Source organism: Candidatus Methylomicrobium oryzae (assembly GCF_016745425.1).
In the GTDB taxonomy this organism is placed as follows: Bacteria; Pseudomonadota; Gammaproteobacteria; order Methylococcales; family Methylomonadaceae; genus Methylomicrobium; species Methylomicrobium oryzae.
Genome location: NZ_JAERVK010000004.1, coordinates 57,554 through 115,224 on the forward strand (window position 1 = coordinate 57,554; position 57,671 = coordinate 115,224).

Annotated in this window: 49 protein-coding genes (2 of these 49 running past the window's edge); 23 read left to right on the top strand and 26 right to left on the bottom strand. The window is 55.1% G+C overall.

Going from position 1 to position 57,671, the window contains the following annotated elements:
* The 4 genes from treY to JJL52_RS05355 all read left to right on the top strand — a co-directional run.
* A protein-coding gene (gene treY / locus JJL52_RS05340) for a malto-oligosyltrehalose synthase (protein ID WP_236994071.1) crosses the window boundary here: on the top strand, window positions 1–1,033 show its end. The gene continues 1,934 nt to the left of window position 1, outside the view; only the last 1,033 of its 2,967 coding nucleotides appear in the window; its start codon lies beyond the left edge, outside the window; its stop codon occupies window positions 1,031–1,033.
* Between the two features lie 263 nt (window positions 1,034–1,296).
* On the top strand, window positions 1,297–4,248 hold the full coding sequence (locus tag JJL52_RS21650; RefSeq protein ID WP_202051375.1) for a chemotaxis protein CheB: 2,952 nt from the start codon (window positions 1,297–1,299) through the stop codon (window positions 4,246–4,248).
* A gap of 1,064 nt (window positions 4,249–5,312) precedes the next feature.
* On the top strand, window positions 5,313–5,582 hold the full coding sequence (locus JJL52_RS05350; RefSeq protein ID WP_236994072.1) for a DUF2934 domain-containing protein: 270 nt from the start codon (window positions 5,313–5,315) through the stop codon (window positions 5,580–5,582).
* A 389-nt stretch (window positions 5,583–5,971) separates the two neighbouring features.
* Complete coding sequence (locus JJL52_RS05355) at window positions 5,972–6,778, top strand: Crp/Fnr family transcriptional regulator (protein WP_202051376.1); 807 nt, start codon at window positions 5,972–5,974, stop codon at window positions 6,776–6,778.
* Between the two features lie 33 nt (window positions 6,779–6,811).
* On the opposite strand, the gene glmS is transcribed toward JJL52_RS05355, so the two are convergent.
* Window positions 6,812–8,644: a glutamine--fructose-6-phosphate transaminase (isomerizing) gene (gene glmS / locus JJL52_RS05360; RefSeq protein WP_202051377.1), complete on the bottom strand. Its 1,833-nt coding sequence runs from the start codon at window positions 8,642–8,644 to the stop codon at window positions 6,812–6,814.
* Window positions 8,645–9,192: 548 nt separating this feature from the next.
* Window positions 9,193–9,627, bottom strand: coding sequence for a transposase (locus JJL52_RS05365; protein WP_272901712.1), 435 nt, complete (start codon window positions 9,625–9,627; stop codon window positions 9,193–9,195).
* Window positions 9,628–10,009: 382 nt separating this feature from the next.
* Here JJL52_RS05365 and JJL52_RS05370 point away from each other — a divergent pair, with 382 nt between their 5' ends.
* A complete protein-coding gene (locus tag JJL52_RS05370) occupies window positions 10,010–11,005 on the top strand; it encodes an SPX domain-containing protein (RefSeq protein WP_202051379.1) in 996 nt (331 codons plus the stop codon).
* Between the two features lie 402 nt (window positions 11,006–11,407).
* Here JJL52_RS05370 and trhP read toward each other — a convergent pair whose 3' ends face one another.
* Window positions 11,408–12,748 carry a prephenate-dependent tRNA uridine(34) hydroxylase TrhP gene (gene trhP, locus JJL52_RS05375; protein ID WP_202051380.1) on the bottom strand — a complete coding sequence of 447 codons (1,341 nt, stop codon included), beginning with the start codon at window positions 12,746–12,748 and terminating at the stop codon, window positions 11,408–11,410.
* A 198-nt stretch (window positions 12,749–12,946) separates the two neighbouring features.
* Entirely contained in the window at window positions 12,947–14,641 is a 1,695-nt protein-coding gene (locus JJL52_RS05380) for a TIGR03118 family protein (protein ID WP_202051381.1), read from the bottom strand.
* Between the two features lie 332 nt (window positions 14,642–14,973).
* Between JJL52_RS05380 and JJL52_RS21255 the strand changes: the two genes are divergently transcribed.
* Window positions 14,974–15,207, top strand: coding sequence for a hypothetical protein (locus JJL52_RS21255; RefSeq protein ID WP_236994073.1), 234 nt, complete (start codon window positions 14,974–14,976; stop codon window positions 15,205–15,207).
* Window positions 15,208–15,415: 208 nt separating this feature from the next.
* Here JJL52_RS21255 and JJL52_RS05390 read toward each other — a convergent pair whose 3' ends face one another.
* The 3 genes from JJL52_RS05390 to JJL52_RS05400 are packed head-to-tail and all read right to left on the bottom strand — an operon-like array spanning window position 15,416 to window position 17,606.
* Complete coding sequence (locus JJL52_RS05390) at window positions 15,416–16,057, bottom strand: lysophospholipid acyltransferase family protein (protein ID WP_202051382.1); 642 nt, start codon at window positions 16,055–16,057, stop codon at window positions 15,416–15,418.
* Between the two features lie 2 nt (window positions 16,058–16,059).
* A complete protein-coding gene (locus tag JJL52_RS05395; protein WP_202051383.1) occupies window positions 16,060–17,001 on the bottom strand; it encodes a phosphatidate cytidylyltransferase in 942 nt (313 codons plus the stop codon).
* Window positions 16,998–17,606: a CDP-alcohol phosphatidyltransferase family protein gene (locus tag JJL52_RS05400; protein WP_202051384.1), complete on the bottom strand. Its 609-nt coding sequence runs from the start codon at window positions 17,604–17,606 to the stop codon at window positions 16,998–17,000. Before JJL52_RS05400 ends, JJL52_RS05395 begins: the two co-directional genes overlap by 4 nt.
* A gap of 302 nt (window positions 17,607–17,908) precedes the next feature.
* Between JJL52_RS05400 and dusA the strand changes: the two genes are divergently transcribed.
* The 6 genes from dusA to JJL52_RS05430 all read left to right on the top strand — a co-directional run bounded on the left by dusA (window position 17,909) and on the right by JJL52_RS05430 (window position 24,047).
* The gene (gene dusA / locus JJL52_RS05405) at window positions 17,909–18,880 is read left to right on the top strand and encodes a tRNA dihydrouridine(20/20a) synthase DusA (protein WP_202051385.1); all 972 of its coding nucleotides are present in this window, start codon (window positions 17,909–17,911) and stop codon (window positions 18,878–18,880) included.
* A 41-nt stretch (window positions 18,881–18,921) separates the two neighbouring features.
* Entirely contained in the window at window positions 18,922–19,470 is a 549-nt protein-coding gene (gene folE / locus JJL52_RS05410) for a GTP cyclohydrolase I FolE (RefSeq protein ID WP_202051386.1), read from the top strand.
* 1 nt (window position 19,471) lies between these two features.
* Window positions 19,472–20,440 (top strand): ferrochelatase, encoded by a 969-nt coding sequence (gene hemH / locus JJL52_RS05415; protein ID WP_202051387.1) that lies wholly within the window; start codon window positions 19,472–19,474, stop codon window positions 20,438–20,440.
* 216 nt (window positions 20,441–20,656) lie between these two features.
* Window positions 20,657–22,228, top strand: a complete 1,572-nt coding sequence (locus tag JJL52_RS05420) for a MutS-related protein (protein WP_202051388.1) — start codon at window positions 20,657–20,659, stop codon at window positions 22,226–22,228.
* Window positions 22,225–23,427 (top strand): formate-dependent phosphoribosylglycinamide formyltransferase, encoded by a 1,203-nt coding sequence (gene purT / locus JJL52_RS05425; protein WP_202051389.1) that lies wholly within the window; start codon window positions 22,225–22,227, stop codon window positions 23,425–23,427. Before JJL52_RS05420 ends, purT begins: the two co-directional genes overlap by 4 nt.
* Window positions 23,428–23,438: 11 nt before the next feature.
* Entirely contained in the window at window positions 23,439–24,047 is a 609-nt protein-coding gene (locus JJL52_RS05430; RefSeq protein WP_202051390.1) for a lytic transglycosylase domain-containing protein, read from the top strand.
* Window positions 24,048–24,274: 227 nt separating this feature from the next.
* On the opposite strand, the gene JJL52_RS05435 is transcribed toward JJL52_RS05430, so the two are convergent.
* Window positions 24,275–24,913, bottom strand: coding sequence for a class II aldolase/adducin family protein (locus JJL52_RS05435; RefSeq protein ID WP_202051391.1), 639 nt, complete (start codon window positions 24,911–24,913; stop codon window positions 24,275–24,277).
* Window positions 24,910–25,749 carry a cytochrome c family protein gene (locus tag JJL52_RS05440; RefSeq protein ID WP_202051392.1) on the bottom strand — a complete coding sequence of 280 codons (840 nt, stop codon included), beginning with the start codon at window positions 25,747–25,749 and terminating at the stop codon, window positions 24,910–24,912. Before JJL52_RS05440 ends, JJL52_RS05435 begins: the two co-directional genes overlap by 4 nt.
* Window positions 25,750–26,204: 455 nt before the next feature.
* Here JJL52_RS05440 and JJL52_RS05445 point away from each other — a divergent pair, with 455 nt between their 5' ends.
* A complete protein-coding gene (locus JJL52_RS05445) occupies window positions 26,205–27,734 on the top strand; it encodes a cytochrome B6 (protein WP_202051393.1) in 1,530 nt (509 codons plus the stop codon).
* 675 nt (window positions 27,735–28,409) lie between these two features.
* Here JJL52_RS05445 and lipA read toward each other — a convergent pair.
* The 12 genes from lipA to JJL52_RS05505 form a co-directional block, all read right to left on the bottom strand.
* On the bottom strand, window positions 28,410–29,372 hold the full coding sequence (gene lipA / locus JJL52_RS05450; protein ID WP_202051394.1) for a lipoyl synthase: 963 nt from the start codon (window positions 29,370–29,372) through the stop codon (window positions 28,410–28,412).
* Window positions 29,369–29,977 carry a lipoyl(octanoyl) transferase LipB gene (lipB, locus tag JJL52_RS05455; protein WP_202051395.1) on the bottom strand — a complete coding sequence of 203 codons (609 nt, stop codon included), beginning with the start codon at window positions 29,975–29,977 and terminating at the stop codon, window positions 29,369–29,371. The genes lipA and lipB overlap by 4 nt, the downstream gene beginning before the upstream one ends.
* Before the next feature lie 43 nt (window positions 29,978–30,020).
* Entirely contained in the window at window positions 30,021–30,284 is a 264-nt protein-coding gene (locus JJL52_RS05460) for a YbeD family protein (protein WP_202051396.1), read from the bottom strand.
* The gene (locus JJL52_RS05465; RefSeq protein WP_202051397.1) at window positions 30,281–31,123 is read right to left on the bottom strand and encodes a D-amino acid aminotransferase; all 843 of its coding nucleotides are present in this window, start codon (window positions 31,121–31,123) and stop codon (window positions 30,281–30,283) included. The genes JJL52_RS05460 and JJL52_RS05465 overlap by 4 nt, the downstream gene beginning before the upstream one ends.
* Window positions 31,113–32,291 (bottom strand): D-alanyl-D-alanine carboxypeptidase family protein, encoded by a 1,179-nt coding sequence (locus tag JJL52_RS05470; protein WP_202051398.1) that lies wholly within the window; start codon window positions 32,289–32,291, stop codon window positions 31,113–31,115. The genes JJL52_RS05465 and JJL52_RS05470 overlap by 11 nt, the downstream gene beginning before the upstream one ends.
* A 34-nt stretch (window positions 32,292–32,325) precedes the next feature.
* Complete coding sequence (locus JJL52_RS05475) at window positions 32,326–33,201, bottom strand: septal ring lytic transglycosylase RlpA family protein (RefSeq protein ID WP_202051399.1); 876 nt, start codon at window positions 33,199–33,201, stop codon at window positions 32,326–32,328.
* Window positions 33,194–34,165, bottom strand: a complete 972-nt coding sequence (mltB, locus tag JJL52_RS05480; protein ID WP_202051400.1) for a lytic murein transglycosylase B — start codon at window positions 34,163–34,165, stop codon at window positions 33,194–33,196. Before mltB ends, JJL52_RS05475 begins: the two co-directional genes overlap by 8 nt.
* Before the next feature lie 11 nt (window positions 34,166–34,176).
* A complete protein-coding gene (rodA, locus tag JJL52_RS05485) occupies window positions 34,177–35,307 on the bottom strand; it encodes a rod shape-determining protein RodA (protein WP_202051401.1) in 1,131 nt (376 codons plus the stop codon).
* Window positions 35,297–37,141 carry a penicillin-binding protein 2 gene (gene mrdA, locus JJL52_RS05490; RefSeq protein WP_202051402.1) on the bottom strand — a complete coding sequence of 615 codons (1,845 nt, stop codon included), beginning with the start codon at window positions 37,139–37,141 and terminating at the stop codon, window positions 35,297–35,299. Before mrdA ends, rodA begins: the two co-directional genes overlap by 11 nt.
* Before the next feature lie 13 nt (window positions 37,142–37,154).
* The gene (mreD, locus tag JJL52_RS05495; RefSeq protein ID WP_202051403.1) at window positions 37,155–37,643 is read right to left on the bottom strand and encodes a rod shape-determining protein MreD; all 489 of its coding nucleotides are present in this window, start codon (window positions 37,641–37,643) and stop codon (window positions 37,155–37,157) included.
* Complete coding sequence (gene mreC / locus JJL52_RS05500) at window positions 37,630–38,517, bottom strand: rod shape-determining protein MreC (RefSeq protein ID WP_436231509.1); 888 nt, start codon at window positions 38,515–38,517, stop codon at window positions 37,630–37,632. Before mreC ends, mreD begins: the two co-directional genes overlap by 14 nt.
* A gap of 143 nt (window positions 38,518–38,660) precedes the next feature.
* Entirely contained in the window at window positions 38,661–39,707 is a 1,047-nt protein-coding gene (locus JJL52_RS05505) for a rod shape-determining protein (RefSeq protein ID WP_202051404.1), read from the bottom strand.
* 231 nt (window positions 39,708–39,938) lie between these two features.
* Here JJL52_RS05505 and gatC point away from each other — a divergent pair, with 231 nt between their 5' ends.
* From gatC to JJL52_RS05525, 4 genes are all read left to right on the top strand, one after another.
* Window positions 39,939–40,226 carry an Asp-tRNA(Asn)/Glu-tRNA(Gln) amidotransferase subunit GatC gene (gatC, locus tag JJL52_RS05510; RefSeq protein WP_202051405.1) on the top strand — a complete coding sequence of 96 codons (288 nt, stop codon included), beginning with the start codon at window positions 39,939–39,941 and terminating at the stop codon, window positions 40,224–40,226.
* A gap of 14 nt (window positions 40,227–40,240) precedes the next feature.
* Window positions 40,241–41,692: an Asp-tRNA(Asn)/Glu-tRNA(Gln) amidotransferase subunit GatA gene (gene gatA, locus JJL52_RS05515; protein ID WP_202051406.1), complete on the top strand. Its 1,452-nt coding sequence runs from the start codon at window positions 40,241–40,243 to the stop codon at window positions 41,690–41,692.
* Between the two features lie 12 nt (window positions 41,693–41,704).
* A complete protein-coding gene (gene gatB / locus JJL52_RS05520; protein ID WP_202051407.1) occupies window positions 41,705–43,138 on the top strand; it encodes an Asp-tRNA(Asn)/Glu-tRNA(Gln) amidotransferase subunit GatB in 1,434 nt (477 codons plus the stop codon).
* A gap of 91 nt (window positions 43,139–43,229) precedes the next feature.
* Window positions 43,230–43,679 carry an Rsd/AlgQ family anti-sigma factor gene (locus tag JJL52_RS05525; RefSeq protein ID WP_202051408.1) on the top strand — a complete coding sequence of 150 codons (450 nt, stop codon included), beginning with the start codon at window positions 43,230–43,232 and terminating at the stop codon, window positions 43,677–43,679.
* A 156-nt stretch (window positions 43,680–43,835) separates the two neighbouring features.
* Here the strand turns inward: JJL52_RS05525 and JJL52_RS05530 are convergent, their stop codons facing one another.
* Window positions 43,836–46,475, bottom strand: coding sequence for a UPF0182 family protein (locus tag JJL52_RS05530; RefSeq protein WP_202051409.1), 2,640 nt, complete (start codon window positions 46,473–46,475; stop codon window positions 43,836–43,838).
* Window positions 46,476–47,050: 575 nt separating this feature from the next.
* Between JJL52_RS05530 and fusA the strand changes: the two genes are divergently transcribed.
* Complete coding sequence (gene fusA, locus JJL52_RS05535; protein WP_202051410.1) at window positions 47,051–49,135, top strand: elongation factor G; 2,085 nt, start codon at window positions 47,051–47,053, stop codon at window positions 49,133–49,135.
* Between the two features lie 130 nt (window positions 49,136–49,265).
* Here the strand turns inward: fusA and JJL52_RS05540 are convergent, their stop codons facing one another.
* On the bottom strand, window positions 49,266–50,015 hold the full coding sequence (locus JJL52_RS05540; RefSeq protein ID WP_236994075.1) for a lytic transglycosylase domain-containing protein: 750 nt from the start codon (window positions 50,013–50,015) through the stop codon (window positions 49,266–49,268).
* Window positions 50,016–50,290: 275 nt separating this feature from the next.
* Between JJL52_RS05540 and JJL52_RS05545 the strand changes: the two genes are divergently transcribed.
* Window positions 50,291–50,824 (top strand): hypothetical protein, encoded by a 534-nt coding sequence (locus tag JJL52_RS05545; RefSeq protein ID WP_202051411.1) that lies wholly within the window; start codon window positions 50,291–50,293, stop codon window positions 50,822–50,824.
* Between the two features lie 225 nt (window positions 50,825–51,049).
* Here JJL52_RS05545 and JJL52_RS05550 read toward each other — a convergent pair whose 3' ends face one another.
* Window positions 51,050–51,235, bottom strand: coding sequence for a hypothetical protein (locus JJL52_RS05550; RefSeq protein ID WP_202051412.1), 186 nt, complete (start codon window positions 51,233–51,235; stop codon window positions 51,050–51,052).
* Between the two features lie 3 nt (window positions 51,236–51,238).
* Window positions 51,239–53,611: a DNA translocase FtsK gene (locus JJL52_RS05555; protein WP_202051413.1), complete on the bottom strand. Its 2,373-nt coding sequence runs from the start codon at window positions 53,609–53,611 to the stop codon at window positions 51,239–51,241.
* Between the two features lie 215 nt (window positions 53,612–53,826).
* On the opposite strand from JJL52_RS05555, the gene trxB reads away from it, so the two are divergent.
* The 4 genes from trxB (at window position 53,827) to infA (ending at window position 56,645) form a co-directional block, all read left to right on the top strand.
* Window positions 53,827–54,780: a thioredoxin-disulfide reductase gene (trxB, locus tag JJL52_RS05560; protein WP_202051414.1), complete on the top strand. Its 954-nt coding sequence runs from the start codon at window positions 53,827–53,829 to the stop codon at window positions 54,778–54,780.
* A gap of 70 nt (window positions 54,781–54,850) precedes the next feature.
* Window positions 54,851–55,546, top strand: coding sequence for a leucyl/phenylalanyl-tRNA--protein transferase (aat, locus tag JJL52_RS05565; protein WP_202051415.1), 696 nt, complete (start codon window positions 54,851–54,853; stop codon window positions 55,544–55,546).
* A complete protein-coding gene (locus JJL52_RS05570; protein WP_202051416.1) occupies window positions 55,543–56,268 on the top strand; it encodes an arginyltransferase in 726 nt (241 codons plus the stop codon). Before aat ends, JJL52_RS05570 begins: the two co-directional genes overlap by 4 nt.
* 158 nt (window positions 56,269–56,426) lie before the next feature.
* Window positions 56,427–56,645: a translation initiation factor IF-1 gene (gene infA, locus JJL52_RS05575; protein ID WP_202051417.1), complete on the top strand. Its 219-nt coding sequence runs from the start codon at window positions 56,427–56,429 to the stop codon at window positions 56,643–56,645.
* 43 nt (window positions 56,646–56,688) lie between these two features.
* Here infA and clpA read toward each other — a convergent pair whose 3' ends face one another.
* Window positions 56,689–57,671, bottom strand: the 3' end of a protein-coding gene (gene clpA / locus JJL52_RS05580; protein ID WP_202051418.1) for an ATP-dependent Clp protease ATP-binding subunit ClpA. It continues 1,288 nt past the right edge of the window; 983 of the gene's 2,271 nt are visible here — the last part of the coding sequence; its start codon lies off the right edge, out of view; its stop codon occupies window positions 56,689–56,691.

Sequence of the window (57,671 nt, forward strand, 5' to 3'; positions counted from 1 at the left end):
CAAACACAGCGCCGACATGCGCGCCCGGATCAATGTGCTGAGCGAGATACCGCGGCAATGGCAGGAAGCCGTGCTGCGCTGGCGGAAGCTGACCAAACAGCCCAAATCGAAAGCGGGCCGGAACGCGCTCGTCTGGGACGATGAATATCTGTTCTACCAGGTGCTGATCGGAACCTGGCCGCTGACGCCCATGGACGATACGGCGCTGAAGGATTACCGGGAACGCATCCGGGCCTATATGATCAAGGCGGTCCGCGAAGCGAAGCTTTACACGTCCTGGATCGACCCGAACGAGAATTATGAGCAGGCCGTCGACGCGTTCGTTTGCCGCTGCCTGGACACCAACGCCAATCCGATGTTTTTACGGGAATTTACCGAATTCGAAAAACGGATTCGAACGCCCGGCCTGTTGAACACCCTTGCGCAATCGGTGCTGCAGTTGACCTCGCCCGGCGTGCCCGACATTTACCAGGGCAGCGAACTCTGGCAATTTAGCCTGGTCGATCCGGACAACCGGCGCCCGCTCGATTTCGACCGGCACCATCAGGCGATGGAACAACTGGATGCGATGCTGGCCGAACCCGGCCAGAACCGCCTTCAGCTGCTGCGTTCCCTGTTCTCCGTCATGGAAGACGGGCGCATCAAGCTGTTCGTCATGATGCAGACTCTGCGTTTTCGGCTGCGCCATGCCGCGCTGTTTCAAACCGGCGACTACCTGAAAATCAATATCCAGGGCAACGGCGCCGAGCGTCTCTTGGCGTTCGCCAGAAAAGACCAGAACCATTTCGTGATTATCGTGGTTCCCCGCCTGATCGCCGCTTTATATATCGACAAAAGCGATCCGCCGGGCGATTTTTGGAACGACACCCGGCTGGAACTGCCGCCGGCGGCACCCGAGGAATACCGGGATCTGTTCGGCCAATGCCGGGCCGAGACAATAAGGGCCGAAGATCAGCTTCAGCTTTGCCTGCCTCCCTCTTTCGGTTTGTTTCCGTTTGCGATTATGTCGCCCTCTTCTGAGCCGGCGCCATAAAACCGAACATCGGCCTCAAGCAAAAAGCCATTACCGCGCTTCGGCAAAATGGATCGATCACCCCCACTCTGTCTGATTTTCCTGAGAAATATTCTTTGACAGCCAATAGGCCATGGATCAATATTGATGTCTGGTATTCAGAAAAACTGAAAGCTTCCGTCCGGCCTTGATTAAGGGAACAATTGATCTCGTTTCGCTCAATGCCGAAAAACTCACTATGTCATCCTGCAGGATGAAAACTCAAATGCGGCCAAAAAGTCATCGTGAACAAAACCCAATCTTCATCCAATAACCATTCGGATACTTCCCCTAAATCTCCCGAAAATACGGCCGGATCTTTCAAAATTGTCGGAATCGGCGCCTCCGCCGGCGGTCTGGAAGCTTTCGAGGAATTCTTCCAGCATATGCCGGCCGACAGCGGCCTCGCCTTTGTGCTGGTGCCGCATCTCGACCCGAGCCACGCCAGCCTGCTGACCGAAATCCTGCAGCGCTCGACCAGCATGCCGGTCGTCGAAGTGCAGGACCAAATGCCGGTTGCCCCCGACAAGGTGTACGTGATTCCGCCCAACCGGGACATGGAAATTTTTCACCGTAAAATCCAGCTCAGCATCCCGAATGTGCCGCGCGGGAAGCGCCTGCCGATCGACGCCTTTCTGCGCTCGCTGGCCGAGGACCAGAAAGAAAACGCGGTCGGGATCATCCTGTCCGGGACCGGCACCGACGGCACCTTAGGGTGCCGCGCGATACTCGGCGCGGGCGGCATGACTTACGTGCAGAAGCCCGACACGGCGCGTTACGACGGCATGCCGTCCAGCGTGATCCAGACCGGCTATGCGGCGCGGGTATTGCCTGTCGATAAAATGCCCGATGCGCTGATCGCCGAGTCCGAACACATCCGGATCACCGAGGCCGAAAAACCCGCCGCCGAAGGCGAACCGGCGGCCTCGCGCCCCAAACCGGAAAGCGGCATGATGCGTATTCTGCTGCTGCTCCGCTCGATTACCGGCCACGACTTTTCCTTGTACAAGGAAAGCACGATCGGCCGCCGCATCGAGCGCTGCATGCTGCAGAACGACATTAAGGATACCGATACCTATATCCGCTACCTCAAGGAAAAACCGGACGAAGTCCACACCCTGTTCAAGGAACTGCTGATCAATGTAACCAGTTTTTTCCGCGATCCGGAAGCGTTTGCGATCCTGGAAGAAACCATACTGCCGCAGTTGTGCAAGGATAAACCGGAAGGCGCTATTTTCCGGGTCTGGGTCGCCGGGTGCGCCACCGGCGAGGAAGCCTACTCGATTGCGATCGTCTTGCGCGAACTGATGGACAAGCTCCAGAAAGAGCTTAAGGTCCAGATTTACAGCACCGACCTGGACGAAGATGCGATTGTAATCGCCCGCACCGGCCTTTATCCGCCCAACATCGCCCAGGATGTCACGCCGGAACGGCTGCGCCGTTTTTTTTTAAAAGAAGACAACGGTTACCGGGTCAAAAAGGAGATCCGGGAAATGATCGTGTTCGCGGTGCAAAACGTGATCAAGGATCCGCCGTTCACCAAACTCGACCTCTTATGCTGCCGCAATCTGCTGATTTACCTGAAGCCGGAACTTCAGGACAGGCTGATACCGGCGTTTCATTATGCGCTCAAGCCGGAGGGCGTGCTGTTCCTGTCGCCTTCGGAAAGCATCGGCAGTCATAACGAACTCTTCAAAGTGCTGAACCGCAAGTGGAAGCTCTATCGCGCCGTGCATTCCTTAACCTCCGCCCGGACCATGATGGCGCAAGGGATATCCTGGGGACTGGGAAACGTTACAAAAACCTCCGACGAAAACATGAAGACGATCAGGGAATTCAACATTGCCGAGCTGACACGGCGCATGCTGGTGCAGTTTTTCGCGCCCGTTTCGGTGATCGCCGACCATAAAGGCGACATCCTGTTCATTCACGGCGAAACCGGCAAATATCTGCGCCCTGCCCCCGGCCAGCCCTCGCACAACATCATCGAGATGGCCCGCGAAGGGTTGGGGATGGAGCTGCGCACCGCGATCCACGTGGCAGCCAATGAGAAAGTACAAGTTTTGAACCGGCAGATAGAAGTCAGAACCAACGGCGGTTTCTCCCCGATCAGCCTGTCGGTGCGCCCTATTTCCAACCCGGACGCCAACCAGAATCTGCTGCTGATCAGCTTTGAGGATGTCACCGTCGATCTCGCCAAACCGGTACGCAAACGCACCACCAAACCCGGCGAACAGGGACGCATCGAAGAACTGGAGCGGGCACTGGAGCAGTTGAAAACCAGCTATCGCGCCAGTATCGAAGAACAGCAGGCGTCCAACGAGGAACTCAAGTCCGCCAACGAAGAAATGCAGTCCACCAACGAGGAATTGCAATCGACCAACGAGGAACTGGAAACCTCGAAGGAAGAGTTGCAGTCGGTCAACGAAGAACTGGTCACCGTCAACTCGGAGCTTCAGGCCAAAATCGAGCAGCTGGCCGGCATGCAGAACGACATGAAAAACCTGCTGGACAACATCAACGTCGGGATCATTTTTCTCGACCGGAACCTGATCATCCGGCGCTTCACGCGCGAAGCGGTGCGGATTTACCGGCTGGTGCCTTCGGACGTAGGCCGGCCTTTGAACGACATCAAATCGGCCATCAACGGCGACGACCTTCACCATGCGGCGCAAGCCGTGCTCGAATCGCTGATCCCTTACGAGCGCGAGCTGTACATCGGCGACAATACCTGGATGATGGCGCGCATCCAGCCCTACCGGACGCTGGACAATATCATCGACGGGGTGGTGCTGACCTTTACCGACATTACTTCGCGCGTGAAGGAGATCGCGTCGCAGGACGCGCTGGTGCGGGCCGAAAGCATCGTCAGCCTCGTACACCAGCCTCTTCTGGTACTCACCGAAGCGCTAAAGGTCGTATCGGCCAGCCAGGCGTTCTACAGGGAATTCGGATTGGCTCCCGAGGAGACGATCGGCAAGGAAATCTTTCAATTGAAGGCGGGCCTCTCCGATTTTACCGAGCTTCGCCGCCTGCTGGAGAATGTATTAGCGAACGAGCAGCCCATTAAAGGATTTAAGCTGGAACGCGAAATTCCCGGCATCGGCCGCCGCAGGCTGGAGATCAACGCCAGCCGGATCATGGGCAAGATCAATATGCCGCAGATGATTCTGCTGTCGCTGGAAATCAATCCCTGACGAATCCTAACCGCCTGCAAAACTCAGGCAGTGGAGTTCAAAGCCAGCTTTGAACCATGCCCTTATACATAAATGCGGATTAAGCGTTAAAGGCTGTTACGCTGTGAAAGCAGCCTAATAAAATCCCCCCTGCCCCCCTTTTTCAAAGGGGGGGGCGCCAGTCTGTAATCTGTAATCTGTAATCTGTAATCTGTAATCTGTAATCTGTAGTCTGTAATCTGTAGTCTGTAGTCTGTAGTCTGTAGTCTGTAGGATGGGTAGAGGCGATAGCCGAAACCCATCGTGGATAGCTATAGCGTACTTCGTATTGATGAGTTTCGCTTCGCTCTACCCCTCCCTTGCTGAGTTGTGATCAAAAGACAGGTTATAAACCGCTGTCCCACTCAGTTGAGCATTGACCACGTCGACAAAATAACGTTTGACAGGGCTGTCGCTTCCCCTCTTTGAAAAAGGGGGGCAGGGGGGATTTGCTTTGCAAATAGTTAATGAAGCAACGCAGGGAGCAGTTGCCGACGACTACAGGGATGCCACCACTAAAGGGTGGTCTATGGACAGAGAGAGGTACGAGCCCAAGGAAGGGCGAGGTAGATCGCGTCGGGAACAAGCGATCGAGGGCAACGCAGGGAGCAGTTGCCGAATCCAGCCCCAAGGACGGCAAGCTTCGAGCTATTCGTGCAGTATGGGCTATCCGAGGTGCATAACGGAGCGTTAAAGCTACCGAACAATAAATCTAAAACTAATCCACATTATTCGATTACCCGTTCGAATACCGAAAAAAAGCTCTATCAAATAAAGCTTATTCAGCGGCACGGCTTTAACGCGTCCCCTTCCCCACACGGATAGTTATTCTATCCATTCCTTATCATTAATCCTTCTTTCTTGCGCGTTTACAATTATTTTTTTTACTGTAAAGTAAGATGCACCGAGAATTAACGAATATATTAATTAAATTTTCCAAATTAAAACAAAGATTTTTATGTCGTTTTTAAACCGCTTTATTTAAGAAAAATAATTCAGGCTTATTATCTGCTGTTTTAAATGTAGTAATTCGATGATTTTCAACCATGCGCGAGGTAGAAAAAATGGCTTCCAGAAATGCTAAAGTCACAAAGGACGACGCTTCGGTAGAACTAGAATCAACTCCGGATCAAGAAGGGCCGGAGCAAGAGCAAATTCTCTCCGTCTATCAAGAAGCCCCGGAAATGGATTTCGACCGAGAAGCCAGAATTGCCCAGCTGGCTTATTACAAAGCGGAACAAAGAGGATTCGAGCCGGGTCATGAATTGGAAGACTGGTACTCTGCCGAACAGGAAATTAATGTTTCGCCAGGCTAGCACTCAATATCCGAATAAAATGTAAAGCTCGCCTGCAAGTAAAATAATTAATTTGCGAACAATGATTATTTTATCAACAAAATTAGTGATATCAGAATGAATAGAAATATGACATCCCTATCTTTCATCATGATTTACTATTTTATTAAAAAGATTCAAGCGCCGTTCATTGCATTCGAATTATCTCTCGAATAAAACGATACCGTTAAGTTAATAGAAATTCCATCTTTCCGGAAATAAGGGAATAAGAAAGGCTGCGTTAGCTTAACGGTATTAAGGATTTTTCCGAATATAAAAAACCCGGTCATCTTAATGACGAATTGTCGATTAAGCCCCTTAACCCCGTATTCCACTTCGCCGCCGCTGGTTGGCAGAGAGGCCATTTTATTATGCTTGCATATGACTCCAATCCACAACAGAATTCCCTGCTCAATGCGCTGCCCCGGCACACCCAGGAGCGGCTGTCGCCGATGCTGGAACTGATCCAGATCAAACAGGGCCAGGTGCTTTACGAGTTGAATCATCCGCTTTTTTACGTGTATTTTCCCACCACTTCGGTTATTTCCCTGCTGAATCTGCTGGAGAACGGCACTTCCGCCGAAATTGCCGGCGTCGGCAACGAAGGCATGCTGGGCGTATCCCTGTTCATGAGCGGCGAACCGATGCATAACCTGGCGGTCGTACAAAGCGCCGGCCATGCCTATCGCCTGAAAGGCAGCATCCTCCGGCAGGAGCTCAACCGGTCGGGCGGCCGGCGCGACGGCATGCTGCAAAAATTATTGCTGCACTATACCCAGGCTCTGTTTACTCAAACCGCTCAGACTGCGGTCTGCAACCGCCATCATTCGATAGAACAGCAACTGTGCCGCTATCTGCTCTCGACCCTCGATAGGCTCCCGTCGAAAGAACTGGCGATGACCCAGGAACTGATCGCGAACATGCTCGGGGTCAGGCGCGAGGGGATTACCGAAGCCGCCGGCAAACTCCAGAAAAAAGGCTTAATCAACTACAGCCGCGGCCACATCACCATCCTCGACAGGCCGGGGCTGGAAAACCAGGCCTGCGAGTGTTACAAAATAGTGAAACAGGAATTCAAGCGCTTATTGACTCGCTATTACCCCCAAGTTTCTTCCGATTTTATCTCGCCTCCCCGCACCGTCCATAAAGTCATGCCGGCCCGTTATATTCATAAATGACCGCAACGGTTCGCGCCTTTGAACGGGCTATTTCTATTCCACGGTGACCGATTTCGCAAGGTTTCTCGGCTGATCGATATCGGTGCCTTTCAAAGCCGCGACATGATAAGACAACAGTTGTAAAGGGATATTGTAAACGGCGGGCGAGAGATGGTTTTCGACCTGCGGCACCTTGATAATTTTGAGGTTGCCGGCCTCAACCGCCGACGAGAGCCGTTCATCCATGAACACGATCAGTTGCCCGTCCCGGGCACTCACCTCCTCCATATTCGCTTTCAGTTTTTCGAGCATGTGATCGTTCGGCGCGACCGTAACAACCGGCATCCTCGAATCGATCAGCGCCAGGGGGCCATGTTTCAGCTCACCCGCCGGATAGGCCTCGGCATGGATATAGGAGATTTCCTTCAGCTTCAGAGCGCCCTCCAGCGCGATCGGGTAATGGCTTCCCCGGCCTAAAAACAACGCATGCTGTTTCTCGGTGAACTGTCTCGCCAAGTTTCTGATTTCGTCATTCAATTGCAGAACTTTTTCGATTTCGGCCGGCAGATTGAACAATTCGGCGGTAATTTGGCGTTCGAGCGCCTCGGATAGCCCGAACCGCCTTCCGAGCGCGATGGCCAGCAGCATCGATACGGTCAGCTGCGCAGTAAAGGCTTTGGTCGAGGCAACCCCGATTTCGGGACCCGCTCGGGTCATCAATACCGCGTCGGCCTCTCTGGCCAGCGAGCTTTCGGCCACATTGCAGATCGCCAGCGAATATTTCGCCCCCAGTTTCTTGGCTTCCTGAAGCGCCGCCAGCGTATCCGCAGTTTCGCCGGATTGCGAAATGGCTACGACCAGTGTGTCCGGACCCAGTATCGGCTCCCGGTAACGAAATTCGCTGGCGATTTCGACGCTGCAGGGAATTCTGGCCAGCCTTTCAAGCCAATAGCGGGCGACCAGACCGGCATGGTAACTGGTGCCGCAGGCCACGATCTGCACGGCTTTGACGGCATCGAATATTTCGGCGGCACGGCGTCCGAAAGCGCTTTCCTGCAGCCGGTTATCCACGAATCTGCCCTGCAGGGTGCGCGAGACCGCAAAAGGCTGCTCGAAGATTTCCTTCAGCATGAAATGGCGGTATTCGCCTTTTTCGATCAAGTCGACCGTTAATAAGCTATCCTTTACCGGCCGTATCACTTTCCGGTCATTCCTGTCGTAAATCGTTACGCCGCTCTGACGGATCGCCGCAATATCGCCGTTTTCCAGAAAGATGAAGCGCTGCGTGACCGGGAGCAACGCGGCCACATCGGAGGCGATGAAATATTCGCCGGCTCCGATCCCGATAATCAGGGGGCTGCCTTGCCGACAGGCGACCAGAAGGCCTGGCTCGTCATTGCTCATGATGCCCAGGGCATAAGTTCCCTCAAGTTTGGGAATGGACCGCTTGACGGCATTCAAGAGCCCGTCCGTATGCTGTAAGGCGTCGAAAATCTCGTTCACGATCACTTCAGTATCGGTTTCCGAAGCAAACGCATAGCCGTTTTTCAGCTGCTGCTCCTGCAGTTGCCGGTAATTTTCGATAATGCCGTTATGCACGACGGCGATCTTGTTCCGGCAAATATGCGGATGCGCATTCTCGGGACTCGGTTTGCCGTGAGTGGCCCAGCGGGTATGCGCGATGCCGGTACAACCGGAAATCGGGTCTTCATCCAGGAGATCCTGAAGATTCCTGACTTTACCCTGCATGCGCTTACAGCGTATCCCCTGCTCGCCGATAACGGCCAAACCGGCCGAATCATAACCCCGGTATTCCAGCTTTTTTAGTCCGTCCATTAAAATGGGCACTAAATCACGCTTGACTACACCGCCTACAATTCCACACATCCGTACCCTCCTTTCCGGTGCTGCTAGGGAAATATGGCTATTGAATCGCCAGGCCTAGCTGCCGATCAAATAAATCAATCGAGCCCGTACCGGCCTGTATCGGCCCGCCGGAAACCTGCGTTGAATATTACATAATCTGCGTAAACGAATAAGCTGATTCGACTGCATTTTATCCGTCAGAGCCCGCCATCCCCCACAGTCGATTGCCGGTTTCCGTCGTACCGGCGATTCGTTAAAAAATACCGCCATTCCGGCATAGGCACAGGGCACAAGAGAAATGCCGAAACCAGCCGCCTCGCTGGCAAGTCCGATCATATCCCTATGAACTGGATCCGGATCCACCCCTCAATTGCCCTAACTTCCGCATCCCTACAGATTCCTAAAAATCCCCCTTGTGCCCTGTGCCTATGCAAGTATGACAATAAATCGAATTACGGGAGTTGCCCTACAGCACGCTTTTTAATGCAATGCGATAGATAAGTATTTTATTCACTTTTTTTATAGAATAATTATTAATTTAAATGTAATCGGTACGCTAACGCACATAATTACATCCAACCCGATTTGGCGAAATAAGCTTCTTCAGTTCCATAATCATCGAAATATTCTTTATCGGAAAGACGATTAGCCGAATCGGCAGCGGAAACCGCATACCGATTTGCCGAATAACTTTTTTCATGGCCAGGCTTTTGGTTTCTTTTAAAATTCCGATTTATCTCCAACGTGCCATTGCCTTTCAGATAGCCCACTATTCTAGGCTGAGCGTGTTTTTTAGGTCCGCTATAATATCCTTTATAAGGGTCGTTCAACACGTTGCCTTCTACAATAAAAATACTGTTTTGCTTGGCAGGCTCATTTAAAAAATTACCCAGATATCTTCTCAAATTCCCCCCGATAAATACTACTTTCATTCTTCTTTTCGGGACCCATACCAGTTGGTAGCCTCCATGCACGCGCTCGGAGATAGTTCTATATCTATTCATAGCATTCCTTTATATTGAAGTTCCGCTTGTATAAACAAGCGGAACAAAAAAGAATCGTTTTTGCAGCGCATTACTGAGTCCTTGGGGAATAAAGTAGCGGTAGCGTTACAGGAAGTCGGTACGGTTCCGCACATAAAGAAATTAATTGCAGCACATTCTCCGGCATGAAACGGCAAAGTAGCTCCGTAGGGTACGCTGTGCGTACCTTGGGAGGTGAAAAGGTACGCACAGCGTACCCTACCGCGGGTCGTCCCCCTACTCTGCGGTTCGTGAACGCGGGACGCGGGAATCATGAGGGATGTTAAGATTAACCCCATCCTAAAGAGCTGAACCTTTCCTCAGGCCGTCTTTCAAATGAGGATGGGTTTTTTGGAGAGAATCAATGCCATCCATAAACAAAAATTCATACTCGGCCATTCCGTTCGTTATTTTCGGCATTATTCTGATCAGCGCGTTCTTTTTGAAATACTTCGAACCCCGGTTGCCGGAAGTTTTGCAGAAATGGGCGGAGCATATGTCGATCGCGCTGATCGTCGCGGTAATTATAGGACTGACGTACGAATATACCTCGCATCTGTTCCGGGAAGAGATTCTGAGAAACCTTCTACACGAGAGCCAGGAACAGGTTTACCAGGCATTAAAAGCCTACAGCGTATTGACTCCGGATGAAGTTTTTCATTTGTTAAAGGAAATCGCCAGCCAGATTAATCAAACGCCTACGCTTTTTTATCCGGCGCGGCCGGATGGAAATGAATATACGTTTACCGAGAGCCTCGAATTTTTCGATACGCTTGTCAAAATGCGCCCGAAGGAAACGGTGAAAATACTCAGCACCTGGATAGAACCGAAAAGCCACAAGAACTTGAAGTATCTTGCCAGCGATTTCATCGGCAAATATCAGCTTTCCGAAATTGCCGAAGAACTTCGACGGCAGGCCGAACCGATCCTGCATGCAGGCGATTTGACGGACGACAACCGGGGATGGGTGCTGAACTACATCTGGGCGTATTCCCGCTGCGAGAAGCCCATCTATAAGCTGCTCGGGGAAATCATGCGCGCAACCACGGATCACGAAATAGAAAAATGGATCCTTTTTCTTCCGATTCAGATGCCGTCCATCGAATTTGCCAATATGATCAACACTTATCTCGAACGGGAAGCGCCGATTGCCGAAGATAACCTGTTATTGGTCATTCAAGCGGTCGCCTCGCTGCACCGCGCGCAGGTCGTCGACGGCATCGCGATGCTGAAAAAGTTTCCGGACCGCTTCGGACCTCATAATCAGGAAGACGTGGAGCGAATCTGGCGGAATTACGCACTGGTTCCTGAAGAGTTGAAAAGCATTTTTTTGCCGGCGGATACGCCATCCAATCCGTGATTCGCAACACGAACTCCCCACAAGGGCATCATAGGATGGAGGATGGGCCGGCAATTCCCGCGATGCTCGTCCATGTCGTCAAGGAAACTCTGAACAAGCCGTAAAATACCCCTCTCTCAGAGGGCAATACCGTTAAATGCCCGATGGTGGATGCGCTGTCGCTTATCCACCCTACAATTATGCGAATTTTCACGGTAACTCCCAAAGGGAGAAGAGGAAACCTATCAGAGTTTCCTTAAGATCAGCCGGAATCAGGCCGCTGAATGAAGTGACAAGGCCGGCTTTGTCACTCGGTTTGATGATTTGATTTGCAAAACCAGCTTTGCAACTTCGGGGCTCAGCTCTGAATAAGCCCCCTCTTCCAGTGGGAGAGGGAGATTCCCGGACTTAATCAGAATTTCCTTAAAAATATCTGGCCATTAGCCCATACCCTGCGCTCGCCGCCGGGATCGGTATTTTCACCTCATAGCCCGCACCCGGCGCTTCCTGCATCTCCTGACCGTGCAGGTTCTGCATCCGTTCGACCACAATGTCGCGGTTGCCTTCGGGCAGAATCAGTTCGACCCGGTCGCCGACCGCAAACTTGTTTTTCACCTCGATTTCCGCAAGGCCGGTGGCACTGTCGTAACCGCGGATTTCGCCGCAGAATTGCTGTTGATGGCTTTTCGAATAGCCGGTAATGTAGTTCTGGTATTCTTGGGTATGGTGGCGCTGATAGAAACCGTCGGTGTAGCCGCGGTTCGCAAGGTTTTCGAGCACGCCGAGCAGTTCCGGACGGAACGGGCGTCCCGCCAGCGCATCGTCGATCGCCTGCCGGTAGGTCTGCGCGGTGCGCGCAACATAATAGTGCGACTTAGTCCGGCCTTCGATTTTCAGGCTGTCGACGCCGATCTCGACTAAGCGCTGTACATGCTCGATCGCGCGCAGATCCTTCGAGTTCATGATATAGGTGCCGTGCTCGTCCTCCATCACCGGCATCAACTCGCCCGGCCGGTTTTCTTCCTGCAGGAAATAGATGTTGTCGGCCAGCGGATGGCGGTCGGCGCCGCCGCAGCCCCCGTGGCTCAAATCGCTCATCGACAGGGAACCGCCGGCCGGCAGGTAATCGCCTTCGGCGTTTTCTTGGGCCGGCATCGTATCGTACTTCCAGCGGCAGGAATTCGAACAGGTTCCCTGGTTCGGGTCGCGCCGGTTGAAGTAGCCGGACAACAGGCAGCGTCCGGAATAAGCGATGCAGAGCGCGCCGTGCACGAACACTTCCAACTCCATATCGGGGCATTGCTGGCGGATTTCGGCGATTTCGTCCAGCGACAGCTCGCGCGACAGAATGATGCGCTCGACGCCGAAGCGCTGCCAGAACTTGACCGTCGCATAATTGACCGTATTCGCCTGCACCGACAGATGCACCGGCATCTCCGGCCAGGCTTCGCGGACCATCATGATCAGACCGGGATCGGCCATGATCAGGGCGTCCGGCCGCATCGCAACGATCGGTTCCATGTCCTTGAGGAAGGTCTTGATTTTTGCGTTGTGCGGAATCACGTTCGTCGCCAGGAAAAATTTCTTGCCGAGCCGGTGCGCTTCGGCGATCCCGATGCCGAGATTCTCGGCAAGAAAATCGTTGTTGCGCACCCGGAGGCTGTAGCGCGGCAGTCCGGCATACACCGCGTCGGCCCCGTACGCGAATGCGTAGCGCATGTTTTTCAGGGTGCCGGCGGGAGAAAGAAGTTCGATTTTTTTCATGGAGTTAAAACAGGATTTGGCAATCGGCTATTTTAACTTATCGGCGGGCGTTAAGCTGGAAATTATAGGAATTTCAAGGTCAAAGACATCGATTCAGATCTGTCTGAAAGGTGAAAGCAGGCAATCCGGCCATTCACTCGGGAATAGGCCGGATTGCTTAAAATCACAATGCCGACTCAAGCGCAGTCGTCCCGGTTTTTAACTCGCTACGCCACCTGTGCTTCCCGAGCCGGCGGGGACAGTACCCGACGCACCAGTTTCACCACCGGTTGCGCCTGTCGCTCCAGTGGCTCCACCCGTAGCGCCTGTGGCACCGGTAGCGCCTGTCGCGCCGGTAGCCCCACCTGTAGCACCGGTGCCACCTGTAGTACCGGTGCCACCTGTAGCTCCGGTGCCACCTGTAGCTCCGGTGCCACCTGTAGCTCCGGTGCCACCTGTAGCACCGGTGCCGCCTGTAGCTCCGGTACCACCTGTAGCCCCCGTGGCGCCTGTCGCTCCTGTTTGCCCAGTTCGAGTTACCGCTTCGATTTTTCCGTAAACCCCGTTCGCTTCGTTGTTAGGACCTGCGGTAAAGAATAAAGTATTGGTCGGCTGATTCAAAACGCCGTTTCCGAACGCAATGCCCCATAGACCGTCGATCGATATCCTGCTTCCCGACCTGGTTCCTATATTTCCTAGGTTGGCCAGCGCCCCACGGGGGCGACCCGTAACAGGATCGAAGACGTTGATAGTGCCGTCGCCGAAATTGGCGATCAACAACATATTACTATTAACCCCGAAGTTGGCAGGCGCCATCGCCATTCCCCATGGAGAATTTAACCGTCCGCGAGATGCAAAACGACGAATTAAGCACCCGTTCGCATCAAACACATCCACATAACCCGAGCCGCGCCCCGGCACATCGTCCTCCCCGTTCTGATCCTGTCTGGCATAGGTCACGTACAGCACATCATGGATATTTTGGATGCCGAATGGCGCAAAGCCGGCGGGAATTCTCGAATCGGTAAAATTACAGCCCAGTTCCGTCTGCGGATCCACCCAATTGAAACCGCTGTCGAATACCTGGATTTTGGCATTATGGAAATCTGTGGCGTATAAATAATGCGCCTGTCCGTTGCTGGCCATGGCGAGTCCTTTGTAAACGGGCGCCTCGCCGCCACTCGGCGGTACGGCATTTTCGAGAACGATTGCATTATTTAAATCGGTCGAAGGAGACCAGCCAGCGATGCTGCCTTCCTCCGTCGCAAAAATGAAACGGGCCGGATTGTCTTCCGTTCCGGTTGCTCCGGTTGCTCCGGTCGCTCCATTGCTTACCGGAAGATCGAAATCGCTGGTATGGTTGGCAACGATACCGGTAGGACTACCGGCTGACTGCGGAAGCGTGACAAAAGGCAAACTAGTGGACGCCGTTCCGTTGCCGTCGTAAAGCGACGCTGTCCCGGAGCCGTTATTGGCTATCCAGGCTGGACTATCATGATTGAACGCCAGCCCCCAAGGATTTATCAGACGGGAATCGGATTGATCGCTCACCAGACTCGTCACGCGATAACGGTTTAGCTGATTTTGCGGGATACCGATATTCTGGCCCGTTGCACCTGTTGCGCCGGTAGCCCCACCTGTAGCACCTGTCGCTCCGCCTGTTGCACCTGTTGCACCGGTCGCTCCGCCTGTGGCTCCTAGGGCACCTGTGGTGGCCGTATTACCTTGGGTTGTATTCTGCCCGGTGGTGCTCTGGTCGCCGGTGGCAGTCATGGTGTTGCCGTTCCGGGCGACAGTTTGGGCTTGCGCCATGCCGGCGATAACCCCAAGCGCAGAAAATTGAATGCAGGCCAACATGACCGCCTTGGTCAAAGGTTTAAACTGTAAAGGCGAATTTCGCTTATCGATCTTCATGATTCTTTCTCCTCTTAGAAGTTGTGCAGCCAAGCCGCAGCATATTCAAGATAAAGCTTTTATAATCCACAGCTTCCACGAGCATCATTCGTCCCTTGCTCCTGTAATCCCAAAATTTTTATGGAAGAGCGAAAAAAAAATTTACTCGTTTGAACCTTTGAAGTCTGTCCTATCCGCCACATAAACAATCATTGCAGTTTGATGTTGCGTTTACCCATCTCGGCATGGGATAAAGCTCTGCGCTGGAGGCATTCACCCTGCCATCGCGCCGCGGCGCGCAATCCGGTTTTAGCGAGACTTTCGGCGTAACGCCTACGGCCGATCACTGGATAGTGTATTGGGGCTTTAATGACGATTCGGGTGAATTCGAACGCTTTCGGAGCCAGGAAGGCGGCCCGGGCTGGATGTGCAGTTTATTGTCATTGCGGGACGAATTATTGCGGGGCGATACGCGGCCGCTTTACTTGGACTGGCTGGCGCGAGTGTGCAATTGCAATGAAGAAGTGGGCGATGACGATATCGAGCCGCCCGTGCCGGCGGGATTGCAGACCTTAACCCCTGCCTGAACCGCTTTGATGGAAATTCTGCAGATCGATCCCGACCGGCTCGCCGCCGCAGCCGGCGCCAGTCCTGCATTACCCGATCAGAATGCAATAGATCCGAATCGGGATGACTGGCTTGCGCTGCAAACCCTATTTGATTTTACAACCGCATACCGGCTTCGTAGCGCGCCGCTCTATTGGCCTTGGCGGGCGGCTAAACAAAAAATATTCCCTATCCTGCGCTTTCTCTTTGATTTTGCCGTGCCAATTTCTGGAGCGAGGCCATGCTTTCGGTCAGCGCCTCCATGAACGCCTGCCGGCTGCCTCTCCAATACAAAGCCTCGCCGATAAACGCATCCACAATGAACGGCACCAGAATGATTTCGCCTTTCGGCAGGGATTTGCCGAGTCCATAGAAAAATACCGGAATGACGGGCGTTTCCGGACATTCACTGGCCAGATGCGCAATGCCGTTTTTCAGTTTGCCCAGCGTTTCGGGTTCGCCGCGGCTGCCTTCGGGAAACAGGATGAGAATTTCACCGTTTTGCAGGGCTTCGGTCAGCGGAGTCAATAGCCGGCTGTTTTTGCCGGCGGCATGCCGTTCGATCGGAATGATGCCGATCAGGTCCATCGCAAACCATCTCAATAACCGATTGCGCAGAAAATAATCGGCCGCCGCGACCGGGCGGATCTTGCTCGCCAGCGATAAGGGGAACAGCGACATCAACGCCAGCGTGTCGAGATGGCTGTTATGATTCGCCACGATGATCGCGGGGCCCTTAACCGGCAATAAGTGCCGGTTTCTGGCGTTAATGCCGAGCACGATCAACACGAGCGGTTTGACGATGAACAGGTAGAACAGGATCCTTAACATCGTCAATAATGCAGGTAATAGGCGAAATGAAAGAACAGCGGCGCGGTATAGGTCAGGCTGTCCAGACGGTCGAGGATGCCGCCGTGCCCCGGCAGCAGACTGCCCGAATCCTTGACGCCGATATCGCGTTTCAGCGCCGAAATAGTCACGTCGCCGACGAATCCCGCTACCCCGATCAACAAGCCCGCGGCCGCGCCTTCGCCAGAGGTCAAAGGGGTCAGCCAGGGCGCCAGCGCGATCGCCAGCATCGTCGTTGTCAGTAGGCCGCCCAGAAAACCCGCTACGGTTTTATTCGGGCTGACTTTGGGTGAAATTTTCCGGCGCCCGAAGCTTTTTCCCCAGACATATTGAGCAATATCGTTGATTTCGGTCAAAAACACCAGATAGAGCAAAAGCCCTGCCACGCCCCCGGCGGGATTGTTTTCCGGCGGCAGCACCAGCATGAAGGCCATATGGCTCAGATTGAACACGGTGATCATCAGGCCCCAGTGCAGCGTGCCGATCGCTTTCAAAAAGCCCTGCGTTTCGCCGACCAGGATCATCCGCATCGGCAGAAGCAAGAACATGTAGACCGGAATGAAAATGATGAACATGCCGTACCAGCCATGCCATACCCAATAAAACTGGATCGGAATCGCAAGATAGGCCCAGAACAGCACGCGATGGTCGGCTCGCCGCGTCGGGATCAGCGACAGATATTCCTTGAAAGCCAGAAAGCTGATGAAGCCGAACAGCACGACCGAAACGGTGCGGTTGACCAGCACCGCGAGCGCAAAGATGCCGACAATGAACCACCAGGTTCTGACACGCTGGCGCAGTTCGCGATAATTCCGTTCGGGACGGGTTTTGACCAGTGCAATCGAAATCAGACTGCTCAGCGCGAGCAAAATACCGACGCTCAGGAAGGCGATTTGAATGCTGAGGGGCAGGATCGGCCAGTTCATGATACGAGTTCCTTCAGCGCCTGCCGGGCGCGATTAATGATCGTCAAGACAGTCAGTGCCAACATCAATGCAAAAAGCCCATTCAGCCAGACGTCCGGCTGAATGCCGAATCCCAGCACCAGGCCGGCCGTCCCGAAAACGAAAGCGCGGTCGCTTTTGCCCATCGGGCCGTCATAGCGGCGCGAGGCACCGATTTGGACAGCAATTACGCCGGTCATTTCGCTAAGAATCGACGCGATCACCAGCAATACGATAAGCCAGGGGTACACGTTTGGAAGCAGCGCGAACGGCAAATACAGGGCCGTATCCGAGAGCACGTCGCAAAGTTCGTTTAAAATCGCCCCCAATGGCGATTTCATTCCGTGCTCGCGCGCCAACATGCCGTCGATCGCATTCAGCGCCATTCGTACAAATAACACAAGCGGCAACGACAAAAAAGCCGCAGCCTGCGCATCGGAAAACATCAGCACCAGCCCGGTTGCGCTCGACAGAAGCAATGCCGCGATCGTAATCTGATTGGCTGTGACGCCGAGCTTTGCCAAACTGATCACCAGAGGCCGCAGCAGGTTTTGGAAAGTGGGTTTGATCGCATAAATAGTGGGCATGGTATTGTCCTGGCAGAGTGATGATCGCAATTTCGCATTATAGGTTTTGCCAGGCCTAGTGAAAAAACAATCGTAATAACTATAGAGCCGGCCCAGTGAAGTTTAAATAGTTTCTGAGTTAATGCTCCTATGCAACAATACCCAGGGATAAAACATCTTTTCTGATCGTTCCCACGCGCTGCGTCCTTATTCCGGCTCCCATTTTAATGCCCTATGTGCACGCTAAACGCGGGAACCATAGGGAAGTTGTAACTGGCCTAATCCTAATTTTTCAAGTTTGGAATATCCTAGATTTTTTTAAAATGAATAAATCATATAGGTTTTGCGTCGCCCCGATGCTGGACTGGACCGACCGCCATTGCCGCTTTTTTCACCGCCTGATGACGAAACGGGCACTACTCTATACCGAAATGGTCACGACCGGCGCCCTGCTGCACGGCAACCGGCAGCGGTTTTTGCAATTCGATCCGAGCGAGCATCCCTTGGCGCTGCAATTGGGCGGCAGCGATCCTCGGGATCTGGCCGCCTGCGCGAAGATCGCCGAAGATTTCGGCTACGACGAGGTGAACCTGAACGTGGGCTGCCCCAGCGACCGGGTACAGAACGGCCGTTTCGGCGCTTGTTTGATGGCCGAACCGGAGCTGGTGGCGGACTGCGTCGCCGCGATGCGGAATGCGGTGTCGATGCCGGTAACCGTGAAATCGCGGATCGGGATCGACGATCGGGATTCCTACGAGGAACTGGCCCATTTTATCGACACGGTCGCCAAAGCCGGCTGCCGGACCTTTATCGTGCATGCCCGCAAGGCCTGGCTGAAGGGGCTGTCCCCGAAGCAAAACCGGGAAGTGCCGCCCTTGCGCTATGAGGTGGTTTACCGTCTGAAACAGGATTTTCCGCCGCTTCGGATCGTATTGAACGGCGGCATCACGACCCTTGAGCAGGCGGAGAAAGCGCTACAAAATGGCGTCGACGGCGTGATGATGGGACGGGAGGCGTATCACAACCCTTATATTCTGGCCGAGGCCGACCGGCGCCTGTTCGGCATGTCGGCCGATACCATGCCGCGCAACGAAATCGTCAACCGGCTGATGCCCTATATCGAGCGGCAGCTGGCCGAAGGCATTCGCCTGCACAGCATTACCCGGCATATCCTCGGCCTGTTCCACGGCGAGCCGGGCGCGCGTTCCTGGCGCCGGCATTTGAGCGAAGAGGCGATCAAATACGGCGCGGACGCCGCGGTTGTCCGCGAAGCATTAAAATTCACCGCACAATGATGTTATACTGCGGCGGTCTTGTATTTATTGAGAACTGAATCGTGGAAGAATATTTCTCGAAGATTATCGCAGCGGTGGGCGAAGATTTGAACCGCGAGGGGCTGATAGATACCCCGAAGCGCGCCGCCAAGGCATTCAAGTTTTTGAACAACGGTTACCAGAAAAACCTCGACGAGGTACTGAACAATGCCGTATTCACGGCCGATACCGAAGACATGGTAATCGTGAAGGACATCGAATTGTATTCGTTGTGCGAGCACCATCTGCTACCGTTCATCGGCAAATGCCATGTCGGCTATCTGCCGCGCGGCAGAGTTCTGGGCCTCTCCAAAATCGCGCGGATCGTCGATATGTATGCCCGCCGCCTGCAGATCCAGGAGAAACTGACCAAGCAGATTGCCGATGCGATCGAGTATGCGGTTGACGCAAAAGGCGTCGCGGTCGTGATCGAGGCAAAACATCTGTGCATGATGATGCGCGGCGTCGAAAAGCAGAATTCGGTGATGACGACGTCGGTGATGACCGGCATCTTCCGCAAAGAAATGAATACGCGTTCGGAATTCCTGAACCTGATCAACCGCCAGCCATAGCATGAGCCCGAAAAAAACCGGCGTCTTGCTGGTCAATCTGGGCTCGCCTGCGGAACCGACCGTCGCGGCGGTCCGCCGGTTTTTGGGCGAATTTCTCTGGGATCCGCGCGTCGTCAATCTGCCCCGGCCGTTATGGTGGCTGATTCTAAACCTGTTCGTGCTGCCGCTTCGGCCGCGCCGGTCTTTTCTAGCCTACCGCAAGGTCTGGGATGAGAAAGGCTCGCCATTGATTTATCTGACCCGGCAGCTTGCCGAAAAAGCCGCCTCCAAACTGGCGGCGCAAAACATCGCGGTACGCGAGGCGATGCGCTACGGCGAACCCTCGATTGCGAATCAATTGCGGGCTTTCAAGGAAGCAGGCGTCGACCGCGTGTCGATACTGCCGCTGTATCCCCAATATTCGTCGACCACGACCGCCTCGGTCTTCGACGCGGCGGCCGCCGAGCTGATGCAGTGGCGGCATATTCCTGAAATCCGCTTCATCGGCGATTACTATCAGGATCCCGGCTATATTGCCGCGGTAGCGGATTCGATCCGGCAATACTGGAACCTGCACGGCAAACACGAACGGCTGCTGATGTCGTTTCACGGCCTGCCGGAAATGTTGACCAAACTGGGCGATCCGTACTTCTCGCATTGCGAACGGACGGCCGCCGCGATCGCAAAGCAGCTTTCGCTACAGGATCACGAATGGCAAATGGTATTCCAGTCGCGCTTCGGCAAGGCCGAGTGGCTGAAGCCGTATTGCCTGGATACGCTTCAGGAACTGCCGAAACGTGGCGTCAAAACAGTCGATCTCGTCTGCCCCGGCTTCGCGGTCGATTGCCTGGAAACGCTGGAAGAGATCGCGATCGCGAACAAGGAAGCCTTCCTGAAGGCCGGCGGCAGCGCTTACCATTATATTCCGGCGCTGAACGACTCGGATGCGCATGCGGACGTGCTCGTCAATTTACTGCTGTCGAGCGATTGAAGAAAAGCACTGGGCACTTGCCGAGCGTGCAAAGCGGCTCGTGATTTGACAAATTCGCCGCAAACGCTTACTTATACTCCCCGGATCATTAAAGTAGACATAGCCTCGATGAAGCCTTGCGGAATCGGGGAGCCGGGCTTCGAGGTTTCTCAGTCCGGCCTTGCCGTCTCACGGCTACAGGTATTGTTCCACAAAACCGACAACGAGAGATCACCGATGACGGAAACGATATTACAAAGCTGGCAGCATAGCTGGCCCGAAATCAAATCCACCCAGCCCCTGGAAACGGGCGCCGGCGTAATCGACCAGAGCGCCTTCAACACGATCGAAGTCGATAACCTTTTCGAAGCGGTCAATCATTGCTCGACCACGGTCGGACAGGCGTTTTTGTACCGTTCGCTGTCCCGCCCGCTGGACGACATCCGACTTCTCAAAGCGAAGCAGGAAGCCGCCGCGGAAATCGGTCGGAATCCGGCGCTCCGGGAAGTGCTTGAAAGTATCGTTCAGCATGCGGCCGATACCGAAAAAAATCTGTACATGCTGCTGTACGCCGAGTTTGTCGGTTCGTTCGGCTCGGCGCGCGGCGCGCATGAAATCGAAGGCTACGGCTATGCGCAATACAGAAGCGGCGTACGCTTCATGCTCGATCTGGTCGACCGGATTCGGCAAATCGAAGCGCCTCAGAGCCCTTTCCTGAACACCGTGTTCGATAAAATCCACCGTTTCGCGGCCAGCCGCGATTACTCGCTGATAGCGGGCCCGGTCTATGTGACCGAAGGGGTGATCCAATCGAAGGAAGAAAAGCAAGGCTGGTTTCCGGTTTCGGTCATTTTCAAGCCGCGCCTGTTCAAGCCGCTGATTTTCGCCATGCTGGCTTTCATTCTGGGGCTGCTGCCGATGGCGATGAGTATCACCACGCCTGCGCAGATTATTTTCTTCGCCCCCCTGTTCCTGGTTTATTTCCCGATCGTCGGCGGCTACGACCGCGACAATTGCATCATCCCGCTGCGCAACCGATTCCGAAGCTCCCCAGAGGTCGGCGAAGCGCTGGACGCGCTCGGGCAATTGGACGAACTGCTGTCTTTCGTCAAATTCTCCGCAGCGTTCGGCAGCGAGACGACACTGCCTGCCCTGGTCGACGCGCCGCATCACCGGATCAATCTGGCTGCCGCCAAAAACCCGGTGCTCGGCAAGGCGAATCCGAATTATGTCGCGAACGATTTCGTGCTCGATGACGACAAGCTGGTCTTGATCACCGGTCCGAACAGCGGCGGCAAGACCGCTTTCTGCAAAACAATCACCCAAATCCAGCTGCTCGCGCAGATCGGCTGCTATGTGCCGGCCAGGGCTGCGACGCTGACCGTCGCGGACCGGATCTTCTACCAGGCGCCGGAAATCAGCCATCTGGTCGACGGCGAAGGCCGCTTCGGCACCGAATTGAAACGGACCAAGGACATTTTTCTGGCCTCGACCTCGAAAAGTCTGGTCGTGCTGGACGAGATGTCCGAAGGCACCACGTTCGAGGAAAAAATGGAATCGTCGATCAACGTCCTGACCGGCTTTTACCGGAAAGGCAACAGCACCGTGCTGATCACGCACAACCACCAACTGGTCGATCACTTCATCGCCCAAGGCATGGGCATCGCCAAACAAGTCGAATTTGCGCATGAGGCGCCGACTTACCGGCTGATTCCGGGCATTTCGCGGGTCAGCCATGCCGACCGGGTCGCCAAGAAAATCGGCTTTTCAAAGGAAGATATCGACAACTATCTGGCAGGATCGTCATGAAAATAGGCACCGCATTATCGAACAGCGCCACTAAGGCCCTTTTGCTCGGCAGCGGCGAACTGGGCAAGGAACTGGTCATTTCGCTGCAACGCTACGGCGTCGAGGTGATCGCCGTGGACCGCTACCCCGATGCGCCGGCGATGCACGTCGCGCACCGCAGCCATGTGATCGACATGACCGACGGCGAGGCGGTCAAAAAAATCATCGCGCTTGAAGCGCCCGATTACATCATTCCGGAAATCGAAGCGATCGCGACCGACGCGCTGGCCGAGATCGAACAGGAAAGCCACAGTACGGTCGTCCCGAATGCGCGCGCCATTCAACTCACGATGAACCGCGAAGGCATCCGCACGCTCGCCGCTGAACAGCTTCAGCTGCCGACCTCCGCTTACGCGTTTGCGGAAAGTTTTGCTGAGCTTAAACACGCCGTCGAGCAAAAAATAGGCTATCCTTGTTTTGTCAAGCCGACCATGTCGTCCTCGGGCAAGGGCCAGTCGATGGTCAAAAGCCCGGAAGAGCTGGAAGCGGCCTGGAACTACGCGAAGGCCAGCGGCCGGGTCGATACCGGCAAAGTGATCGTCGAATCCAAAATCGACTTCGACTTCGAGATAACCCTGCTGACCGTGCGCGCACTGAACCCGAACGGCGAGATCGAAACCCGTTTTTGCGAGCCGATCGGCCACCGGCAGGAACACGGCGATTACCGCGAAAGCTGGCAGCCGCAGCCGATGACGCCGGCCGCCATCGGGGCGGCTCAGGAGATTGCACTGAAAGTCACCGGGGCGATCGGCGGACGCGGCCTCTTCGGCGTCGAGCTGTTCGTGAAAGGCGACAATGTCTGGTTTAGTGAAGTGAGTCCCAGACCGCACGACAGCGGCATGGCTACAATGATTACTCAACAGCAGAACGAATTCGAGCTGCATGCGCGCGCGATCCTTGGCCTGCCGGTCAACACGAGCCTCTTGAGAAGCGGCGCGAGCGCGGTCATATTGAGCAGGATAGAAGCTGAAGATGTGGTTTATGAAGGACTTGATGCCGCACTGAACGTTCCGAGCAGCGAAATTCGCCTGTTCGGCAAGCCGCGCGCCTTGGTCAACCGGCGGATGGGCGTGGCGCTCGCCAGTGCGGAAACAATTGAAAAAGCAACTCAAAAAGCGGTGAAAGCCGCGAGCTTGGTTAGTATTAATGCAAAACAATAAAAGGGGGAGCCATGCTGAGATGGATCACAATCCTAATCACCCTAAGCGTGTCCGGCGGCGCGCTAGCCGACATCTATAAATATGTCGACAGTGCGGGACGCACCTACTACACCAATATCAAACCCAGACCTGCCAGCAGCGGCCTGTACCGGCGCATCATGGAAACGAAGCCGCATTATATGCGGCCCGCTCCGGCAATGGCCGGTTACCGGAACTATTTCGGCCAGAACAAGCATAAATTCAGAGATCTGATCAACGAGGCCGCCTACCGCCATCAGGTCGACCCCAAACTGGTCCATGCGGTGATCCAGACCGAATCGGCCTATAACGCCGGCGCAGTTTCCTCGGCCGGCGCGGTCGGCCTGATGCAGCTGATGCCGGACACCGCCCGGCGCTACGGCGTGGACGACCGTCGCGACCCGCTTCAGAACGTCGACGGAGGCACCCATTATCTACGCGACCTGATCGAAATGTTCAGCCCGAATCTGGAACTGGCCGTGGCGGCTTACAATGCCGGCGAAGGCGCGGTGATCAAATACAATTACTCGATCCCTCCATATCCTGAAACCCAAAACTACGTCAAGCAGGTTTTGGCGGCTTATAACCGTTCATCCCTGTAAGCCGCGCAATATAACCTGCGCTGCAGGCAGATAATATATTGCTTTTCCAATAACGGTATACGTCGAGCCTGAGCGGCACCCAGGCCGTTAAGTTGATGGAGCGTAGGGTGATAAGCGAAGCACATCCACCGTATGATCGCCGGATGCGCTTCGCTTATCCGGCTTACACAATATCTTAACGGCATGGGTCGTCATCCCCATTAGACAGAACCTTACCGCCTCTCTAATTACCGGTCTTCGGATAAATCCGCCAGCGCCCAGGCGCAGGCCAAACTCCGCGCCATCTGCCAGCAGGCAATCTCCGGCGTCCTGCCGTACGTCAACAATCCATCGAGGTGGCCCCGCATCACGATAATGCCCCGTTCCGGATTCGTTTCAGCAATCGCGCTGACCGCCTGGGCCATCGCCGGCGTGCCGTAGGCAATCGCTTCCGCCACGCAGGTGAGCCCCAAGGTCTCGGCATGCCGCCAGATTTCAGGGCTATGCCCGTGCGCGACACAGCCCACCTTCGGCGCCGCACGATAGATCGCCGCATGCGTGAGGGCTTCCGAAGACGGCGGCAGCGGGCCTTCGGCCTGCAGGTAATTTTCTTCGGGACGCGCCTGCCGGACATAAGCATAATGGTCGGCTGTCAGATGCGGCAAATGGCCGGTTTGGGTGCCGGTCACCCAAAAACTCTCGCCGTTCAGCCGCAGACTGAGATTACCGTAGCTCAGACCGTCATAGCGGGCATCGTCCTGCCCGATTACGCCGATCCGCCACAACAGATTGCGCCAGGCGTTCAGCTCGGCAAATTCCGCTACGTTTCGAGACGGCGCAACCCGATAATCCAGACGGTATTTGATCACGCCTTCCCGTTCACTCATGGTGCCGATCTTGCGCATGCTTCCGAAGATTCAACTTTCATCGCATCCAAATATCCCGCGATGCGCCCAATCATCCGCTGACGTTCCGCTTCCGGCAACAGGCGGGCCAAAGGCGGCATAGCCGTGCCGGGCTTGATGCGGCTCGGCGAATCGATCCAGGCTTTCAGATCGGGCTCCTGCCAGCGGCATAGGGCGCGGATCAGATCGACCGGATATTTTTTACCGCCGATGCCGCGAATGTTGTGGCAGGTCAGGCAGTATCCCTTGGTTTCCGCAAAACCTTGCTCCAGCGTGGAGGAGGTGCGAGCGGGAAGCAGCGCCCGATCTTCGCTTTTACTGTGCCATTCGACTGCGGTGACCTGGTAAGGCCAGCCATAAGCTCCCTGGCGCAAGAGCTCCGGCACCTCCCTATTATCCCAGATGAGATAATACGGGCCGAGCGGGATTTTACGCTCGTTTTGGCTGCTGTTGTCGACGGTGAAAGGCGCGCCATCGGAGCGGGCAAAGGCCAGAAAAGCGCGGTATTTTTTCAGTTGCGGACCCGAGATAACAGAGCGGTAGCCGTCCTTGGCGAGAAACACGATCTCCGCTTCTTCCGACACCCGGCGGCCGCCGAACCAGTGCGCCAAAAGCCCGTCGACCGGCAACGCCATATATTCAACCAGCTTCTGCCGCTCGTGCGTCGATTCATGCGGTTCGACGACGGTCACCTTTCGGCTCGGCAGAGCAGATTGTCTCGACAAATCGGCCGGCGGCGGCAGTTCTACGGCTCCGGCCTTTCCGAAAACGGTTATTGCCAGAAAAACTGCCAGAATAAATTTCAAATGGTACGCCATCGGTTATTCGCCCTCAAAAACAAGAATATTCCGATTGTAGCAAGCAAATAATCCCGGCGCCGCTAATAATCATTTTAAAGGACTCCTGATTATTGCTCCGTCTCGGACGATTTCTTCCTTGTGGATCGTCCGGGGAAAGAAATCCCGTCAAATTTCCCTTCATTCCCATCCTTTCGTCTATCCTGCCCTATCTCGGCCATTCTGAATCGCCGGACAGACCGTCAATGAGCTTATGCACGCTATCGTACAGAACTATCCCTGATTTATGGGTACAGTCATTATCTGACTATACGCGAGATGTTGATTTTTGTTTTCTCACTGTTGCAAATTCATCATTTCCGTTAATTGAAACATAAGTTAGATGCTCCTGCTAAGAGGATGATCTTTCTCTTAGGGCCTCAAGGCGCCACGCGGCGATTTTAAAACGTTTCTTAAGCCTCATTAAGGAGAAGACCATGACGTCCAAGAAGATAATGAAAATATCGTCGGGGCTGATACTGCTGGGCGGCTGTTTTGCCGCGACTGCCCAAACTCAGGGCGAGAAACGGCTGTTTGACGCCATCTTCGACGCGCAGACGCCGCGCACGGTTCAAAGCGACAGGCCCGAACAGCAAAAGACCGAGCACGACCGTTCGGATATGTTCACTCCGAACAAACCTTCGCCGCTGTCCCCGACGTTCAAGGGCCAGCCCAAAAGCGGCAGGATCTCGGGCTTCGATTTTTACCGCGATCCGTTAAACGCGGACCAGCCCATGCAAAAGCCCGAAGACATCATGAAAAAAGAAATCGGCGGTAAAACCGACGTAATGAATGCGCAAAAACAACTGCTGGAGCAACGCTATAACCTCAACGTCAAGACCGATCCGGCGGCCAAGATGTCGCGCGGCAAACCCTTGGCGGTGGGCCCTACGGCAAAGCTACCTTCCGGCATGACTTGGGAGAAGCTCGGCGAAGCGACGCCCGAGGAAATCAGGACGCAAGGCATCTTCCCTTACCCGTCGCTACCGCATCCGTTGCAGTCGAACGGCGGCCAGGTATTTCCGAAAATGCAGATCGACATGTTTCCGCGGCTTGAGCGCTTCGATGTCGATTTCGACCTACCCGAAGCGTTCCTGCCCGAGTTCCCGCCGGCAATATTCCTGAACAACCGGCCGGAACTGGGCGACGTATCGCGCGGCGAGGTGGTTTCGATCAACAATTATTATCGCCTGTTCAAGGACATCCTGACGCCGGTGCAGTTGGACGGCTTGAGACTGCTGGTGACGCCGTTTCCGCAAGAGGAATTCAACCCGACCGACGACCGCAAAAGTAAGGAACCCAGCCTCGGCGTGACTTGTTTCGACTGTCACGTGAACGGTCATACCACCGGCCAGTTCCATTTGAGTCCGGATATCCGGCCGCAGGAACGGCGCTTCCGGCTCGATACCACCAGTCTTAGGGGCATGTTCAACCAACAAATTCACAGCTCCAAACGCAGCTTGCGCTCGGTGGAGGATTTTACCGAGTTCGAACAGCGCACCGCGTATTTCAACGGCGACGAGATTCATGCGATCAAAAAAGGCATGAACATCCTTGATCGCATCCCGGTCAGCCACATGGCGCAGATGCAGAACATGCTCGATTTCCCGCCTGCGCCGAAACTCGATCCGGGCACCGGCAGGCTGGACCCGGCCAAAGCCACCGAAAGCGAGGCGCGCGGCGAGAAAATCTTTTTCGGCAAAGGCCAATGCTCGAACTGCCATATGCCGCCGACTTATCTCGATCACCAAATGCACGATTTGCATATCGAGCGCTTCGTGAACGAGCCGGGCGACGGTGCGATCAAGACGTTTACATTGCGCGGCATCAAGGATTCGCCGCCTTACATGCACGACGGACGTGCGCTGACGCTGGAAGATACCGTCGAGTTTTTCAACATCGTGCTGCAACTGAAACTGAATACGCAGGAAAAACAGGATTTGGTGGCGTTTATGAGGCAGTTGTAAGTTGTAGGGTGATCAGAATCTGAGGGGTAATGGCGTTAAGTTTACCCCCGAGAGTTGCAAAGCTTGCTTTGCAGCTGACGGCTGATTGATAAAGCAAGCTTTGTCACTCCATGAAGAAACCTGATTCCGACTTGTTCGGAGTTTCTTTAACTTAACCGACATGAAGCCGCTTTCTTTCATCGTCCCGGCAGATGAAAATGCGCAGGATGTGCCGACGACTGCAGGGATGCCACCAACTAAAGGGTAGTCTATGGACAGAGATAGGGCAACGCAGGAGCAGTTGCCGACGTTAGGAAGCGCAATCTTACAGGGTATCGATCGCGAACGATCCCTTGAAGGGTACTCGATGCGCTTCACGTTGTTCAGCACATCCTACTGGGTATTTTCACGGTAACGGCACTGACCTGAGGATTCGGCTCCCGATAATTTGCCGAGATCGATGGTGAGCTACAGCCGATAAGGAGAGAATTGGTACACCTTCAAATCCGGTCACCGGGCCATTCGGTCACGTCCCTGTAGGCGCGGCTTCAGCCGCGATAGCGCCCTCATCGCGGCTGAAGCCGCGCCTACACAGTCGGACTTTGGGTCCTCATTTTTCCGGTAACCCCCTCACAGCATTGCCCAACACGAAGACCATCAACCCGAAACGAAAATGCTCTAAAGCGAGGAAATGGGTCAATTGCCTATTACGCCTTTCGCCTGCACATCGGCATGATAGGAGGAACGAACCAGCGGCGCGCTAGCGACCTGTTCGAAGCCCATGCGTCTGGCTCTTTCGCCGAATTCGTCGAATTCGGCCGGCGACACATAGCGCTTGACCGGCAGATGCGCCTTGCTGGGCTGCAGGTACTGGCCGAGGGTCAGCATCGTGCAACCGTGGTCGAGCAGGTCCTGCATCACTCGGTACACTTCTTCCGGCTCTTCGCCGATCCCAAGCATCAAGCCGGATTTGGTCGGCGTCTCGGGCCGTGCTTTTTTATAGCCTTCGAGCAATTTCAGCGAACCCGCATAATCGGCGCCCGGCCGGGCCTGCTTGTACAGCCGCGGCACCGTTTCGAGGTTGTGATTGAACACGTCGCAAGGCTGAGCCGCGAGAATCGCGATCGCTTTGTCCATGCGTCCCCGAAAATCGGGCACCAGAATCTCGATCTTGGTCTTCGCGGATCGCTCTCTGATTTCCTTGATGCAATCGGCGAAATGACCTGCGCCCCCGTCACGCAGATCGTCGCGGTCGACCGAAGTGATCACCACGTAATTCAGCGCCAGCGCCTTGACCGCCTCGGCCAACTGGCGAGGTTCGTTCGGGTCGAGCGGCAGGGGCTTGCCGTGCGCGACGTCGCAGAACGGGCAGCGGCGTGTGCAGAGGTCGCCCATGATCATGAAGGTCGCGGTGCCGTGCTGAAAGCATTCGCCCAGATTCGGACAGGCGGCTTCTTCGCAGACCGTATGCAGATTGTGCTCGCGCAGCAGCCGTTTGACCCGGGTCACTTCCTCGCCCGCGGAAAGCTTGATCCTGATCCATTCCGGCTTGCGCAGCGGCGCATCGCCCGTTTCGACCTTGACCGGAATCCGCGCGAGTTTTTCGGTATTGCGTTGATGCGTTTCCGGCGTGGCCCGGGAAGGTGCTTGGTAAGTCATGATGGCAGTTTTTCCGTCAGTATTTGGAGAAGCCGTTCGGCCAGCTCATCGAAATCGACCGCAACACCGAGGTCAGCCAGTTGCGTGACTTCGAGCCCGGCATAGCCGCAGGGATTGATGAATTTGAACGGCGTCAAATCCATCGCGTTATTCAAACTGAGCCCATGATAACAGCAGTTGTTCCGGATCCGTATTCCGATCGAGCCGATTTTTTTGCCGTCCACATAGACGCCCGGCGCTTCGGGCCGCGCGAGGGCATGGATGCCGTAATGGGCGAGCACGGCGATCATCGTTTGTTCGAGCAGCGTCACCAACGGGCGTACGCCGAGTTCGCGGCGCTTGATGTTCAGTAAGGGGTAAACGACCAATTGGCCGGGACCGTGGTAAGTCACCTGCCCGCCCCGATCGCACTGAACGACCGGAATCGGGCCGGTGTTCAGCAAATGCTCGCGTTTGCCGTTCAATCCGAGCGTATAAACGGGCTTATGTTCGACGATCCAGATTTGATCGTCCGTCTCCGGCGTTCTGTCCAGGGTGAAGCGCTGCATGGCTTGCCAGACCGTTTCATAGTCCTGTAAGCCGAGCTGTCTGATCGTAATCGACATGAGAAAAAGACAAATGGCTTTCGCCTTGCGCCTTCAGCCTGACTTACAACGTCATCAGAATGTGGGGACTGCGGTTCAGGTCCAGGTAAATCGCATCCAGCTGTTCGCGGCTGTGCGCTTCGATCGTGACCGTGATTGCGGTATAGTTGCCGCCCTTGCTCGGGCGCGAGGAAACCGCGCCCTCGCCGATGTTCGGGCTGTGTCGGCGCACGATCTCCACCACGACCAGGTCGAGCTCCGGACTGGTCTTGCCCATCGCCTTGATCGCGAAGGTGCAGGGAAAGGTTAAGAGGGATTCTTCGTTCATGAGACGGATTGTTTATAAGCCTGAAACAGACGGTTCACCTTTTGCCAGACGAGGCCGGGTTTACCGCCGCCGACGGGCCGGCCGTCGAGTTCGACAACCGGTACGATTTCCCGGACCGAACTCGCGATCCATATTTCGTCGGCCTGTCTCAGATCGTCGGCCGCAATCAATTGTTCCCGGCATGAGATATGGCTCTCCCGGCAGATTTTCAAGATCACTTCGCGCGTGATGCCGGGCAAAATGTCGCGGCTCAGCGGCGGGGTAACCAATACGCCGTTCAGCACCGCAAAGACATTGCTTGAGGAACCTTCGGTCACGAAGCCGTTCTTGACCAGAACGGCTTCCGCTCCGCCGCACTCCGCCGCTTCCTGTCTGAGCAGGACATTGGCCAGCAGGGTGATCGCTTTGACATGGCAGTTATCCCAGCGGCTGTCTTCAAGGCAAACGGCCCTGATGCCGGTATCGCGCTCCGGATAAGGAGGAATGGGCGAGCTCATCGCGAAAACGGTCGGAGGGACGTTTTCGGGAAACAGATGGTCCCGTTTCGGCGCGGCACCGCGGGTAATCTGCAGATAGACGTATTGGTCGGTTCCGTCCTCCAGAAGCGGGGCAAGAATGCCGCGCCATTCTTCCGGCGTGTGCGGATTATCGATCCGGACCGCAGCAAGGCTATTCTCCAGCCGAGCCAGGTGGGATTCGAATTCGAACAGCCGGCCGCGATAGGCGGGAATCACTTCATAGACCCCGTCGCCAAACAAAAAGCCGCGGTCCAGAACCGAGATATGGGCCTCTTCGACAGGTAAATAACGGCCGTTCAGATAAACGGGGTTATTGGCCATCCGCTTTTGCAAACCGCATCAAAATGCCGTCGAAAAGACGGCGGAACACGCTCCCCTCACCGACTGCCTTCAAGGCGATCAGATCTTTTTGGTCCACCACCTGATTCTTGTAGGTTACTTCGACCGTACCGAACTTGTCGCCTTCCTTGAAAGGCGCCACAATCGGGGCATTGACGCGAATGGCCGTTTTCACGTCGCCCGCACTGCCGCGCGGCACCGTGACATACAGACTTTCCGCAAGCCCCAAAGGCACGGTCTGAGTGTCGCCTTTCCAGGCTTTCGAATCGGATAGGGAAGTCTTGCCCTCGTAGAGACGAGGCGATTCGAAAAAGCGGAAGCCGTAGTTCAACAGATTCTGATTCTCGACGGCCCGGGCATTAACGCTTTTGGTCCCCATCACCACCGATATCAGGCGCATGTCGTTACGGAGCGCGGAGGCGACCAAGCAATAACCTGCATCCTCCGTATGGCCGGTCTTGACGCCATCCACGGTACTGTCCCGTGACAACAGCAAATTGCGGTTATGCTGAACGATATTGTTGTAGATAAATTCTTTTTGCGAAAACCAGGGATAGTACTGCGGAAATTCCTTGATCAACGCGGTCGTCAAAATCCCGAGATCGCGTGCCGAGGTGTAATGGTCTTCCACCGGCAAGCCGTCCGCATTCTTGAAATGCGTGTTCTTCATACCCAGCCGCGCAGCGTGCTGGTTCATCATGTCCGCGAAGGTGGCTTCGTCGCCGGCAATATGTTCGGCCAATGCCACGCTGGCATCGTTGCCGGACTGGATAATCACGCCTTTGAGCAGGTCTTCGATTCTGACCTGGGCGTTGACTTCGACGAACATCCGCGAACCCGAAGTGCCCCAGGCCTTCTTGCTGATCGTGGCGAGATCGTCCAGCTTCAAATGACCGTTCGCAAGTTCCTTGAACACCACATAGACAGTCATGATTTTGGTCAGGCTGGCCGGAGCGAGCCTCTCGTCGGCGTTATTTTCCACCAATACCTTGCCGGTCTGGAAGTCTTGCAGAATATACGCTTTCGCATCGATGGCCGGAGGCGCGGGCGTTTGTATCTCCAGCGATTCGGCATTTGCCTGCAGCGCGAGCGCGAGCAGTACGATCATGAAAAAACCGGGAATCAGCTTTAATTTTCTCTTAAAAAACATTGCGCTACAAGACTAACTGAAAAGAACGTAAACGCTATTGTATCATGACGCTTTCGTTTGGGTCGTTTTCCGTCACGTATTGAGCCCCGGTGATGCCGAGCTTGGCCAACTGGACATTCAGCTTGTCCGCCTTGGATTGACTGTCGACCGGACCGACCTGAACAGTATAGAGCGTGGATTTGTGATGCCGTGAAGCGAGCACTTTGGTTTTGGCCAGATGCTTGGCCGCAATTTTGTATTTCAGCTTGTGCGCCTGGCGGGCGCTCTTAAAAGTACCGACCTGCAGGTAGATGCCCTGCTTCCGCTGTTCTTTCGCAACTTCCCGCATTTTGCGGATCGCCTGCTTGTCCGAAATCGGCTTGATTTGGACCGGGGCGGTGCCGTTCATGTCAAGCTCTTGGGCAGCGGCATAGGATAAATCCAGCTCACGGTTGGCAACGAAAGGGCCGCGATCGTTAATCCGCACGATCACCTTGCGATTGTTTTCGAGGTTGGTCACCTCGGCATAAGAAGGAATCGGCAACGTTTTATGCGCGGCAGTCAGCGCATACATATCGAAGATTTCGCCGGTGGCGGTTTTTTTGCCGTGGAAGCGGGGACCGTACCAGGAAGCGATGCCCTGCTTGATGTAACGGGCGAGGCGCGGCAGCAGTGCTTCATCCTGCTCGGACTCCTGTCCGGCATCGGAAGAAGGGGTTTGGGATTTGCTGATGTTGAGTACGGTATGATGGCGGAATTGGTGGTTGGCGGTCAGGTGCCGCCTAGGTCGCTCTTCGGCCTGCGAGGCCGCCGCTTCAGCGGTAGTGTAGGGTACTGCGGTAATATCGGTAGCGAGTGAAGAGGTCTTGACTTGAGTCGCTGAGCAACTGCAAAGCACAGTAATAGAGAGAGCCGGTATGATTTTATTCATAGGGAGATGAGTTTTGATAATTTAAGAGGGCCTGGCTGAGCTGATAAACGGCCATGGCATAGAAGGAACTTTGGTTATAACGCTTGATAACCGAGAAATTGTCTAGAACAGCCCAAAGTTCGTCGCCATGTTCTTGCTCGAACGCCAGAAGTTTTACTTTACTTTCTAAAGGTAGCGGTCTTGAAAATTCAACACGGACCGATTCTAACTCATCAATTCTTAAATCTCTATTAATTTTGTCGCTTAATAATGCTTTGTAATCCTCATTTTTGGCAAAAACCCGCACCGCAGCCGGCTGATTCCTGACCCATCCATGGGCCCTGAAATAGTTGGCAATACTGGCGATCGCGTCTTTCGGGTCGCGCCATAAATCGCGTTTGCCGTCCTGGTCGAAATCGGTCGCAAAAGCACGGAAACTGCTCGGCATGAATTGCGGCATTCCCATCGCACCGGCGTACGAACCGGCCGGCCGCAATGGACTGACTTTCTCTTCACGGCACAAAAGCAGAAACTGCTCCAGCTCTTTGCTGAAGAAAGGGCTGCGCGGCGGATACGCGAAAGCGAGCGTCGACAACGCATCGATGACTCGGTAATAGCCGGTACGGCGGCCGTACAGCGTTTCCACGCCGAGTACCGCGACGATGATTTCCGGCGGCACCCCGTATTGCTCCGAAACCTGCTTCAGCGTATCCGCATGAAGGCGCCAGAACGCCGCGCCTTCCTTGATGCGGGCATCGGTCAGGAAAATTTTCCGGTATTTGTGCCAAGGCATCCCCTCCGCCGGGGACGCGATTTTCTTCAGCACATCGTCCTTGATTTTGACTTGGGCGAACACATCCTCCAGTTCGTCTTCGGAAAACTGATGCTTGGCGACCATGGCCTCGATGAAGGCGCTTTTCTCGCGCTGCCCCGCACAGGAGGCGAGCGCAACCAGGGAACAAAACAGAGCGGCGCGAACAGGCATGGACAGGCTCCTTAACCAATCGAAAATTTTTGATGCGTGTGGATCGACATCAGAATGCCGAAACCGGCGAGCAGCGTGACGATCGAGGTGCCGCCGTAGCTGATCAAGGGCAGCGGCACGCCGACGACCGGAAGAATCCCGATCACCATGCCGATGTTCACGAACACATAGACAAAAAAAGTAAAGGCCAGCGCGCTGGCCAGCAGACGGTTATAACTGTCCCGCGCCTGCGAGGCGATATACAGGCTGCGCGCGATAATCAGCAAATATAGGGCCAACAGCGCGATGCAGCCGAACAGCCCGAACTCTTCTGCGAACACCGCAAAAATGAAGTCGGTCGAGCTTTCGGGCAGAAATTCGAGCTCGGACTGCGTACTGCCGAGCCAGCCTTTGCCGTAAATGCCGCCGGAACCGATCGCGATCTTCGACTGGATGATATGGTAGCCCCGTCCCAGGGGATCGGCTTCAGGACTCAGGAAAGTCCGCACCCGGTCGCGCTGATAGTCGTGCATCAGGTGCCAGATGACTGGCGTGGACGCGCCGACCAGCCCGATGATCGCCCCGAGAAACCAGTAGGAAAGGCCGGCAAAGAACAATACCGCCGCGCCGGCAGAAGCGACCAGCAGCGCGGTCCCGAGATCGGGTTGTTTGGCGATCAGCAAAGTCGGCAGGATAATCAGAAAACCGGCAATCCCCAGTTGTTTCGGCTTCGGCGGCAGATGGTGCTCGGCCAGATACCAGGCAATCATCATCGGAGTGGTGATCTTGATCATTTCGGACGGTTGGAAACGGAAAAAGCCGAGATCGAGCCAGCGTTGCGCACCTTTCCCGATCTGCCCCATGATCAGCACTGCAATCAACAAAAAAATACCGATCCCGAACAGAGTAGCCGAATAGCGTTTGAACTGGATCGGATTGACCTGCGCCAACACGATCATCAAAAAAAACGCGAGCCCGACACGCGCCGCCTGGCGCAGCAAGACTCCGAAATCCTGGCCGCCCGAACTATAAAGGATCACAAAGCTCAACAGCGCGGTCAGAAACAGGCAAAGAAACAACGGAATATCGATGTGCATCCGGCGCAGCAATTTGCCGATCACCGACGGCGGATGAAAATGTTCGCGCCGAGTCTCAGTTTTCATGAAGATTTTGTAAATATTGCTTGATCACTTTGCCGGCAATCGGCGCCGCCACCGAACCGCCGTGCCCGCCATGCTCGACGACGACCGCAACCGCGATTTTCGGGTCGTCGGCCGGAGCGAAGGCCACAAACAGCGCATTATCGCGCAATTTGAAGTCGATTTCGCTCTCGTTGTATTTGGCGCCCTGCTTGATCCCGAACACCTGGGCCGTGCCGGTCTTGCCCGCAATCTGGTAAGGAATGCCGTAGCCGATTCGTTTCGCCGTGCCGGAAGCGCTGTGTACGACGTTGATCATGCCGGCCACGATCGGATCGAGATTCTGCGCTTTCAACGGGATGATTTCAGCGGGCTTTTCCGGACTCTTCTGGACGCCCTGGGCTGTAACGATTTTATTGACCAGGAACGGCGTGACGATCTGGCCGTGATTCGCCAATGTCGCAGTCGCCCGCGCCAGCTGCAAGGGCGTGACCTGATGATAGCCCTGGCCGATCCCGGTAATCAGCGTTTCCCCCTCATACCACCGCTGTTTTTTCTTCGCCTGTTTCCAGGCAGGCGACGGCAGCAACCCCGCCAACTCGCCGTAAAGATCGATGCCCGTTTTCTCGCCGAAACCGAATTGCTGCAGAAAGTCGTGCATCTTTTGAATGCCGAGCATTTGCGCCAGGCGGTAAAAATACACGTCACAGGATTCGGTGATCGCCCTGATCATGTCGACCGTGCCGTGGCCGCCCTTGCGCCAGTCGCGGTAGCGGTGATCGACGCCGGGCAAGGTGTAATATCCCGGACAATACAAACCTTGCGGTGCGCGGATCTTGTCGTACTCCAGCCCCGCCAGCGCGATGAACGGTTTGATCGTTGATCCGGGAGGATAGAGGCCGCGCAATGCACGGTTGTACAGCGGCTGGTTTTCCGATTCGTTCAATGCCTTATAATCTTCGGATGGAATGCCGACCACAAAAGGATTCGGATCGAACCCCGGGCGGCTCACAAACACCAGAACACCGCCGGTCTTCACATCGATCGCGACCACCGCACCATTATAAAAGTCGAGCGCGTCATAAGCCGTCTTTTGCAGATCGATATCGAGCGTCAGGTAAAGGTTCGCGCCGGGCACCGGTTTGACTTCGTTCAATGTATTCAGCGAACGGCCCTGCACGTTCGTTTCGATTTCGGCATAACCGGCCTTGCCGTGCAGTTGCGTTTCGTAAGTCCGTTCGATGCCCAGCTTGCCGATATGGTTGGTGCCTTGATATTCGGGCATCGGCAACTCCTTCAACTCGGTTTCGTTGATGCGCCCGACGTAACCGACCACATGCGAGGCAAGCTCGTAATAAGGATAGTGGCGCACCTGGCGCGTCTTGATTTCGACGCCCGGAAAAAAAGGCATCGATACCGCGAACTTCGCAAGTTCCTCGTCGGTCAGCGAGGGCAGCAATACCACGCTGTTGAAGCGCTTTTCGCGTTTGCGCTGCTTGTGGAACTGTTCGACTTTCTCGTCCGGCAGATCGAACAACTCCTGCAGCCTTCTCAACGTATCCTCCATGTCGCGGATCTGTTCGGGGATCAGTTCGAGGCTGTACGACGGCGTATTTTCGGCCAGAACCTTGCCGTTGCGGTCGTAGATGATCCCCCGGGTCGGCGGTACCGGCGTCAGCTTGACGCTGTTTTCTTTCGCCAGCATCGCATAATGCTCGTGACCGACGATCTGCAGATACATCAGGCGCACGACCAGCCCCGCGCTCATCAGTCCGATAAAGATCAGGGCAACATAGATGCGGCGCAGAAACAGGCGATTCTCGGCCAGGTCGTTTTTGATCGAAAACACGCGGTCCATGATCCGGCCCGGATTATTTGACGCGTTTCGCCAGACGGACGAAGCGCAACGTCGTATACACCAGCGGCCAACACAACGTACCGGTCAGGACCGGCACCCAGAAAGTCGCATGCAATTGCGCCGGATGCTGCGCGTTCTTAATGAAAAACAACAACAGCTGCGATAACAGCAGGCAGAAAAAAATGAACAGAGCCTGCTGTGCCAGCGGAAACAGGCGCAAGCGTTTGTGCAGCTTCAGGCAAAGAAAGATCACCAGCGAATAGGCCAGTGCATACTGGCCGAACAACCGGCCGAATAACATATCGGTCAACAGCCCGAACGACCAGGCATAAAAAATGCCCACCCTTTCCGGTACCGCCAGCGACCAGTAAATCAGGCTCAACAACACCCAGTCCGGATTCAGAAACGCCCAATCGCCGGGCAGTGGCACGATTCTGAGGGCCATCGCCAATCCTAGGGTGATCACGATACGCCCCCAGGCGTACTTGTTATTCAAGAGCATCTTCGAGCACCTGGTTCTGTTCGGCGGCCTGCTTGGAGACCAAAGGAATCGGAGTCGAATTGCTCCACACGATCATCAATTCGCGGCTGCGGTCCAGAAACGCCTTGGGCGTGGCGGTCACGGTCGCGAACGGCTTGTCCGACTCCGACGTGAATTTATCGACGACCGCAACCGGATAGCCTTGCGGAAACACGCCGCCGAGCCCGGAAGTGATCAACAAGTCGCCGGGCTTGATGTCGGCGTCATTCGGCAGGAACGGCAAGACCAAGCGATTGGTCTGACCGCTGCCGACCGCAATCGTCAGCAGCCCGTTCCGGTTGACCTGAACAGGAATCGCATGATTCGGGTCGGTAATCAGCATCACTTCCGATGTCATCGGGAAAGACCGGATCACCTGCCCCACCACGCCGTTTTCGTCCATGACCGGCTGCTGGGGATGCACTCCGAAACGGGTACCCTTGTTCACGACCACGACATGCTCGTAAGGGGCCATTTTGATCGACAACAGTTCCGCGATCATCACCTGCTCGCCGAGCTTGAACGAGTTTTCAAGCAGCGCGCGCAGGCGAATGTTTTCCTTTTCGAGCGCATCAAGTTTCAGCAGCCGGGTTTGCTGCATCAAATGGTCTTCCCGCAAGCGCTCGTTTTCTTTTTTCAGAGCCGCGTACGAACTGACCGAATCGGCGGTATGCCGGAACACGGTGGTAGGCATGTCGACCAGGTATTTGATCGGGTCGGTCAGCAGCGAAAGCGTGGTGCGGAGAGATTCCAGGTGCCGGGTTTTCTGATCGACGAACAGCAGCGCAATCGAGGCGAGAACGGCGATCAGCAAGCGGGTATTGATCGATGGGCCGGTGGCGAATAACAGTTTGATGGCAAAATTCCTCTGCGATTGGCTCCGGCCGCGGCAAGCCGACCGGCGACCGTGAGCAATCTTAACGAACTAAACAAACAGCGAATTGAAACCGGCCGCCCGCACCGCGATCCGCAACCCCGGACAGGAGTAAAGAAGCCCGGTCATTCCAGAGAAAACGCGGAGACGCCTTTCTTGTCCATCATTTCGAGTACCATGCCGCCGCCGCGGGCCACGCAGGTCAACGGGTCGTCCGCGATGAATACCGGTAAACCGGTTTCTTCCGCGATCAGTCGGTCGATGTCTTTCAGCAGCGCACCGCCGCCGGTCAGGTAAATGCCCCGGTTCGCGACATCCGCGCCCAATTCGGGCGGCGTCTGTTCGAGCGCAGCCTTCACGGTGCTGACGATGCCGGATAAAGGCTCCTGCAGGGCTTCGAGAATTTCGTTGCTGTTCAGCGCGAAACTGCGCGGCACCCCTTCGGCCAAATTGCGGCCCTTCACTTCGATCTCCTTGACCTCGCTGCCGGGGTAGGCGGTGCCGATTTCCATCTTGATCTTTTCGGCGGTCGCCTCGCCGATCAGCGTGCCGTAATTGCGGCGCACGTAATTGATGATCGCATCGTCGAAACGGTCGCCGCCGATCCGCACCGACGACGAATAAACGATGCCGTTAATCGAAATCACAGCGACTTCGGACGTTCCGCCGCCAATGTCCAGCACCATCGAGCCGCAGGCTTCGTCAACCGGCAGCCCCGCGCCGATCGCGGCCGACATCGGCTCTTCGATCAGATACACTTCACGCGCGCCGGCCATCGCCGCGGATTCGCGGATCGCGCGCCGCTCGACCTGGGTCGAGCCGCAAGGAACGCAGATCAGAATACGCGGGCTCGGCCGCAAAATTTTACTTTTATGCACTTTTTCGATAAAAAAACGCAGCATCCGTTCGGTGACCGCAAAGTCGGCGATCACCCCGTCCTTCAGCGGACGGATCGCGGTAATGTTACCGGGGGTTCGGCCGAGCATGCGTTTCGCGTCCGCGCCGACGGCCGCAATCGTCTTGGCCCCGCGGATCTTGTCTTCCTTGATCGCGACAACCGAGGGCTCGTTCAGGACAATGCCCTGCCCCGGGATATAAATCAAGGTATTGGCGGTTCCAAGGTCGATAGAGAGATCGTTGGAAAAAATTCCACGAATTCTTTTGAATAGCATTGAGGATGGTTCCTGACGGGAAATAAATGAGACTACTTTATCAATCGAGCCGGTATTCGAGCAAGATATAGTATCATATTTCAAGGGCCGGATTCCGAATACCTGTTGGCACTTTTCGCATGCGGCTAGCGGGCGGAATGATGATGAGCAATCCTATGGCAAGACGCTGAATTCATCCGCACCACTGCGTCTATCCGGCCGCGATTTTAAATTTTCTGAGGGAGTCATTCAATGTCGTTAACGGCAGACGAAGTAAAAAAAATTGCGCATTTGGCGCGTCTTGGAATCGACGAACAGGATGTGCCGCATTATGCGGAAGATTTGTCCGGCATGCTGGAACTGATGGCTGCGATGGGCGCCGTCGACAGCGAAAATGTGCCGCCGATGGCGCATCCGCTGGATCTGCACCAACGGCTCAGAAACGATAGGGTGACCGAACGGAACGAGCGCGAAAAATTTCAGGCGATTGCGCCGCAAGTCGAGGCCGGACTGTATCTGGTCCCGAAAGTGATTGAATAAAGGATAAACCGGGAATGTATAACAAGACCATCGCGGAATTGGCCGAAGGGCTCCGCAGCCGGCAGTTCTCAAGCCGCGAATTGACACTGGCCTATTTGGAGAGAATCAGTCAGCATCAGGCATTGAACGCCTTCATTACGGCGACCGAAGATCTGGCACTTAAACAGGCCGATGCGGCCGATGCCAAGCTTGCCGCCGGCGATGCGGAACCCTTGACCGGCATTCCGATCGCGCACAAGGATATTTTCTGCACCGACGGGATCAGGACCAGCTGCGGCTCGAAAATGCTCGACAACTTCATCGCGCCGTACGATGCGACCGTCGTCGCCAAGCTGCAAAAGGCCGGCGCGGTGATGCTCGGCAAGCTGAACATGGACGAATTCGCGATGGGTTCGTCGAACGAAACCAGCTTTTACGGCCCGGTCAAAAACCCGTGGGATCTGAACGCGGTACCGGGCGGCTCGTCCGGCGGTTCGGCCGCGGCGGTCGCGGCCCGGCTCGCGGCGGGCGTGACCGGCACCGATACCGGCGGCTCGATCCGCCAGCCGGCCGGCTTTTGCGGAATCACCGGGCTGAAGCCGACCTACGGGCGGGTGTCGCGTTACGGGATGATCGCCTATGCGTCCAGCCTGGACCAGGGTGGACCGATGACGCGGACGGCCGAGGATGCGGCGATTTTGTTGCAATCGATGGCGGGATTCGACGAGAAGGACTCGACCAGTGTCGACCGGCCGGTTCCCGATTACCGGGCCGGTTTAACACAGCCCCTCGACGGCCTGAAGATTGGTTTGCCGAAGGAATTCTTCGGCGAGGGCCTGTCTTCGGAAGTCGCCTCGGCGATCGAGGCGGGGCTCGCTGAATACCGCAAGCTGGGCGCGGAAACCGTCGAGGTTTCGATGCCGAACCTAAAGCTGGCGATCCCGGCCTATTACGTGATCGCGCCGGCCGAATGCTCGGCGAACCTGTCCCGCTTCGACGGCGTGCGCTTCGGCTACCGCTGCGAGGCGCCTGCCGACCTCACCGACCTTTACACCCGTTCGCGCGGCGAGGGCTTCGGACGCGAGGTCAAACGGCGGATCCTGATGGGCACCTATGCGCTGTCGGCCGGCTATTACGATGCCTATTACATCAAGGCGCAAAAAATCCGCCGCCTGATCAGCGACGATTTCAAAAACGCGCTGTCGTCGGTCGATGTTCTGATGGGGCCGGTCGCACCGTCCGTTGCATTCGGAATCGGCGAAAAAATCGGCAACCCGATCGAAATGTATCTGTCCGATATTTATACGATTGCAGTCAACCTTGCCGGCCTCCCGGCGATGTCAATTCCGGCAGGGTTTGCTTCCGACAAACCGGTCGGCCTGCAGATCATCGGCAATTATTTCGCCGAAGACCGTTTATTGAATGTCGCACACCAATATCAGCTTGCAACTCAATGGCATCAACTGACGCCGCCGGGTTTCGAATAGAGAGATTAAGAAATGGAATGGGAAACCGTCATCGGCCTGGAAATTCACACCCAGCTTGCCACGAAATCCAAAATTTTTTCCGGCGCGGCAACCGCCTACGGCGCCGAACCGAACACGCAGGCCTGCGCGGTCGACCTCGGCCTGCCCGGCGTCTTACCGGTATTGAACCAGGAAGCGGTCAATATGGCGGTCAAATTCGGCCTGGCGATCGAAGCCGAGATCGCGCCTTATTCGGTGTTCGCGCGTAAAAACTATTTTTACCCGGACCTGCCGAAAGGCTATCAGATCAGCCAGTTCGAATTGCCGATCGTCGGCAACGGCCATCTGGACATCGAGGTGGACGGCGTAACCAAACGGATCGGCATTACCCGCGCGCATCTTGAAGAAGATGCGGGTAAATCGCTGCATGAAGATTTTCACGGTCTGACTGGCATCGACCTGAACCGCGCGGGCACGCCGTTGCTCGAAATCGTCTCCGAACCGGACATGCGTTCGGCGAAAGAAGCGGTCGCTTATATGCGTAAGCTGCACGAACTGGTGCGCTACCTTGGCATTTGCGACGGCAACATGCAGGAAGGTTCGTTCCGTTGCGACGCGAACGTCTCGGTACGCCCGAAAGGCCAGAAAGAATTCGGCACCCGCGCCGAGCTGAAAAACATCAACTCGTTCAAATTTGTCGAAAAAGCGATCAACTATGAAGTCGAACGGCAGATCGACCTGATCGAAGCGGGCGGCACCGTCGTGCAGGAAACCCGCCTTTACGATGCGGCAAAAGACCTGACCCGCTCGATGCGCAGCAAGGAAGAAGCGAACGATTACCGCTACTTCCCCGATCCCGATCTGCTGCCCGTGTACATTTCCGAAGCATTCAAGGCGGAGGTGCTGACAACGATGCCGGAACTGCCGGACGCGAAGAAGCAGCGCTTCAAGGATCAGTTCGGCCTCGACGACGAGAGTACGACGATTCTGACCTCCTCCCGCGAAACGGCCGATTATTTCGAGGCGCTGCTGGCAGCCTCGGGTTGTGAAGCTCGACTTTGCGCGAACTGGGTCACCGGCGAATTATCGGCCGCTCTTAACAAAGCGGGACAAGAAATCGCCGATTCGCCGGTCAGCTACGACCGTCTGGCCGGCCTCTTGAAACGGATCGCCGACAATACGATTTCCGGCAAGATCGCGAAACAGGTGTTCGAAGCCATGTGGCAAAGCGAAGCCGAGGCCGACGAAATCATCGAAAAGCAAGGCTTAAAGCAGATCACCGACACCGGCGCAATCGAAGCGATCATCGACAAGATCATCGCCGACAATCCGGGCCAAGTCGAACAGTACCGAAGCGGCAAGGACAAAGTGTTCGGCTTTTTTGTCGGCCAGGTCATGAAAGCGATGCAGGGGAAAGCCAACCCCGAGGAAGTCAACCGCATGTTGAAAGACAAGCTGCATGGCTGACCTTTAATTTTACAAAAAAACGTTGCGGATTAGCAGCATCCGGCATAAAGTTAAGGCAAAATATGCGCAATCCATTTGAGGGGAAACCGCTATGGCGACGACAGTAGAACCGGCACGGCCGGAAAGAAGACAGCGTACCACTCAGCTGATCGACGAACTGCAAAACGAAAGACGGGACTTGTGGTCCCTGTATTGCCAGATCGGCGAGCTGAAGCCGTTTAACGACCTCGAACCGGTCAAAACCAAGCTGATGCGATTTGCGGAAGTGCTGGTCGACTACGTTTCGCTCGGGCATTTCGGATTGTACGAAAGAATCCTGTCCGGCACCGAACGCCGCGAAAGCCTGATCGCGGTAGCGACCGACATCTATCCGGAATTTTCCGAAGTCACCGAGATGTCGGTTTCTTTCAACGACAAATACGAAAACGCCGGCGAGGCCTCGGCCTTTGCGAGCTTGGCTGACGATTTGTCCGCGCTGGGCGAATCGCTGGCCAAGCGGTTCGAACTGGAAGACCGGTTGTGCGGATTAATGCGGCGCTGAATTGCCAAGCTTGCTGCTTCGTTTAACGAAGGCCTAGACCCGGCAGGTTTTTAAAACCTGCCGGGTCTCTTTATAAAGACCTCATTCTACCGCAAGAGGCCCCGATTTTTCCGGACTCGGCTCCTGCGATGCGTCCGCTATTGGCTTCGCTCCGTCTTACTGAGCGGCAGGTTCCGCGGTGCCTGACCCATTTACTTCCGAGGCTTCTTTTATAAACGTTTGCTTCAGGTGATTGAGCGCCGCCCAAAGGGTTTTTTCCATCACCACTTCATTACCGATCGAGACGATCACCCTCCGCAATTCCGGTATTTTGACCTTGGTCGACACCAGATAAACCGGCTGCACGTACAACACCGTATTGCCCATCGGCAAAATCACCATGCGCCCCAATTCGACCCGCGAACCGCCCTGGTTCCACAAGGTAAACTGCGCGGAAATTTCCGGATCCTGGTTGATCAATGCTTCGACCTGGGCGGGACCGTTCACCTGCACCTCCTTTCGGAAGCGGTAAACCGTAATGCCCGGCTTGTAACTGTTGCCGCAGGTTTCCTTGTCCAGAATACTGGCGACACCGATCATGCTCAGATTGTCTCGATTGATCGGGGTCATCGGGTTGATCATCACGAATTCTTCCTTGTCGTTGCAATTCCCGAAATCCATGGTCTGATAATACGGCCTAACCTCCTCGCCGCGCACACTCGCGAACTGCCAGGTTTCCGCCTGCTCGTAAAACAGCTCCGGCCGTGTTTGATGATATCTTGCAAACACCTTCATCTGCATGTAATAAAGCTCGCGCGGATAACGCAAGTGCCTCTGCAGTTCTACCGGCATCTCCTCCATGTTTTTAAACAGACTCGGATAGGCCCGCGCATAGGCATTGATCAATACATCGGAAGGATCGGCAATATAATAGTCGACCGCGCCGTCATAGGCATCCACGACGATCTTGACTGAATTACGGATGTAATTAAAAGATTGGTCACCTTTGAGATATTCATCCGCGGCCGGCTTCGAAGCCGGATACCAGTTCGACAGGGTGTAGGCGTCCTGAATCCAGTAGAGGCGGTCCTTGGCCACAACCAGATACGGATCCTTGTCCAAATGTAGAAAAGGCGTAATCGACTTGATCCGCTCGGTAATATTCCGGCGGATTAACATTTTGCTCTTGTCGGTGATCGATATCGAAAAGAAAATCTTTTCATCTTTGAAATAAAACGCGAACAGCGCCTTTCGGAACCAGGACGGAATCGGAATCCCCCCTTCGCCTGCATACTGGCGTTCGATGCTGGGATCGGCGGGCTCAAGCCCGACCACGTTGAGCGTGTTCGGCACGACGGCATAATCGTAACTTCCCTCGCCGTAATAGATGTCCGGATTTTTGGTGGTCAATCCGACCGGCGAGTACAGATTCAGGTCGCGCAAATACCAGACCAGGGGAATATCGGCATCCTGGGCGGCCGGCGACGCAACCGCACCGGTTCCATGCGTATAGCGCAAATGCATATTCTCCCAAGCGTGCGCGGATTCAGGCAGTTTGCCGATGTTCACTTCGCGGGCCGCCAGATTCACTTGGCGGGTATGACCCAACAAAAAATAACGGTCTTCGTCGACCGAGAAAAAGGCGTAATAGGGCCGGATCTCCTGCAGCTGCTGATAGCTGTCGATTAAATATTCCCGATCCCAAACCGGAATGTTCTCGAAACGCTTTTGCGTGCTCCAGGTCGCAATGTCTTCGGCCGCATTCAAATTAATACTCTGATCGATAATATTGATGTTTCTCAGGTCATACGCGTTCAGCGTCGCGTCGATATTATGCTGCATGAACGGTTTTTCGGCCTTGACCGGATTCGGATTGACGATGTATTTCTGAATCGCCGCGGGAATGGAGTCGACGTTCGGCAAAAACCAGACGAACAGAAACGCGGCCGACGAAATGAAAAACGGCCCTTTAACGCGGTGTTCCTTCGAGAAAATGAACAGCAGACCGGTTATCGCGACCGCCACAAAAGTGAAGATACCGAGCCAGATCAGCGGCAACTTGTAATTGATTTCGACGAATCCCGGTCCGAAGAAAATCGGCTCGTGCGAATGGTTGTAAAGCAGCGCAAACCGATCCAGCATAAAACCCCAGACCACGAACAGCACGACGAAGCCGAGCAGCACGGTCAAATGAATTTTTGCGCCGATGTGATATTCCTTGTTCTGGTTGGGGATGAAGATATGCTCCAGCCAATACAAAATGCCGACTGCGATAAAAATGACGATCGCGGTCGTCAACAATTCTTTTTGAATCAGCAGATAAATCGGGTAAGACAACAAGTAGAAACTGATGTCGTTACCGTAAACGGTATCGGTGACGCCCGACGGCTGGCCGAAAAAGTACAGTAATGCCGACTCCCATTGCCGATAAAACGGAATCGCGATAAAGACGGCCAAAATCAGCGAAATGGGCGTATAGACCTTGACCGAACCGCTCATGAAGATATCGGCAAAGCGCTGGAAACGGCGGCGTTTGTCCAGGTCGGCCAGAATTTCGTCGGGCGGATTCAAGCCCAGATAGCGAGAGGCAACCCAGAAATGGAAGAAGAAAATCAGGAAAAAAGCCAGCGTGACGCCGCCCGACAGGAAAAACCGGTAAAGCAGCCTGAGCCAGAAGTACGGCTCCTGCTTCAGCGACTGAAACCACCACAAATCAACGAATAGGTCGAGGAAAATGAAATAGAAGGCAACATAGATAATGACCGCGATTCCCAGGATCGCTCCGATCAGCGCGGGTAAGAACTTCAGATTCCGCATACTATCCTCATGTTTTAAATTGGTATATGACTTAATACTGCTGTACGAGCCCGGAAGACTGTAGCCGGCGTAATACCGATCCGGGCCGTATTTTAACATCCAACTACCGGACCGCCGCCGCTTTTATCTCGGCGTTACCGGGCACTTTCGCTTAATATCGGCATTCTCCCCGTACTATTGCGTACATTCTCCAATATTGCAAATGCTCCGGCGCAAAATCGCAAAAGGGGTTCGAATTCACGTCCGCCGGCCCGGAATGGCCGAAAACGGAAAGCCGGGCAGTACGTACTTGATGTTTTTATATATTTTTATAAAGAATTTAGGTTAAAATAGCCGGCTATCGAAACTGGGCGCGTGCCGGTCCGGCCTTTGCCGAGGCCTGCGCTCGACGTGATTCCACCCTCCAGACTTCGATGCGTTCCGTCCAACCCTTGGTTACCCTGACTGCGGTCTACGGCATCAGGCAGCAGGTCGTATTTTGCGCCGTTCAAAGCTCCGGTCGAATTTGCTTGAGTGAATACTCGCGGGACGGTTATTGCAAAAAGATTTTTATGCCCAACATTTAGAGTAACAACATGACTGATTTAAGCCTTTACAGAAACATCGGCATATTCGCGCACGTGGATGCCGGCAAAACTACCACGACCGAGCGTATTCTGAAGCTCACCGGCAAGATCCACAAGATCGGCGAGGTGCACGACGGCGCAGCAACCACCGACTTCATGGTGCAGGAACAGGAACGCGGCATCACGATTCAGTCGGCGGCCACCACCTGTTTCTGGAAAAATCACCGCTTCAACATCATCGACACTCCGGGCCACGTCGATTTTACGATCGAAGTATACCGCTCGCTGAAAGTGTTGGACGGCGGCATCGGCGTGTTCTGCGGCTCCGGCGGCGTGGAACCTCAATCCGAAACCAACTGGCGCTATGCGAACGACTCTAAAGTCTCGCGCCTGATCTACGTCAACAAACTCGACCGTCTGGGTGCGGATTTTTTCCGCGTAATCAAGCAAGTCGAAGACGTCCTGGGCGCAACACCGGTCGTGATGACGCTGCCGATCGGCCGCGAAGATCAATTTTCCGGCGTCATCGATTTATTGACCCGTAAAGCGTGGATCTGGGACGACTCCGGGGATCCGATGAAATATCAAATCACCGACATCCCTGCCGATATGGCGGACGAAGCCGAAAAATGGCGCGAAAAACTGATCGATCAAGTCGCCGATCAGTACGACGACGTAATGGAAAAATACCTGGAAGGCGAAGAGCCCGATGTCGAAACCATCAAGCGCTGCATCCGCAAAGGCACCATCAACATGGACTTTTTCCCGACCTTTTGCGGATCTTCTTTCAAAAACAAGGGTGTACAGCTCGTTTTGGACGGCGTCGTCGATTACCTTCCGAATCCGACCGAAGTCAAGCCGCAACCCGAAACCGACATCGAAGGCAATCCGACCGGCGAATTTGCCGCCGTCGATCCGGAGCGCCCACTGCGCGCCTTGGTATTCAAGATCATGGACGACCGTTTCGGCGCCCTGAACTTTATCCGCATTTATTCGGGCCGCCTGAAGAAAGGCGACACCTTGTTGAATACCTACACCGGCAAGACCGAACGGGTTGGACGTATGGTGGAAATGCACGCCGACGACCGCTCCGAAATCGAAACCGCCCAAGCGGGCGACATCGTCGCCCTGATCGGCCTGAAAAACGTACAGACCGGACATACCTTGTGCGATCCGAATAAGCCAGCGACGCTTGAGCCGATGGTTTTCCCTGATCCGGTCATTTCGGTTGCAGTGACGCCAAAAGATAAAGGCTCGAACGAAAAAATGGGCATCGCGCTGGGCAAAATGGTTGCGGAAGACCCGTCTTTCCACGTTTCGACCGACGAAGAAAGCGGCGAAACGATTCTGAAGGGCATGGGCGAATTGCACCTCGACATCAAGGTCGACATTTTGAAACGGACCCACGGCGTCGAAGTAACCGTCGGCAAGCCGCAGGTGGCATACCGCGAAACGATCACCCGCCGCATCGAAGACGAATATACCCACAAGAAGCAATCGGGCGGTTCCGGCCAATACGCGAAGATCAACTATGCAATCGAGCCGGGCGAGCCGGGCAGCGGTTTCGCCTTCGAATCGGCGGTGACCGGCGGTAACGTACCGCGCGAATACTGGCCGGCGGTCGAAAAAGGCTTCAAGAGCATGCTCGATCAGGGCACTCTGGCCGGCTATCCGTGCCTGGACTTCAAAGTCACCCTGCTCGACGGCGGCTTCCACGCAGTTGACTCCTCGTCGATCGCGTTCGAAATCGCCGCGAAAGCCGCATTCCGTCAATCGATTCCGAAGGCGGCGCCGCAATTGATCGAACCGATCATGAAAGTGGACGTGTTCACGCCATCCGACAACGTCGGCGATGTGATCGGCGACTTGAACCGCCGCCGCGGTATGATCAAATCGCAGGATCCGGGCGTTACCGGCGTCCGCGTAAAAGCGGACGTGCCGCTGAGCGAAATGTTCGGCTATATCGGCGACCTGCGCACGATGACTTCAGGCCGCGGCCAGTTCTCCATGGAATTCTCGCACTATCTGCCATGCCCGAAAAACGTGGCGGACGAAGTGATCAAGGAAGCCCTGGAGCGCAAGAAAGCGAAATAATCCGCTATTGACGGGATTATGAAAAAGGCCGGCCAGCATTGCTGACCGGCCTTTTTTGTACCCGCCTCCTTATCAAAAAGAAGTCTCGAAGCGAATAACCCAACCTCGCCTTTCGGGCACTCCCCTGACCTTAACGGGACCAATAACTCTCATTCCATTCAAGTATTTGAATCCCACTCCAGCCTGAGCCGCGCTTCGCCATTTTGCCGATCAACTCCGGATGCTGGTGCAAAGACAATACCTCGCTGACATAATGCCGGGTTTCCGCGTAAGGCGGAATATCGTAATGATTCCGCATCACCGCATTTTCGCCGGCATTATAGGCCGCGACCGCAAGACGCAAATCGGAGTTGAAAAGATTCAGCAGATGCTTCAGATAGCGTGTACCGCCTTCGATGTTCTGTACAGGATCGTAGCGGTCGACCACTCCGAACCTTGCGGCGGTCCCTGGCATCAATTGCATCAAGCCCACCGCGTCGGCCGAGGAAACCGCCGATGGGTTATAGGCGGATTCTGCCTGAATCACCGCATGCAAAAGCTTCGGGTCGACATGATGCTTATCGGCCGCTTTCGCGATCAAAGGTTCGAATTCCTTTTTGTTCTTATTGTTCGCTATGCGCCCGTTCCTTACGGGAACAGGATCGGCCATTCGGAATCTGGCCTTCGGCCTTTCTTTCCGAATCAATTTCGGCCGATATGCCCGAGCACTAAGGTTGACAGCACCATTGCCCGGCATGTTTTCCGACCGAATTTCCGAATAGCCGTTTTGATCCGAGTGAAACTCCTGCCCATCGATATTGATCGTGAGGTCCGCCAAAGCGGCCGAACAGAAAACGAACAGGCTCGCCACAATAGGGATTTTTATCAGTTTTTTTCGCATACCGCTCCAATTCGCTCCTTTCTGGCCGAAAGAAACACGAGTTCTTACGTAGAGTTTCAATTAGAGCAAATTCTGAACGGATAAACAACGAACAAGCTACCCGACGAGCGGCCGTGCAGCCGCATCGGGAGTTTTGGGCTCCGCGTATGCATTCAAGCCGATGCGACGAAATGTCCTCTCTGCAAATATCGGCCAAACGGTATAATCCTTAAAAGCCGGCTTGACTTTTCTCGTTTTGATGGTGTGATCGGCAAGCCGGCTGGATGGAGGTATATATGAAACAAGACTATCATTACTTACAAGCATCGTCCGATAATCCCGTGAAGGCGATTGTGCAGGGGATCGACCGCGATGTCGAACACGGCGAAGATCTCTTGATGCTAGGGCTCGGGATCGTGATGCTGTCCTCGACGTTTGCCCCGGTTGCGCCGCCGGTCGTGCTGTTGCCGCTGGTCGCCCTGACCTTTGCGATTAGCGTGACCCTGGCGCACCGGAATTACCGGAAAATGGAGCGCAAACTGTTCGCCTCGATGTCCCGCTTAAGCAATCAGGACATTGCCTTGCTCCGCCCGATCGCGGCAGTTTTTGCCGAAGTTCCCGCAGACTCCCTGGCCGAGTCGTTCAATCCGGCCAAAAACCTCAAGAGGACACTGAAAAGCGCACTCGGCGGCATATTGATCAATCCGCTCTGGATGCCGATTTTCTACATGATGGGCCTTCAGATCAATGCGGAGAAACGCTTGAGCTCATTGAATCGAGCGATCATCGGAGTCGAGCAAAAGATCAATTCCCCTTCCGCCTGGGTTTGAGCGAGGACCGGTTACCCGGCCCTCAGACTTCTGCCAACAAATGCCGTTAGGATGGAATAATTTGTAATTTTTGCCGCTATTAGCAGCCGCATGTAAAGAACCGCCTGACCGCCTTGAAGGCTGAAGCGAGCCAAACACCGGAGCACTGTCGGCCGGATTTGCCGGACATAACCGATCGAAGAGAGTCGATCCGACCCGGACCTCCGAATCAGCTATGGAATCGGATTATTTCTGAAAGGAATAAAACAAGGCAGCGAAGATCAACTGCAAAAAAACCAGACCCCAAAAATAGAGTCCGAAGAGCACCGCCTTGACCTGGACCGCGTGCTCTTTGGAATGCCGCCGAACCAATAGCCGGCCGCCGCCGGCAGCCGCCGCCAGAATCAGGATGCCGACGATTGCCACGCGCACGCGTCAGTCCCTTACCGGCGCGGGCGCCAGCACGACGCGGGAACCGTTGGATTCCGCCGGACTCACCACGCCCGCCGCTTCCATCGTCTCGATCATCGTCGCGGCCCGGTTATAGCCGATTTTGAAACGCCGCTGCACGCTCGATATCGAGGCCTTGCGCGTCTCGGTCACGAACTGGACGGCTTGGTCGTATAAGGCATCGGCCTCGGGATCGCCGAAACTGCCGCCCCCGCCGCCAGACCCGCCGTAACCGTCGCCCGTATCGGATGCATCGCGAGTGATTTCTTCGAGGTAATTGGTCGGCCCGGTCAGCTTCAAGAACTCGACGATGCGATGCACTTCATGATCGTCGACGAAGGCGCCGTGCGCGCGAACCGGTATGCTGGTGCCCGACGGCAAGAACAGCATATCGCCGTTGCCGAGCAGGGCTTCCGCTCCGCCTTGGTCGAGAATGGTCCGGGAATCGATCCGGGACGACACCTGAAATGAAATACGGGTCGGCACGTTGGCCTTGATCAAGCCGGTCAACACGTCGACGGAAGGCCGCTGCGTCGCCAGGATCAGATGAATTCCGGCCGCCCGGGCTTTTTGCGCGAGCCGTGCAATCAACTCCTCGACTTTCTTGCCCACGATCATCATCATGTCGGCCAATTCGTCGATCACGATCACGATGCTCGGCAACGCCTCCAAAACCGGAGGCTCTTCGCCCTCGGCCAGCGGATTCAGCGGCTGGAACATCGGATCTTTGATTTTTTCGCCGCGCGCATCGGCATCCGCAACCAGTTGATTAAAACCGGCCAGATTCCTGACGCCCATCTTCGACATCAGCTTGTAGCGCCGCTCCATCTCGGCAACGGCCCAGCGCAGGGCATTGCTGGCTTCCTTCATGTCGGTGACGACCGGTGTCAGCAAATGCGGAATGCCTTCGTAAACCGACAACTCGAGCATCTTCGGATCGATCATGATCATCCTGACCTGCTCCGGCGTCGATTTGTAAAGCATGCTCAGGATCATCGTATTGATCGCCACCGATTTCCCCGAACCGGTGGTTCCCGCGACCAGCGCATGCGGCATTTTGCCGAGATCGGCGACCAGCGGCGCGCCGGAAATATCCTTGCCCATTGCCAGCGTCAAGTTCGACTTCGATTTGACGAAAGCACCGGAAGAAAGCAATTCCCGCAGATTGACCATTTCGCGTTCGCGGTTCGGAATTTCGAGGCCGATGACGGACTTGCCCGGAATCACTTCGACGATCCGGACGCTGGTCACCGATAATGCCCTGGCCAAATCCTTCGACAGGGAGCTGATCCGGCTGACCTTCACGCCGGGCGCCGGCTGCAGTTCGAAACGGGTAATGACAGGGCCCGGCAGAAAACCGACGACTTCCACGTTGACGTTGAAATCCTGCAGTATGTTCTCGACCAGCCGGGACATTTCTTCCAAATCGGTCTGCGTATAGCCTTTTACGCGGGTATCGCGGTTGTCCAGCAGCTCGAGCGACGGCAGCGCGCCTTTGTTCCGATAGCGCACGGCAGCGGCTTTTTTCGCAACCTGCTTGGCGACCGCTTTTTGCGCGTCGGCCAGTACCTTTTCGAGAACCGGCGACATTTTGGCCGCCTTCTTGACCGATTCGGCTTCGTTTTCGAGAACCGGCAACGTTTTGGCTGCTTTCTTGGCCGATTCGGTTTCGCTTTTAGGAGAAGGCACCGGCGCTGGCTCATCAGCGCTGAACGAGCTGAAATATTCTTCCGGCTCTTCAACCTCTTCCTGCATATTAAATTTTCTTTCGCTATAACCCGCCGCCCGTTCAAACAACAATCTGAACAATAACACGGTATATTTGCCTATCAGATCCAGCACGGACAGCCATGAAACTTTGGTCGCCAAAGTAATCCCGCCGAGCAGGCCGACCATCAAGAATAAGGTAGCCCCGGAATTGCCCAGTTTGACGACCAGGGTATTGCCGATTTCCTGGCCGACGATTCCGCCGGTGCTGTTCGGCAGGTCGACGCCAGGGCGCAGTAAATAAAGATTCAGCAATGCCGCCGCCGAAACGATCGTGGCAAAAATGCCGGCCGCATTTACGGCCATGGGAAGGATCTTGGGAGCCTCCTGCAGTTTATGCAGCCTGTAGCCGACCCAGAAAATAAGCAGAGGGAAGGGATAAGCCAAGAGGCCGAAAAAGCTGAAGCTCACATCCGCAAGCCAAGCGCCGAACACGCCGCAGGCGTTCGCAATCGCCTTTGTCGTCCCGCTATGGGTCCAGCCGGCGTCGTCTAGGCTGAAAGTCGCCAGAGCGATCAAAAAAAACAGGCCGAAGGCAAAAAAAACCAAAACGGCGATCTCACGCAAGCCACGAACAGTTTTTTCTTCCATCACAGCAGACCTAATATATCTTGGTGAAAAATAAATACCAATAAAACATGATTATAGAACATGCACCAAAGAGATTACATGAATAATTTCGCGGCGAACACTTGATTCTTGTACATCCAACCCTTATTTCACTCGTAAATTTTTCCGGTTTACGAACTCCGTATTCATCTGCATAATTGATTGCATAAATTTTGTTTATCCCTGAAGAGGTCCGAATGAGCGACACCAAACACTGCCGTCTGTTGATTCTCGGCTCCGGCCCGGCCGGTTATACCGCCGCGGTCTATGCCGCAAGGGCGAACCTGAACCCGGTCATGATTACCGGCCTGCAGCAAGGCGGCCAACTGACTACCACAACCGAAGTCGATAACTGGCCGGGTGATGTGGAGGGACTGCAGGGTCCCGATCTGATGGAAAGGATGCGCAAACATGCCGAGCGTTTTGCGACCGAAATCATCTTTGATCATATTCATACCGCCGATTTGTCGGTAAGACCGTTTGTGCTGACCGGCGACGCCGGACGCTATTCGTGCGATGCGCTGATCATTGCAACCGGGGCATCCGCCCGCTATCTGGGGCTGGAGTCCGAGGAAGCCTTTAAAGGCCGGGGCGTTTCCGCTTGTGCGACCTGCGACGGTTTTTTCTACAAAAACAAACCGGTTGCAGTGATAGGAGGCGGCAATACCGCGGTTGAAGAAGCGCTGTATCTGGCGAATATCGCTTCGCACGTAACGGTCGTACACCGCCGGGACAAATTCCGCGCCGAAAAAATCCTCTCCAATAAGTTACTCGAAAAAGCCGCCCACGGCAATGTGACGATCGAATGGGGTCACACGCTGGATGAAGTACTCGGAGACGACATGGGCGTTACCGGAGTCCGGATAAAACATTCGCAATCCGGCGAAACGCAGGAGATCGATGTGCACGGCGTCTTCATCGCAATCGGCCATACTCCTAACACCGATATTTTCGAAGGGCAACTCGAAATGGAACACGGCTATATCAAGGTCAAAAGCGGCATCGCCGGCAACGCGACCGCCACCAGCATACCGGGCGTGTTCGCAGCGGGCGACGTGATGGATGCGGTCTATAAACAGGCAATCACCTCCGCGGGTGCGGGCTGCATGGCGGCGCTCGACGCAGAAAAATATCTCGATGAATTGACCTAAAGCCGCACGGTCTAACTGCGCGAAGCTCGATCAAAACCCGACTCGCGCTTTTTTTGCCAATCCCAAACGGATGAAGATAGCGATACTCGACCCCCACCGGCCGGATCAACCCTTCCCGCCGCTGAATACCGCCTTGGCGGAACCGAACGGTTTGCTCGCGGTGGGCGGTTGCTTGTCGGCCACCCGTTTGTTGAATGCCTACCGACACGGGATATTCCCCTGGTACAACGCCAATGAACCGATTCTATGGTGGTCACCTAATCCCCGACTGGTCCTGTTTCCCGAACATTTGCTGGTCTCCCGCAGTCTAAGAAAGACTTTACACAAAAACACGTTCACTGTGACTTTCGATACCGCTTTCGACAAAGTAATCGCCGCCTGCGGAGAGTCCCGGCAATACCGGGAAGGCACCTGGATCACCCAGGACATTATGCGCGCTTACCGCGAACTGCATCGCTTGGGCTTTGCGCACTCGGCCGAAACCTGGCGCGAAGGCGAGCTGGTCGGCGGATTATACGGCGTCGCGATAGGCCGCGTTTTCTTTGGCGAATCGATGTTTCATACGGAGACCGACGCCTCGAAAACTGCATTTGCGGTGCTGGTTCGGCATCTCAGAGACTGGCATTTCGAATTGATCGACTGCCAAGTCTATACGCACCACTTGGCCAGCCTCGGCGCCGAATTGATCGGGCGCAACGATTTCATGCGGTTGCTCGACCGCTACTGCACGCAGCCTGCCGCCGCGTGCGCCTGGCAGGCCGCATGACTTCGATTCCCTTATTCATTACCGGCGACCATTCGTGCAGTTATCTGGACCGGCAGACCGCGCGATCGGCGTTCGTGCATCCGGCGTTCCGGATCACGCCGGCGATCTATGCGGAATTGCTAAAACACGGCTTTAGGCGCAGCGGCAACGACGTCTATGCTCCGCAATGCCCCCAATGTTCAGCCTGCATCCCGGTGAGAATCCCGGTGGCCCGTTTCAAACCGAACCGGCAACAAAAACGCTGCCGTAAAAAAAATGCCGATACCCGGGTCGTGATCAAACCGGCAGTGTTCGAACAAGCCCATTACGATATGTATCTGCGTTACCAGAACAGCCGGCATCCGGACGGCTTGATGGCGCACACCGGCCCTGAGGATTATATCGATTTTCTCGGCAGCGAATGGTGCGATACTCTGTTTGCCGAATTTTCCATTGCAGGAGAGCCGGCGGCCGTTGCGGTGATAGACCGCTTCACCCATGCCTGGTCGGCGGTTTATACCTTTTTCGATCCCAAATTTAACGAATTCAGTCCGGGAATGTATGCTGTTTTGTGGCAAATCGAAGAAGCGCGAAAACAGCAGAGCGAATTTCTGTATCTGGGTTACTGGATAAAAAACTGCCGGAAAATGGTCTATAAGAGCGCTTACCAGCCGATGCAGGTCTATATTGACCAGGAGTGGCGGGAATTCTCAGATTGTGAAATAAAAGCAGACACGGAGTAAAGTATGGCAGCTCTCCTGTACGGAGACGGATATACCTCCTCCCTGCCCGTCTTTTTCAGGTAAAGGCAGAGGAATGCCCTGCAATTGTTCGCCTCGTCTTTTGTCGCGAAGGAACGGCTTATGGTATGATTACCGATTTTAATAACCAGGATCAAAAAATGGCAAAAGAAGATCAAATTGAAATGGAAGGCAAGGTGATCGATACCCTTCCGAATACGATGTTTAGAGTCCAGCTGGAAAACGGCCATATCGTGACGGCTCATATCTCGGGCAAAATGCGCAAGCACTACATTCGTATTCTGACCGGCGACACCGTCAAAGTCGAAATGACGCCTTACGATTTAACCAAAGGCCGGATTACCTTCCGGATGCGCTGAACCCGGACTCCGCGTCCGGGATCGCGCATTCGCATTCCGACTTCTAAATGCTTTCGGGCACGATCAAATCCTTGCTTTCAATCGCAAAAGCCAGATCGTTGTTCTCCACATAAATTCTGACATGGCCGCCCTGGACCAGCTTGCCGAACAAAAGATCGTTCGCCAGCGGCTTCTTGATTTTTTCCTGTATCAACCGTGCCATCGGCCGGGCTCCCATTTTCGGATCGCAGCCGTTCTCGGCCAGCCACAAGCGGGCATCGGCGTCGAGCGTCAAAGTCACGTGGCGATCGGCCAGCAGTGCCTCCAGTTCGAAAATAAACTTATCGACCACATGTCCGACAATCGAAATATTCAGCGGCTTGAACTGAATGATCGCATCGAGCCGGTTCCGGAACTCGGGCGAAAATCCTCTTTCGATCGCCTTCAGGCTGTCGCCGGCATGATCCTGTTGAGTAAAGCCGATCGATGCGCGACTGCCCTCTTCGGATCCCGCATTGGTCGTCATAACCAGAATAATGTTCCGGAAATCGGCTTTCCGGCCGTTATTGTCGGTCAGCGTGCCATGATCCATCACCTGCAATAACAAGTTGAACACGTCCGGATGCGCTTTTTCGAGCTCATCCAGTAGCAATACCGCATGCGGATGCTTGGTGACTTGCTCGGTCAGCAGTCCGCCCTGATCGAAACCGACATAACCGGGGGGCGCGCCGATCAAGCGGGAGACGGTATGCCGCTCCATATATTCGGACATGTCGAAACGGATCAGCTCGACGCCCAGAATCTTGGCCAGTTGCCGCGTAACTTCGGTCTTGCCGACGCCGGTCGGTCCCGCGAACAGGAACGAACCGATCGTTTTTTGCGTTTCCCGAAGTCCGGCCCGCGACAGTTTGATCGCGGAAGCCAACGCGGCAATGGCTTCGTCCTGGCCGAACACCAGCATCTTGAGATTCTTTTCCAGATTCGCCAGCTTGTCGACATCGTTCGACGAAACCGTCTTGGCCGGTACGCGAGCGATCTTCGAAACGA

Excerpts from the sequence above, each read along its gene's own strand:
- JJL52_RS05350 (WP_236994072.1), top strand. The coding sequence starts at position 5,313 with ATGCGCGAGGTAGAAAAAATGGCTTCCAGAAATGCTAAAGTCACAAAG.
- JJL52_RS05355 (WP_202051376.1), top strand. The coding sequence starts at position 5,972 with ATGCTTGCATATGACTCCAATCCACAACAGAATTCCCTGCTCAATGCG.
- glmS (WP_202051377.1), bottom strand. The coding sequence starts at position 8,644 with ATGTGTGGAATTGTAGGCGGTGTAGTCAAGCGTGATTTAGTGCCCATT.
- JJL52_RS05365 (WP_272901712.1), bottom strand. The coding sequence starts at position 9,627 with ATGAATAGATATAGAACTATCTCCGAGCGCGTGCATGGAGGCTACCAA.
- JJL52_RS05370 (WP_202051379.1), top strand. The coding sequence starts at position 10,010 with ATGCCATCCATAAACAAAAATTCATACTCGGCCATTCCGTTCGTTATT.
- trhP (WP_202051380.1), bottom strand. The coding sequence starts at position 12,748 with ATGAAAAAAATCGAACTTCTTTCTCCCGCCGGCACCCTGAAAAACATG.
- JJL52_RS05380 (WP_202051381.1), bottom strand. The coding sequence starts at position 14,641 with ATGAAGATCGATAAGCGAAATTCGCCTTTACAGTTTAAACCTTTGACC.
- JJL52_RS05390 (WP_202051382.1), bottom strand. The coding sequence starts at position 16,057 with ATGTTAAGGATCCTGTTCTACCTGTTCATCGTCAAACCGCTCGTGTTG.
- JJL52_RS05395 (WP_202051383.1), bottom strand. The coding sequence starts at position 17,001 with ATGAACTGGCCGATCCTGCCCCTCAGCATTCAAATCGCCTTCCTGAGC.
- JJL52_RS05400 (WP_202051384.1), bottom strand. The coding sequence starts at position 17,606 with ATGCCCACTATTTATGCGATCAAACCCACTTTCCAAAACCTGCTGCGG.
- dusA (WP_202051385.1), top strand. The coding sequence starts at position 17,909 with ATGAATAAATCATATAGGTTTTGCGTCGCCCCGATGCTGGACTGGACC.
- hemH (WP_202051387.1), top strand. The coding sequence starts at position 19,472 with ATGAGCCCGAAAAAAACCGGCGTCTTGCTGGTCAATCTGGGCTCGCCT.
- JJL52_RS05420 (WP_202051388.1), top strand. The coding sequence starts at position 20,657 with ATGACGGAAACGATATTACAAAGCTGGCAGCATAGCTGGCCCGAAATC.
- purT (WP_202051389.1), top strand. The coding sequence starts at position 22,225 with ATGAAAATAGGCACCGCATTATCGAACAGCGCCACTAAGGCCCTTTTG.
- JJL52_RS05430 (WP_202051390.1), top strand. The coding sequence starts at position 23,439 with ATGCTGAGATGGATCACAATCCTAATCACCCTAAGCGTGTCCGGCGGC.
- JJL52_RS05435 (WP_202051391.1), bottom strand. The coding sequence starts at position 24,913 with ATGAGTGAACGGGAAGGCGTGATCAAATACCGTCTGGATTATCGGGTT.
- JJL52_RS05440 (WP_202051392.1), bottom strand. The coding sequence starts at position 25,749 with ATGGCGTACCATTTGAAATTTATTCTGGCAGTTTTTCTGGCAATAACC.
- JJL52_RS05445 (WP_202051393.1), top strand. The coding sequence starts at position 26,205 with ATGACGTCCAAGAAGATAATGAAAATATCGTCGGGGCTGATACTGCTG.
- lipA (WP_202051394.1), bottom strand. The coding sequence starts at position 29,372 with ATGACTTACCAAGCACCTTCCCGGGCCACGCCGGAAACGCATCAACGC.
- lipB (WP_202051395.1), bottom strand. The coding sequence starts at position 29,977 with ATGTCGATTACGATCAGACAGCTCGGCTTACAGGACTATGAAACGGTC.
- JJL52_RS05460 (WP_202051396.1), bottom strand. The coding sequence starts at position 30,284 with ATGAACGAAGAATCCCTCTTAACCTTTCCCTGCACCTTCGCGATCAAG.
- JJL52_RS05465 (WP_202051397.1), bottom strand. The coding sequence starts at position 31,123 with ATGGCCAATAACCCCGTTTATCTGAACGGCCGTTATTTACCTGTCGAA.
- JJL52_RS05470 (WP_202051398.1), bottom strand. The coding sequence starts at position 32,291 with ATGTTTTTTAAGAGAAAATTAAAGCTGATTCCCGGTTTTTTCATGATC.
- JJL52_RS05475 (WP_202051399.1), bottom strand. The coding sequence starts at position 33,201 with ATGAATAAAATCATACCGGCTCTCTCTATTACTGTGCTTTGCAGTTGC.
- mltB (WP_202051400.1), bottom strand. The coding sequence starts at position 34,165 with ATGCCTGTTCGCGCCGCTCTGTTTTGTTCCCTGGTTGCGCTCGCCTCC.
- rodA (WP_202051401.1), bottom strand. The coding sequence starts at position 35,307 with ATGAAAACTGAGACTCGGCGCGAACATTTTCATCCGCCGTCGGTGATC.
- mrdA (WP_202051402.1), bottom strand. The coding sequence starts at position 37,141 with ATGGACCGCGTGTTTTCGATCAAAAACGACCTGGCCGAGAATCGCCTG.
- mreD (WP_202051403.1), bottom strand. The coding sequence starts at position 37,643 with ATGCTCTTGAATAACAAGTACGCCTGGGGGCGTATCGTGATCACCCTA.
- JJL52_RS05505 (WP_202051404.1), bottom strand. The coding sequence starts at position 39,707 with ATGCTATTCAAAAGAATTCGTGGAATTTTTTCCAACGATCTCTCTATC.
- gatC (WP_202051405.1), top strand. The coding sequence starts at position 39,939 with ATGTCGTTAACGGCAGACGAAGTAAAAAAAATTGCGCATTTGGCGCGT.
- gatA (WP_202051406.1), top strand. The coding sequence starts at position 40,241 with ATGTATAACAAGACCATCGCGGAATTGGCCGAAGGGCTCCGCAGCCGG.
- gatB (WP_202051407.1), top strand. The coding sequence starts at position 41,705 with ATGGAATGGGAAACCGTCATCGGCCTGGAAATTCACACCCAGCTTGCC.
- JJL52_RS05525 (WP_202051408.1), top strand. The coding sequence starts at position 43,230 with ATGGCGACGACAGTAGAACCGGCACGGCCGGAAAGAAGACAGCGTACC.
- JJL52_RS05530 (WP_202051409.1), bottom strand. The coding sequence starts at position 46,475 with ATGCGGAATCTGAAGTTCTTACCCGCGCTGATCGGAGCGATCCTGGGA.
- fusA (WP_202051410.1), top strand. The coding sequence starts at position 47,051 with ATGACTGATTTAAGCCTTTACAGAAACATCGGCATATTCGCGCACGTG.
- JJL52_RS05540 (WP_236994075.1), bottom strand. The coding sequence starts at position 50,015 with ATGCGAAAAAAACTGATAAAAATCCCTATTGTGGCGAGCCTGTTCGTT.
- JJL52_RS05545 (WP_202051411.1), top strand. The coding sequence starts at position 50,291 with ATGAAACAAGACTATCATTACTTACAAGCATCGTCCGATAATCCCGTG.
- JJL52_RS05555 (WP_202051413.1), bottom strand. The coding sequence starts at position 53,611 with ATGGAAGAAAAAACTGTTCGTGGCTTGCGTGAGATCGCCGTTTTGGTT.
- trxB (WP_202051414.1), top strand. The coding sequence starts at position 53,827 with ATGAGCGACACCAAACACTGCCGTCTGTTGATTCTCGGCTCCGGCCCG.
- aat (WP_202051415.1), top strand. The coding sequence starts at position 54,851 with ATGAAGATAGCGATACTCGACCCCCACCGGCCGGATCAACCCTTCCCG.
- JJL52_RS05570 (WP_202051416.1), top strand. The coding sequence starts at position 55,543 with ATGACTTCGATTCCCTTATTCATTACCGGCGACCATTCGTGCAGTTAT.
- infA (WP_202051417.1), top strand. The coding sequence starts at position 56,427 with ATGGCAAAAGAAGATCAAATTGAAATGGAAGGCAAGGTGATCGATACC.